At 67.4% G+C, this 56822-nt stretch carries 49 protein-coding genes, 2 tRNA genes, 3 rRNA genes and 2 pseudogenes (2 of these 56 running past the window's edge); 26 read left to right on the forward strand and 30 right to left on the reverse strand.

Annotation, left to right across the window (positions count from 1 at the left end):
- Positions 1-134, reverse strand: the 5' portion of a protein-coding gene (locus V3391_RS08320; protein ID WP_332077974.1) for a hypothetical protein. It extends 598 nt beyond the left edge of the window; 134 of the gene's 732 nt are visible here — the first part of the coding sequence; its start codon is at positions 132-134; its stop codon lies off the left edge, out of view.
- 108 nt (positions 135-242) lie between these two features.
- Between V3391_RS08320 and V3391_RS08325 the strand changes: the two genes are divergently transcribed.
- The 3 genes from V3391_RS08325 to V3391_RS08335 all read left to right on the forward strand — a co-directional run bounded on the left by V3391_RS08325 (position 243) and on the right by V3391_RS08335 (position 3011).
- On the forward strand, positions 243-1061 hold the full coding sequence (locus V3391_RS08325; protein WP_332077975.1) for an SDR family oxidoreductase: 819 nt from the start codon (positions 243-245) through the stop codon (positions 1059-1061).
- A 275-nt stretch (positions 1062-1336) separates the two neighbouring features.
- The gene (locus tag V3391_RS08330) at positions 1337-2563 is read left to right on the forward strand and encodes an acetylornithine transaminase (protein ID WP_332077976.1); all 1227 of its coding nucleotides are present in this window, start codon (positions 1337-1339) and stop codon (positions 2561-2563) included.
- Positions 2544-3011, forward strand: coding sequence for an HIT family protein (locus tag V3391_RS08335; RefSeq protein ID WP_332077977.1), 468 nt, complete (start codon positions 2544-2546; stop codon positions 3009-3011). Before V3391_RS08330 ends, V3391_RS08335 begins: the two co-directional genes overlap by 20 nt.
- Here V3391_RS08335 and V3391_RS08340 read toward each other — a convergent pair.
- From V3391_RS08340 to thiE, 4 genes are read right to left on the reverse strand one after another with little or no spacing between them, the layout of a single operon-like run.
- Complete coding sequence (locus tag V3391_RS08340; protein ID WP_332077978.1) at positions 2996-3613, reverse strand: HAD family hydrolase; 618 nt, start codon at positions 3611-3613, stop codon at positions 2996-2998. The genes V3391_RS08335 and V3391_RS08340 overlap by 16 nt on opposite strands.
- Positions 3610-4509 carry an ion transporter gene (locus tag V3391_RS08345; RefSeq protein WP_332077979.1) on the reverse strand — a complete coding sequence of 300 codons (900 nt, stop codon included), beginning with the start codon at positions 4507-4509 and terminating at the stop codon, positions 3610-3612. The genes V3391_RS08340 and V3391_RS08345 overlap by 4 nt, the downstream gene beginning before the upstream one ends.
- Positions 4506-5801 carry a glutamate-1-semialdehyde 2,1-aminomutase gene (gene hemL, locus V3391_RS08350; RefSeq protein ID WP_332077980.1) on the reverse strand — a complete coding sequence of 432 codons (1296 nt, stop codon included), beginning with the start codon at positions 5799-5801 and terminating at the stop codon, positions 4506-4508. Before hemL ends, V3391_RS08345 begins: the two co-directional genes overlap by 4 nt.
- Positions 5802-5824: 23 nt before the next feature.
- On the reverse strand, positions 5825-6451 hold the full coding sequence (thiE, locus tag V3391_RS08355) for a thiamine phosphate synthase (protein ID WP_332077981.1): 627 nt from the start codon (positions 6449-6451) through the stop codon (positions 5825-5827).
- A 53-nt stretch (positions 6452-6504) separates the two neighbouring features.
- Here thiE and V3391_RS08360 point away from each other — a divergent pair.
- Positions 6505-6719, forward strand: a pseudogene (locus V3391_RS08360) (rubredoxin).
- Between the two features lie 58 nt (positions 6720-6777).
- On the opposite strand, the gene V3391_RS08365 reads toward V3391_RS08360, so the two are convergent.
- Positions 6778-7623: a SirB1 family protein gene (locus V3391_RS08365; RefSeq protein ID WP_332077982.1), complete on the reverse strand. Its 846-nt coding sequence runs from the start codon at positions 7621-7623 to the stop codon at positions 6778-6780.
- A gap of 43 nt (positions 7624-7666) precedes the next feature.
- Positions 7667-8116 carry a DUF192 domain-containing protein gene (locus V3391_RS08370; protein WP_332077983.1) on the reverse strand — a complete coding sequence of 150 codons (450 nt, stop codon included), beginning with the start codon at positions 8114-8116 and terminating at the stop codon, positions 7667-7669.
- 561 nt (positions 8117-8677) lie between these two features.
- Between V3391_RS08370 and V3391_RS08375 the strand changes: the two genes are divergently transcribed.
- From V3391_RS08375 to rrf, 5 genes are all read left to right on the forward strand, one after another.
- Positions 8678-10222 (forward strand): 16S ribosomal RNA (locus V3391_RS08375).
- Positions 10223-10295: 73 nt separating this feature from the next.
- Positions 10296-10372: transfer RNA gene (locus tag V3391_RS08380), tRNA-Ile, on the forward strand.
- Positions 10373-10375: 3 nt separating this feature from the next.
- Positions 10376-10451, forward strand: a tRNA-Ala gene (locus V3391_RS08385).
- Positions 10452-10691: 240 nt separating this feature from the next.
- Positions 10692-13574: ribosomal RNA gene (locus V3391_RS08390) — 23S ribosomal RNA — on the forward strand.
- Between the two features lie 167 nt (positions 13575-13741).
- Positions 13742-13855, forward strand: a 5S ribosomal RNA gene (gene rrf, locus V3391_RS08395).
- Together the 16S, 23S and 5S rRNA genes with 2 tRNA genes alongside form the textbook arrangement of a ribosomal RNA operon.
- Before the next feature lie 426 nt (positions 13856-14281).
- Here the strand turns inward: rrf and V3391_RS08400 are convergent.
- The gene (locus tag V3391_RS08400) at positions 14282-14623 is read right to left on the reverse strand and encodes a winged helix-turn-helix domain-containing protein (protein WP_332077984.1); all 342 of its coding nucleotides are present in this window, start codon (positions 14621-14623) and stop codon (positions 14282-14284) included.
- A 363-nt stretch (positions 14624-14986) separates the two neighbouring features.
- Between V3391_RS08400 and V3391_RS08405 the strand changes: the two genes are divergently transcribed.
- On the forward strand, positions 14987-17689 hold the full coding sequence (locus V3391_RS08405; protein ID WP_332077985.1) for a bifunctional acetate--CoA ligase family protein/GNAT family N-acetyltransferase: 2703 nt from the start codon (positions 14987-14989) through the stop codon (positions 17687-17689).
- A 6-nt stretch (positions 17690-17695) separates the two neighbouring features.
- Here V3391_RS08405 and V3391_RS08410 read toward each other — a convergent pair whose 3' ends face one another.
- Positions 17696-17875, reverse strand: a complete 180-nt coding sequence (locus V3391_RS08410) for a hypothetical protein (RefSeq protein WP_332078751.1) — start codon at positions 17873-17875, stop codon at positions 17696-17698.
- Positions 17876-17998: 123 nt separating this feature from the next.
- Between V3391_RS08410 and dinB the strand changes: the two genes are divergently transcribed.
- Positions 17999-19066 (forward strand): DNA polymerase IV, encoded by a 1068-nt coding sequence (gene dinB / locus V3391_RS08415; RefSeq protein WP_332077986.1) that lies wholly within the window; start codon positions 17999-18001, stop codon positions 19064-19066.
- A gap of 143 nt (positions 19067-19209) precedes the next feature.
- Here the strand turns inward: dinB and dinG are convergent, their stop codons facing one another.
- The 3 genes from dinG to V3391_RS08430 form a co-directional block, all read right to left on the reverse strand.
- Positions 19210-21372 (reverse strand): ATP-dependent DNA helicase DinG, encoded by a 2163-nt coding sequence (gene dinG, locus V3391_RS08420; protein ID WP_332077987.1) that lies wholly within the window; start codon positions 21370-21372, stop codon positions 19210-19212.
- A gap of 103 nt (positions 21373-21475) precedes the next feature.
- Positions 21476-22276: a DUF2884 family protein gene (locus V3391_RS08425; RefSeq protein WP_332077988.1), complete on the reverse strand. Its 801-nt coding sequence runs from the start codon at positions 22274-22276 to the stop codon at positions 21476-21478.
- A 100-nt stretch (positions 22277-22376) separates the two neighbouring features.
- Positions 22377-22826 carry an Rrf2 family transcriptional regulator gene (locus V3391_RS08430; protein WP_332077989.1) on the reverse strand — a complete coding sequence of 150 codons (450 nt, stop codon included), beginning with the start codon at positions 22824-22826 and terminating at the stop codon, positions 22377-22379.
- 117 nt (positions 22827-22943) lie between these two features.
- On the opposite strand from V3391_RS08430, the gene V3391_RS08435 reads away from it, so the two are divergent.
- Complete coding sequence (locus tag V3391_RS08435) at positions 22944-23849, forward strand: NAD(P)/FAD-dependent oxidoreductase (protein WP_332077990.1); 906 nt, start codon at positions 22944-22946, stop codon at positions 23847-23849.
- Between the two features lie 46 nt (positions 23850-23895).
- A complete protein-coding gene (locus V3391_RS08440; protein WP_332077991.1) occupies positions 23896-24915 on the forward strand; it encodes a serine hydrolase domain-containing protein in 1020 nt (339 codons plus the stop codon).
- Here V3391_RS08440 and V3391_RS08445 read toward each other — a convergent pair.
- From V3391_RS08445 to V3391_RS08460, 4 genes are all read right to left on the reverse strand, one after another.
- Complete coding sequence (locus V3391_RS08445) at positions 24912-25220, reverse strand: hypothetical protein (protein ID WP_332077992.1); 309 nt, start codon at positions 25218-25220, stop codon at positions 24912-24914. The genes V3391_RS08440 and V3391_RS08445 overlap by 4 nt on opposite strands.
- Before the next feature lie 31 nt (positions 25221-25251).
- Positions 25252-28005: a PAS domain-containing protein gene (locus tag V3391_RS08450; RefSeq protein ID WP_332077993.1), complete on the reverse strand. Its 2754-nt coding sequence runs from the start codon at positions 28003-28005 to the stop codon at positions 25252-25254.
- A 120-nt stretch (positions 28006-28125) separates the two neighbouring features.
- Positions 28126-28833 carry a DUF72 domain-containing protein gene (locus V3391_RS08455; RefSeq protein WP_332078714.1) on the reverse strand — a complete coding sequence of 236 codons (708 nt, stop codon included), beginning with the start codon at positions 28831-28833 and terminating at the stop codon, positions 28126-28128.
- Positions 28833-29453, reverse strand: a complete 621-nt coding sequence (locus V3391_RS08460; protein WP_332077994.1) for a flavodoxin family protein — start codon at positions 29451-29453, stop codon at positions 28833-28835. Before V3391_RS08460 ends, V3391_RS08455 begins: the two co-directional genes overlap by 1 nt.
- 186 nt (positions 29454-29639) lie before the next feature.
- On the opposite strand from V3391_RS08460, the gene V3391_RS08465 reads away from it, so the two are divergent.
- The 4 genes and pseudogenes from V3391_RS08465 (at position 29640) to V3391_RS08480 (ending at position 32744) form a co-directional block, all read left to right on the forward strand.
- The gene (locus tag V3391_RS08465) at positions 29640-30842 is read left to right on the forward strand and encodes an MFS transporter (protein ID WP_332077995.1); all 1203 of its coding nucleotides are present in this window, start codon (positions 29640-29642) and stop codon (positions 30840-30842) included.
- 80 nt (positions 30843-30922) lie between these two features.
- A pseudogene (locus tag V3391_RS08470) lies at positions 30923-31429 on the forward strand (pyridoxamine 5'-phosphate oxidase family protein); the annotation flags it as partial.
- A 299-nt stretch (positions 31430-31728) separates the two neighbouring features.
- Complete coding sequence (locus V3391_RS08475; RefSeq protein ID WP_332077996.1) at positions 31729-32289, forward strand: DUF6630 family protein; 561 nt, start codon at positions 31729-31731, stop codon at positions 32287-32289.
- Between the two features lie 86 nt (positions 32290-32375).
- Complete coding sequence (locus V3391_RS08480; protein ID WP_332077997.1) at positions 32376-32744, forward strand: hypothetical protein; 369 nt, start codon at positions 32376-32378, stop codon at positions 32742-32744.
- A 45-nt stretch (positions 32745-32789) separates the two neighbouring features.
- Here the strand turns inward: V3391_RS08480 and V3391_RS08485 are convergent, their stop codons facing one another.
- A complete protein-coding gene (locus tag V3391_RS08485) occupies positions 32790-33872 on the reverse strand; it encodes an endonuclease/exonuclease/phosphatase family protein (protein WP_332077999.1) in 1083 nt (360 codons plus the stop codon).
- A gap of 166 nt (positions 33873-34038) precedes the next feature.
- On the opposite strand from V3391_RS08485, the gene V3391_RS08490 reads away from it, so the two are divergent.
- Entirely contained in the window at positions 34039-35019 is a 981-nt protein-coding gene (locus V3391_RS08490; protein WP_332078000.1) for a bile acid:sodium symporter family protein, read from the forward strand.
- A 57-nt stretch (positions 35020-35076) separates the two neighbouring features.
- On the opposite strand, the gene V3391_RS08495 is transcribed toward V3391_RS08490, so the two are convergent.
- The 3 genes from V3391_RS08495 to V3391_RS08505 all read right to left on the reverse strand — a co-directional run bounded on the left by V3391_RS08495 (position 35077) and on the right by V3391_RS08505 (position 38340).
- Positions 35077-36072, reverse strand: a complete 996-nt coding sequence (locus tag V3391_RS08495; RefSeq protein WP_332078001.1) for an aldo/keto reductase — start codon at positions 36070-36072, stop codon at positions 35077-35079.
- A gap of 28 nt (positions 36073-36100) precedes the next feature.
- Positions 36101-37279, reverse strand: coding sequence for a mechanosensitive ion channel family protein (locus V3391_RS08500; RefSeq protein WP_332078002.1), 1179 nt, complete (start codon positions 37277-37279; stop codon positions 36101-36103).
- A 143-nt stretch (positions 37280-37422) separates the two neighbouring features.
- The gene (locus V3391_RS08505; protein ID WP_332078003.1) at positions 37423-38340 is read right to left on the reverse strand and encodes a cytochrome c oxidase assembly protein; all 918 of its coding nucleotides are present in this window, start codon (positions 38338-38340) and stop codon (positions 37423-37425) included.
- A 113-nt stretch (positions 38341-38453) separates the two neighbouring features.
- Between V3391_RS08505 and V3391_RS08510 the strand changes: the two genes are divergently transcribed.
- Entirely contained in the window at positions 38454-38954 is a 501-nt protein-coding gene (locus V3391_RS08510) for a CopD family protein (protein ID WP_332078004.1), read from the forward strand.
- A 695-nt stretch (positions 38955-39649) separates the two neighbouring features.
- On the opposite strand, the gene V3391_RS08515 is transcribed toward V3391_RS08510, so the two are convergent.
- From V3391_RS08515 to V3391_RS08530, 4 genes are read right to left on the reverse strand one after another with little or no spacing between them, the layout of a single operon-like run.
- Positions 39650-40189: a DUF2231 domain-containing protein gene (locus tag V3391_RS08515; protein WP_332078005.1), complete on the reverse strand. Its 540-nt coding sequence runs from the start codon at positions 40187-40189 to the stop codon at positions 39650-39652.
- Between the two features lie 12 nt (positions 40190-40201).
- On the reverse strand, positions 40202-40567 hold the full coding sequence (locus tag V3391_RS08520) for a hypothetical protein (RefSeq protein ID WP_332078006.1): 366 nt from the start codon (positions 40565-40567) through the stop codon (positions 40202-40204).
- A complete protein-coding gene (ctaD, locus tag V3391_RS08525) occupies positions 40564-43104 on the reverse strand; it encodes a cytochrome c oxidase subunit I (protein ID WP_332078007.1) in 2541 nt (846 codons plus the stop codon). Before ctaD ends, V3391_RS08520 begins: the two co-directional genes overlap by 4 nt.
- Positions 43101-43913 carry a cytochrome c oxidase subunit II gene (locus tag V3391_RS08530; RefSeq protein ID WP_332078008.1) on the reverse strand — a complete coding sequence of 271 codons (813 nt, stop codon included), beginning with the start codon at positions 43911-43913 and terminating at the stop codon, positions 43101-43103. The genes ctaD and V3391_RS08530 overlap by 4 nt, the downstream gene beginning before the upstream one ends.
- A gap of 166 nt (positions 43914-44079) precedes the next feature.
- On the opposite strand from V3391_RS08530, the gene V3391_RS08535 reads away from it, so the two are divergent.
- From V3391_RS08535 to V3391_RS08545, 3 genes are all read left to right on the forward strand, one after another.
- Positions 44080-45360: a putative DNA modification/repair radical SAM protein gene (locus V3391_RS08535; protein WP_332078009.1), complete on the forward strand. Its 1281-nt coding sequence runs from the start codon at positions 44080-44082 to the stop codon at positions 45358-45360.
- A 52-nt stretch (positions 45361-45412) separates the two neighbouring features.
- Positions 45413-46843, forward strand: coding sequence for a UdgX family uracil-DNA binding protein (locus V3391_RS08540; protein WP_332078010.1), 1431 nt, complete (start codon positions 45413-45415; stop codon positions 46841-46843).
- A 131-nt stretch (positions 46844-46974) separates the two neighbouring features.
- Positions 46975-47406, forward strand: a complete 432-nt coding sequence (locus V3391_RS08545; RefSeq protein WP_332078011.1) for a PepSY domain-containing protein — start codon at positions 46975-46977, stop codon at positions 47404-47406.
- 71 nt (positions 47407-47477) lie between these two features.
- Here the strand turns inward: V3391_RS08545 and V3391_RS08550 are convergent, their stop codons facing one another.
- From V3391_RS08550 to V3391_RS08565, 4 genes are all read right to left on the reverse strand, one after another.
- Positions 47478-47981 carry a hypothetical protein gene (locus V3391_RS08550; RefSeq protein ID WP_332078012.1) on the reverse strand — a complete coding sequence of 168 codons (504 nt, stop codon included), beginning with the start codon at positions 47979-47981 and terminating at the stop codon, positions 47478-47480.
- Positions 47982-48067: 86 nt separating this feature from the next.
- On the reverse strand, positions 48068-48439 hold the full coding sequence (locus V3391_RS08555) for an EF-hand domain-containing protein (RefSeq protein ID WP_332078013.1): 372 nt from the start codon (positions 48437-48439) through the stop codon (positions 48068-48070).
- 79 nt (positions 48440-48518) lie between these two features.
- Positions 48519-49253, reverse strand: coding sequence for a hypothetical protein (locus V3391_RS08560; RefSeq protein WP_332078014.1), 735 nt, complete (start codon positions 49251-49253; stop codon positions 48519-48521).
- A 245-nt stretch (positions 49254-49498) separates the two neighbouring features.
- Positions 49499-51517 carry a M3 family metallopeptidase gene (locus V3391_RS08565; protein ID WP_332078015.1) on the reverse strand — a complete coding sequence of 673 codons (2019 nt, stop codon included), beginning with the start codon at positions 51515-51517 and terminating at the stop codon, positions 49499-49501.
- A gap of 124 nt (positions 51518-51641) precedes the next feature.
- Here V3391_RS08565 and V3391_RS08570 point away from each other — a divergent pair, with 124 nt between their 5' ends.
- Positions 51642-53273: a Na+/H+ antiporter gene (locus V3391_RS08570; RefSeq protein ID WP_332078016.1), complete on the forward strand. Its 1632-nt coding sequence runs from the start codon at positions 51642-51644 to the stop codon at positions 53271-53273.
- A gap of 44 nt (positions 53274-53317) precedes the next feature.
- Here the strand turns inward: V3391_RS08570 and V3391_RS08575 are convergent, their stop codons facing one another.
- Complete coding sequence (locus V3391_RS08575; protein ID WP_332078017.1) at positions 53318-53617, reverse strand: DUF2218 domain-containing protein; 300 nt, start codon at positions 53615-53617, stop codon at positions 53318-53320.
- Positions 53618-53756: 139 nt separating this feature from the next.
- Here V3391_RS08575 and gph point away from each other — a divergent pair, with 139 nt between their 5' ends.
- A complete protein-coding gene (gene gph / locus V3391_RS08580) occupies positions 53757-54431 on the forward strand; it encodes a phosphoglycolate phosphatase (RefSeq protein ID WP_332078018.1) in 675 nt (224 codons plus the stop codon).
- Between the two features lie 66 nt (positions 54432-54497).
- Here the strand turns inward: gph and V3391_RS08585 are convergent, their stop codons facing one another.
- Positions 54498-55475, reverse strand: a complete 978-nt coding sequence (locus V3391_RS08585) for a mitochondrial fission ELM1 family protein (RefSeq protein WP_332078019.1) — start codon at positions 55473-55475, stop codon at positions 54498-54500.
- Positions 55476-55570: 95 nt separating this feature from the next.
- On the opposite strand from V3391_RS08585, the gene V3391_RS08590 reads away from it, so the two are divergent.
- Positions 55571-56158 (forward strand): malonic semialdehyde reductase, encoded by a 588-nt coding sequence (locus tag V3391_RS08590; RefSeq protein ID WP_332078020.1) that lies wholly within the window; start codon positions 55571-55573, stop codon positions 56156-56158.
- 82 nt (positions 56159-56240) lie between these two features.
- On the forward strand, positions 56241-56822 hold the 5' portion of the coding sequence (locus V3391_RS08595; protein WP_332078021.1) for a YceI family protein. 135 nt of this gene lie beyond the right edge of the window; 582 of the gene's 717 nt are visible here — the first part of the coding sequence; its start codon is at positions 56241-56243; its stop codon lies beyond the right edge, outside the window.

Raw genomic sequence — 56822 nt, forward strand, 5'->3', positions numbered from 1 at the left:
GGGGGCGCGTCCATCGGCGCAGGCGTCGGCGTCTCCGCTGCAGGCGCCAGCGCTGCGGGCGCGGTGGCCGGCGGCGCGGCGTCGCACGCGGTCAGGGTCAGGGCGAACAGCGCGAGGGCGGCAACGTGGCGCATCGGCGGATCCTGCGGCGGGAAAGGCCCCAGTATCGCGCCGCTTGCTGAACGTGTCGGAGACCCCGCGCGCATAATGGCGATGACTCCATCGCAGGACAGGACCGCCGCATGTCGACACTCGCCGGCAAGACCCTTTTCATCACCGGCGCTTCGCGCGGCATCGGCCTGGCGATCGCCGAACGCGCCGCGCGCGATGGCGCGAACGTCGCGATCGCCGCGAAGTCCGAGGTCGCCAATCCCAAGCTGCCCGGCACCATCCACAGCGCCGCGCGCAGTGTCGAAGCCGCCGGTGGCCGCGCGCTGGCACTCAAGTGCGACATCCGCGAAGAAGATCAGGTGCGCGCCGCGGTCGCCGCCACGGTCGATGCCTTCGGCGGCATCGACATCCTGGTCAACAACGCCAGCGCGATCTGGCTGCGCGGCACGCTGGACACGCCGATGAAGCGGTTCGACCTGATGCAGGAAGTCAACGCGCGCGGCAGTTTCCTGTGCGCGCAGGCCTGCCTGCCGCATCTGCAGAAGTCCCCCAACCCGCACATCCTGACCCTGTGCCCGCCGCCGTCGCTGGATCCGAAGTGGTGGGCGCCGCACACCGGCTACACGCTGGCGAAGATGGGCATGAGCTTCGTCACGTTGGGGCTCGCGGCCGAGTTCGGGCCACAGGGCGTCGCGGTCAATGCGCTGTGGCCACGCACGCTGATCGGCACCGACGCACTGAACATGATTCCCGGCGTCGAACGCGGCAACGGACGCAGCCCGACGATCATGGGCGACGCCGCGCACGCGATCCTCGTCCGCGACGCCGCCGGTTTCCACGGCCGTTTCCTGATCGACGACGAAGTCCTCGCCGAAGCCGGCATCACCGATCTCGACGCCTACGCGATCGATCCCGCGCAGCCGCTGTTGCCGGATCTGTTTCTCGACTGAGCGCGGCTCGGAGCCCCTCGCCCTCCGGGAGAGGGGTTGGGGTAAGGGCTCCGCTTCGCAAACACCTGCGTCCGAGACGCAACCCAGCACCTCTCCCTCCGGAAGAGTTCGACGCGCGAAGCGCGTCGGGTGAGGGCTGGGGATCCATCACATAGCGTCCAGACAACAGCATCTGTTCCGCCTGGCATCCTCTGCCGTCGTCCGCGGATCGTTCGGCGTCGCACGCGTCCACCCCCGTACAATCGGCGCCCCACGTCCCATCGAAGCCGCCGACCATGTCCTCCGCCGCCGATCTCATCGCCCTCGCCCAGCGCCACGTGCTGCCCGTCTACCGGCCCCGCGAGCTCGTGCTCGAGCGCGGTGACGGCGCGCGCGTCTGGGACAGCGAAGGCCGCGAGTACGTCGACCTGTCGGCGGGTATCGCCGTCTGCGGCCTCGGCCACAACGATCCCGATCTCGTGGCCGCACTGACCGAACAGGCCGGCAAGCTGTGGCACACCAGCAACGTGTTCTTCAGCGAACCGCCGCTGCGGCTGGCGGCCGAACTGGTCGAGGCCAGCGGTTTCGCCACGCGCACCTTCCTGTGCAACTCGGGCGCCGAAGCGAACGAGGCCGCGATCAAGCTCGTGCGCAAGTGGGCCACCGCGCAGGGCCGCAGCCCGGACCGTCGCGTCATCGTAACCGCACGCGGCAGCTTCCACGGTCGCACGCTGGCCGCGGTCACCGCGACCGCACAGCCCAAGTACCAGGCCGGCTACGAGCCGCTGCCCGGCGGCTTCCGCTATGTCGACTTCAACGACATCGCCCAGCTCGAAGCCGCGATGGCCGATGGCGACGTCGCCGCGGTGATGCTCGAACCCGTGCAGGGCGAAGGCGGCGTCATGCCCGCCGCCGATGGTTATCTGGCCGCAGTACGCGCGCTGTGCGATCGCTTTGATGCGCTGCTGGTGCTCGACGAAATCCAGTGCGGCATGGGCCGCACCGGCACGCTGTTCGCGCATCCCCAGGACGGCGTCGTCCCCGACATCGTCACGCTGGCCAAGGCGCTCGGCGGCGGCTTCCCGATCGGCGCGTTGCTGGCCGGCCCCAAGGTCGCCGAAGCGATGCAGTTCGGTGATCACGGCACCACGTTCGGGGGCAATCCCCTCGCCGCCGCCGTCGCGCGCGTTGCGTTGCGCAAGCTGGCATCAAAGGACATCGCCGCCAACGTCGAACGCCAGTCACGCGCGCTGCGCGACGGTCTCGCCGCACTCGATGCCGAGTTCGGCCTGTTCTCCGAAGTCCGCGGCCGCGGTCTGATGCTCGGCGCCGTGCTGCGTCCCGAGCATGCCGGCAAGGCCGCGACGATCCTCGACCACGCCGCGCGCCATGGCCTGCTGATGCTGCAGGCCGGCCCCGACGTGCTGCGGTTCGTACCGGCGCTGAACATCACCGACGCCGACATCACCGACGGCCTGGTCCGGTTGCGTGCGGCGATCGCCGATGCCGTCGCCGCCGGCTGAGTCCACTGCGGACGGCTGCGCGTTCTGCGCGATCCTCGCAGGCAAGCTGCCGGCGAATCTCGTCCACGAAGACGATCAGGTCATCGCCTTCATGGACCTGCGCCAGGCGGTGCCCGGGCACGTGCTCGTGGTGCCGCGCCGCCACGTCGAAACGCTGTTCGACCTGGACGAGGACACCGCCGCGCAGCTGATGCGGATCGCTGTCCGCATCGCACGCGCGGCCGATGTGGCGTTCGCACCCGACGGCCTCAACCTGTGGCAATCCAACCGCGAGGCCGGCGGACAGGAAGTTCCGCACGTGCATCTGCACGTGCAACCGCGGATGGCGGGTGACGGCTTGCTGCGGATCTATCGGGAGGGAGCGCCAACGCCGACCCCATTCGCACTGCTCGATCGCATGGCGGCCGATCTGCGAGTAGCGCTGGCGTCGACTCAGACCAGCCCGTAACGCCGCAGCACCGTCCGCATCGACCGCACGTCGACCACCGTGTCGGCGTGCAGGCCCGCGGCGCGTGCGCCCTGCACGTTGACGAACAGGTCGTCGACGAACAGCGTCTCCTGCGCGCGCACGTCGAACTGCGCGAGTGCGCGCTCGAAGATCGCGCGGTCGGGTTTGCGCACGCCGAGGACGCCGCTGCACAGCACGCGGCCTTCGAGCATCGGGAACAGCGGCGCGACGATGCGGGGAATCGCATCGCGCATCAACGCGCCGTTGTTGGTCAGTACGCCGACCTGCACCCGGGATGCGACCGACGCGACGAGCTCCAGTGCGATCGGATCCGCCTGTGTGCCCGCGCATCGCGATGCGATCCAGAGGTCCGCATCGATGGTGCAGCCAAGGCCTGCACCGAGCTGCTGCAGATAGGTGTCCGTATCGAGCGTGCCGCTGTCGTAGGCGCGCTCCAGTCCCGAGTCGAATACCACCTCCGCCACGCGCGCGGCCGTACAGCCGGCGACGCGGGCGAGGTGCGCGAGGCGCGTCGCGTGCGAGTAGCGCGCCAGCACGCCATCGAAGTCGAACAGCACCAGCCGCAGCGGCGGCGGGGTCACTGCGTCGGTTCTTCCAGGGGCAGGCCGCTCCCGCAACGACGGCAGTGCCAGGATTCCTGCTCGTGGTCCTGCAAACCACATTCGCGGCACCGCACGTGGCGTCGCCTCGGCCGGAGCGTGCTCGCGAGTTCCGCGGTGTAGATACCGGTCGGCACCGCGATGATGCTGTAGCCGATCAGGATCAGGATCGAGGTAATGAATCGCCCGAGCGGCGTGCCCGGCGAAATATCGCCAAAACCGACGGTGCCCATCGTCACCACCGCCCAGTACATGCCGGTCGGGATGCTGGTGAATCCGTGCTCGGGGCCCTCGATGACGTACATCAGCGCGCCGAAGATGATGACGATCGTGATCAGCGTGCAGACGAACACCGCGATCTTGCGCCGGCTGCGCGCGAGTGCCGTGATCAGCACGCCCGCCTCGCTGGAGTACTGCACCAGCTTGAGCACGCGGAACACGCGCAGCAGGCGCAGCACGCGGATCACCAGCAGGTACTGGCTGCCGACGAAGATCAGCGACAGATAGCTGGGCAGGATGGCCAGCAGATCGATCACGCCGAAGAAGCTGGTCGCATACCGCAGCGGCCGTCGCACGGCCCACAAACGCAGGCCGTATTCAATCGTGAACAGGACGGTGAACACCCATTCGGCGATCATCAGCCAGTGATGCCAGCGCGCCTTGATCGACGGCTCGCTGTCGAGCAGCACCACGATCACGCTGACAAGGATCGTCACGATCAGCGCGAGATCGAAATTCCGTTCGCTTGCGGTTTCGTGATGGAACAGCAGGCGGTAGAACCGGTTACGCAGTCCGCTCGGGCGCGCCGGCAGGAAGTCGCGTTCGAACACGCTGGCCTGCGGGTCGAACTCCTCCGGCGTGTCGCCCCGCTGGCTCATGGCTTCAACATATCCCCGAACGCATCGCGTGACGCTTCGATTGTGGCCTCGATCACCGCGGCGTCGTGCGCCGACGACATGAAGCCGGCTTCGAACGCCGATGGCGCGAGGAACACGCCGCGCTCGAGCATCGCGTGGAAGAAGCGGTTGAACGCAGCGGTATCGCAAGCGACGGCCTGCGCATAGGTGTCGACGATCGGCTGATCGGTGAAGAACAGACCGAACATGCCGCCAACGCGCGTGGTGGTGAACAGCACACCCGCATCGCGCGCCGCCGCTTCGAGACCGTCGCACAACCGGTGCGTGCTGGCTTCGAGCGCATCGTGGAAACCCGGTGCCGCCACCAGGTCCAGCATCGCCAGGCCCGCGGCCATCGCGACCGGATTGCCGCTCAGCGTGCCCGCCTGGTAGATCGGCCCGGCCGGCGCGATCTGCTCCATCAGGTCGCGACGCCCGCCGTAGGCGCCGACCGGCATACCGCCGCCGATGATCTTGCCGAAGGTGCTGAGATCCGGCGTCACGCCGTAACGCGCCTGCGCGCCGCCGAGCGCGACGCGGAAGCCGGTCATCACCTCGTCGAAGATCAGCAGCGCGCCGTGCTGCGTGCACAAGTCGCGCAGATGCTGCAGATAGCCGTCGCGCGGCGGCAGGCAGTTGGCGTTGCCGACCACGGGTTCGATGATCAGACCGGCGATGTCCGCGCCCATTTCGTCGAACAGCGCGGTCGCCGCGTCGAAATCGTTGTAGGGCAGCGTCAGCGTCAGATCGGCCAGCGCTTTGGGCACGCCCGGCGAGGTCGGCACGCCGAGTGTCAGCGCACCGCTGCCGGCCTTGACCAGGAACGAGTCGCCGTGGCCGTGGTAGCAGCCTTCGAACTTGACGATGCAGGTGCGCCCGGTTGCGCCGCGCGCGAGGCGGATCGCCGACAGCGTGGCTTCGGTGCCCGAATTGACCATGCGCACCATTTCCATCGACGGCACCAGCGCGGTCAGGCGCTCGGCCATCGTGATCTCCGCTTCGGTCGGCGCACCGAACGACAGGCCGTCACCGATCGCGCGTTTGACCGCCTGGCGCACGCTCGCATGGTTGTGGCCGACGATCATCGGGCCCCACGAGCCCACGTAATCGATGTAGCGGTTGCCGTCGACGTCGAACAGATAGGGGCCGTCGGCGCGCTGCACGAAGAACGGCTCGCCGCCGACCGATTTGAACGCACGCACCGGCGAATTGACGCCGCCGGGCAGCAGCGTGCGGGCGCGTTCGAACAGGGCACGCGAGTGGGACGTATCCATGGAGACTCCAGAAAGAAAAAGGTTCACAGGCCGAATGCGGCGCGGTAGGCGTGCGCGGCGGCGGCCGGATGGCGTGCAGCGAACACGCCACTGATGACGGCGACGAGATCGGCGCCGGCGGCTGCGAGCTGGCGCGCATTCTCCGGCGTGATGCCGCCGATCGCCACCCGCGGCACGCCGAGCGCTTCCGCATCGCGCAGCAGGGATTTGCGCGCCACGCGGGCATCGGGCTTGGTCGGTGACGGAAAGAACGCGCCGAAGGCGACATAGCTGGCGCCGGCCTCGACCGCGCGCTGCGCCAGGGTGATGTCGTCGTAGCAGGAGGCGCCGAGGATCGCGTCGGCACCCAGCGCCGCGCGTGCATCGATCAGCGCGCCGTCGTCTTCGCCCAGATGCGCGCCGTCCGCGCCGAGATCGGCGGCGAGCCGCCAGTCGTCATTGACGATCAACGGCACACCGGTCGCACGGCACAGCGGCAGCAGGGCCTGCACCTGCGCCCGGCGCAACGCGGCATCGGCGCGCTTGTTCCGGTACTGCAGCCACGTGGCGTGCGGCAGCACGGCCGCGACCTGGGCCAGCAGCTGGGCGGTCTCGGGCTCGTCGGGCGTGAGCAGGTACAGGCCGCGTGGCGCGGACGGGGAGGCGTTCATCGACGTGGGTTCCGGTGGGGGGAGCGCGATGGGACAATGCGGCTCCGTTTCCAATGCCGCATGTGGTCATTATCCGATGAACGATCCGACGACGCAGAGCGCCTACCAGACATGGATGTGCGTGGTCTGCGGTTTCATCTACGACGAAGCCGTCGGCATTCCGGACGAGGGCATCGCCCCGGGCACGCGCTGGGAGGACGTGCCCGATACCTGGACCTGTCCCGACTGCGGCGTCACCAAGGACGACTTCGAGATGATGACGCTCTGAGCTGAACTTCAGGGCGGGTCATCCGCGAGGCCGCATGCGCGGGGCCGATGACATCTGACTAGTGCGCGCGGTCGCGTGTGCGCCCGATGTGGACCAGTTGCTCGCGTACCGCATCCACATCCGACGCGTCCGGGTACCGCACCACGTACTGCCCCAGATCCTCGCGCGCACCGGTGACATGGCCCAACGCCAGATAGCCCAGGCCGCGATCGCGCAAGGCATCGGGCGCATCGGGCGCCAGCGACAGCAGCCGATCGGCGCAGCGCACGGCGCGGGCCCAGTCCTCGGCTTCGGCGTAAGTGCCGTGCAGGTTGCGCAGCATCCGCATCAACATCATCCGCGGCGTGGCCGGGCGCAGCAGCCGGGCCAGCGTGTCGTCGTCCGGCGGACCGCCGTCGACGTGCGGCGCGGCGCGTGACCGCAGTTCCTCGATGTCGAGTGGTCGACCGCCGTTGAACGGGTCCATCACCAGCATGCCGTCGCCGACCGGCAGCCGGACCAGGAAGTGGCCGGGGAAGGAAATGCCGTCCAGCACCACGCCGAGCCGGCGTGCGACCTCCATCTGCACCACGGCCAACAGGATCGGATTGCCGAGCCGCCGTTCGATCACCGCATTGAGATAACTGTTGCGCGGGTCGTAATACGTGTCGTGGTTGCCGGCATAGCCGATCTCCTCGAACAGATGCCGGTTGATCGCCTGCATCTTCAGCGGCGTCTGCCCGATCGTGTCGACCTCGATCCGCAGATGCCGGGCATGCGACTCCAGCACCGCATCGCAATGCGCGGCGTCCAGCGCGGGGTATTCGTCGCGGGCGATCAGCAGCGCGCACGCGAACAGGGGCACCGCGGCATCCGCGGTGCCCGATAACGATGCCCACTCGGGCAATTGCACTGCATCACTCATGGCGTGGATGCCTGCGTGGCCACTGGATCGCGATGACTTGGGCTCAGGGCGCCGGGATTGAGGGCGACAGCGTCAGCGTCTCACCGTCCTTCAGGCCGATGCGCTGCGCTTCCCCTGCATTGAGCTCCAGCACATAGCGCGCGGGACCGGTGCTCGGATAGGGCGGGCAGCGGTTGCCGGCAGAACATGGCGGTACGTCGCGCTGCTGCGACACCAGCCTGCGTGCATCGTCGAAGTAGAGGATGTCGAGCGCGATACGCGTGTTCTTCATCCAGTAGGCCTGCGGCGCCTCGCTGTCATGGATGAAGAGCATGCCGTGCCCCTCTTCGAGCGTGTCGCGGAACATCAGGCCGCGCGCGCGTGCCTCGTCGGTCGCCGCGATTTCGACGGTGTAGCGGTTGCCCGCAAGCTCCACCCAGTCGCCGCCACTCGCACAGGCGGGCAGCAGACAGGAGGCAAGCAGAGAGAGCAGAAGAAGACGGAGAGCGCGCATGGAAGTACCGACGGGGTGGACTGCAGCCACCTTCGGCAAGCGCCGTTGAAGCGTCAAGAAAAAAATCGTGCGCCAAGGGTTCCCAAACCGGTTTCATCTATGCATAATTCGCGCCCCGCACGGCGGGCTGCTCTTCGGAGCGGCGGGCCAAGCGGGACGGGAACGACAACAGCCTTCACGCGGTGTTGACAGACTCGAAAGTCGCGGTAACATGTGCGGCTCGCTTCAACGAAACGCCTTCGGGCCGGACGGGGAAGCCGCTTCAAAGTCACCCTCGACGAGGTGTTGACGGCAGCAAAAACCGCGCTATCATGGGCGGCTCGCTTCGGAGGAAACGACGAAGCAGTGGGAAGCAGGCGCTGAGGCCGCTTCCGCAGATCTTTGACAGTGTGCGCAGGATACTTATGCGGACGTCTGGCTGGTGGCGTGAGTCCATTAGCAGACGTTCTAGAAAGAGCAAGAAAGATTCAAAAGCATGCAAATGCTGGTGAGTAGTTCGAGTTCTGGAAAAGACATCTGCACTCGAAGCATTAGATGTCACTTCGGTGATGTCGAAACATTTAAGTGAAGAGTTTGATCCTGGCTCAGAGTGAACGCTGGCGGCAGGCCTAACACATGCAAGTCGAACGGCAGCACAGAGGAGCTTGCTCCTTGGGTGGCGAGTGGCGGACGGGTGAGGAATACATCGGAATCTGCCTATTTGTGGGGGATAACGTAGGGAAACTTACGCTAATACCGCATACGACCTACGGGTGAAAGCGGAGGACCTTCGGGCTTCGCGCAGATAGATGAGCCGATGTCGGATTAGCTAGTTGGCGGGGTAAAGGCCCACCAAGGCGACGATCCGTAGCTGGTCTGAGAGGATGATCAGCCACACTGGAACTGAGACACGGTCCAGACTCCTACGGGAGGCAGCAGTGGGGAATATTGGACAATGGGCGCAAGCCTGATCCAGCCATGCCGCGTGGGTGAAGAAGGCCTTCGGGTTGTAAAGCCCTTTTGTTGGGAAAGAAAAGCAGTCGGTTAATACCCGATTGTTCTGACGGTACCCAAAGAATAAGCACCGGCTAACTTCGTGCCAGCAGCCGCGGTAATACGAAGGGTGCAAGCGTTACTCGGAATTACTGGGCGTAAAGCGTGCGTAGGTGGTTTGTTAAGTCTGATGTGAAAGCCCTGGGCTCAACCTGGGAATTGCATTGGATACTGGCAGGCTAGAGTGCGGTAGAGGGTAGTGGAATTCCCGGTGTAGCAGTGAAATGCGTAGAGATCGGGAGGAACATCCGTGGCGAAGGCGACTACCTGGACCAGCACTGACACTGAGGCACGAAAGCGTGGGGAGCAAACAGGATTAGATACCCTGGTAGTCCACGCCCTAAACGATGCGAACTGGATGTTGGGTTCAACTAGGAACTCAGTATCGAAGCTAACGCGTTAAGTTCGCCGCCTGGGGAGTACGGTCGCAAGACTGAAACTCAAAGGAATTGACGGGGGCCCGCACAAGCGGTGGAGTATGTGGTTTAATTCGATGCAACGCGAAGAACCTTACCTGGCCTTGACATGCACGGAACTTTCCAGAGATGGATTGGTGCCTTCGGGAACCGTGACACAGGTGCTGCATGGCTGTCGTCAGCTCGTGTCGTGAGATGTTGGGTTAAGTCCCGCAACGAGCGCAACCCTTGTCCTTAGTTGCCAGCACGTAATGGTGGGAACTCTAAGGAGACCGCCGGTGACAAACCGGAGGAAGGTGGGGATGACGTCAAGTCATCATGGCCCTTACGGCCAGGGCTACACACGTACTACAATGGGAAGGACAGAGGGCTGCAAACCCGCGAGGGCAAGCCAATCCCAGAAACCTTCTCTCAGTCCGGATCGGAGTCTGCAACTCGACTCCGTGAAGTCGGAATCGCTAGTAATCGCAGATCAGCATTGCTGCGGTGAATACGTTCCCGGGCCTTGTACACACCGCCCGTCACACCATGGGAGTTTGTTGCACCAGAAGCAGGTAGCTTAACCTTCGGGAGGGCGCTTGCCACGGTGTGGCCGATGACTGGGGTGAAGTCGTAACAAGGTAGCCGTATCGGAAGGTGCGGCTGGATCACCTCCTTTAGAGACAAGACCACGTGACTTGTCCAGGCGTCCTCATAAGTAACCTGCACGATTGGTAATCAAAAGCAAGACTGGGTCTGTAGCTCAGGTGGTTAGAGCGCACCCCTGATAAGGGTGAGGCCGGTGGTTCGAGTCCTCCCAGACCCACCACATGGGGCCTTAGCTCAGCTGGGAGAGCACCTGCTTTGCAAGCAGGGGGTCGTCGGTTCGATCCCGACAGGCTCCACCATTCTTGATGATGATTCACCGATCGCTGCGCACACATCAGATTTGAATGTCGACAGGCACTGTGGCCTGACGACAGTTCTTTGAAAAATAGGGAAGTAGCGAGCGTCTGAGACAAGAACTCATACGTGTCGTGTGGCTAAGGCGGGGACCTCGAGTCCCTAGTAAATTGAGTCGTTATATTTGCGTCGATGCTTTGTACCCATCGACAGAAGTATGGCTCCGAGGCAACTTGGGGTTATATGGTCAAGCGAATAAGCGCACACGGTGGATGCCTTGGCGGTCAGAGGCGATGAAGGACGTGGTAGCCTGCGAAAAGTATCGGGGAGCTGGCAACAAGCTTTGATCCGGTAATGTCCGAATGGGGAAACCCACCTCCTAGGAGGTATCGTGCAGTGAATACATAGCTGTACGAGGCGAACGCGGTGAACTGAAATATCTAAGTAACCGTAGGAAAAGAAATCAACCGAGATTCCCTGAGTAGTGACGAGCGAACGGGGAACAGCCCAAAAGTCGATATGGTTCTAGCAAAACGGTCCTGGAAAGACCGGCCATAGAAGGTGATAGCCCTGTATGCGAAAGGGCCATGTCGATGAAAAATGAGTAGGGCGGGGCACGAGAAACCCTGTCTGAACATGGGGGGACCATCCTCCAAGGCTAAATACTCCTGACCGACCGATAGTGAACCAGTACCGTGAGGGAAAGGCGAAAAGAACCCCGGAGAGGGGAGTGAAATAGACCCTGAAACCGTGTGCGTACAAGCAGTAGGAGCCTCGCAAGAGGTGACTGCGTACCTTTTGTATAATGGGTCAGCGACTTATTGTTCGTGGCAAGCTTAACCGTATAGGGGAGGCGAAGGGAAACCGAGTCTGATAAGGGCGCATAGTCGCGGGCAATAGACCCGAAACCGGGTGATCTAGTCATGCCCAGGATGAAGGTTGAGTAACATCAACTGGAGGTCCGAACCCACTCCCGTTGCAAAGGTAGGGGATGAGGTGTGATTAGGAGTGAAAAGCTAATCGAACCCGGAGATAGCTGGTTCTCCTCGAAAGCTATTTAGGTAGCGCCTCATGTGAATCTTCTTGGGGGTAGAGCACTGTTATGGCTAGGGGGTCATTGCGACTTACCAAACCATTGCAAACTCCGAATACCAAGACAGACTGCATGGGAGACACACGGCGGGTGCTAACGTCCGTCGTGAAAAGGGAAACAACCCAGACCCACAGCTAAGGTCCCAAATTATCACTAAGTGGGAAACGATGTGGAAAGGCACAGACAGCCAGGAGGTTGGCTTAGAAGCAGCCACCCTTTAAAGAAAGCGTAATAGCTCACTGGTCGAGTCGGTCTGCGCGGAAGATTTAACGGGGCTAAGTGATAAACCGAAGCTTGGGGTGCACAACTTCGTTGTGCGCGGTAGAGGAGCGTTCCGTAAGCCGTCGAAGGCAGATTGAGAAGTCTGCTGGAGGTATCGGAAGTGCGAATGCTGACATGAGTAACGATAATGGGGGTGAAAAGCCTCCACGCCGAAAGCCCAAGGTTTCCTTGCGCAACGTTAATCGACGCAGGGTGAGTCGGCCCCTAAGGCGAGGCAGAAATGCGTAGTCGATGGGAAGCTGGTTAATATTCCAGCACCTCGCATAAGTGCGATGGGGGGACGGAGAAGGTTAGGTCTACCAGGCGTTGGTTGTCCTGGAGAAAGGCGGTAGGAGTGGGTCTTAGGCAAATCCGGGACCCTTTAACTCCGAGCACCGAGACGAGCTCATTAGAGCGAAGTGACTGATACCACGCTTCCAGGAAAAGCCCCTAAGCTTCAGCTTATGCAGACCGTACCGTAAACCGACACAGGTGGGTAGGAAGAGAATTCTAAGGCGCTTGAGAGAACTCGGGTGAAGGAACTAGGCAACATAGCACCGTAACTTCGGGAGAAGGTGCGCCCTTGATCGTGGCCCATGCGGGCTACAGCGATCGGGGGCCGCAGTGACCAGGCCGCTGCGACTGTTTATCAAAAACACAGGACTCTGCAAACACGAAAGTGGACGTATAGGGTCTGACGCCTGCCCGGTGCCGGAAGGTTAATTGATGGGGTCAGCCGCAAGGCGAAGCTCTTGATCGAAGCCCCGGTAAACGGCGGCCGTAACTATAACGGTCCTAAGGTAGCGAAATTCCTTGTCGGGTAAGTTCCGACCTGCACGAATGGCGTAACGATGGCGGCGCTGTCTCCACCCGAGACTCAGTGAAATTGAAATCGCTGTGAAGATGCAGCGTTCCCGTGGCAAGACGGAAAGACCCCGTGAACCTTTACTATAGCTTTACATTGAACGTTGAGTTCGTCTGTGTAGGATAGGTGGGAGGCTTTGAAACCATGGCGCTAGCTGTGGTGGAGCCAACCTTGAAATACCACCCTGTCGTGCTTGACGTTCTAACCTAGGTCCGTTATCCGGATCGGGGACCATGTATGGTGGGTAGTTTGACTGGGGCGGTCTCCTCCCAAAGAGTAACGGAGGAGCTCGAAGGTACGCTCAGCGCGGTCGGACATCGCGCACTGTGTGCAAAGGCATAAGCGTGCTTGACTGCGAGATCGACGGATCAAGCAGGTAGGAAACTAGGACTTAGTGATCCGGTGGTTCTGTATGGAAGGGCCATCGCTCAACGGATAAAAGGTACTCCGGGGATAACAGGCTGATACCGCCCAAGAGTTCATATCGACGGCGGTGTTTGGCACCTCGATGTCGGCTCATCACATCCTGGGGCTGTAGTCGGTCCCAAGGGTATGGCTGTTCGCCATTTAAAGTGGTACGCGAGCTGGGTTCAGAACGTCGTGAGACAGTTCGGTCCCTATCTGCCATGGGCGTTGGAGATTTGAGAGGGGCTGCTCCTAGTACGAGAGGACCGGAGTGGACGAACCTCTGGTGTTCCGGTTGTCACGCCAGTGGCACTGCCGGGTAGCTATGTTCGGAAGCGATAACCGCTGAAAGCATCTAAGCGGGAAGCGCGCCTCAAGATGAGATCTCCCGGGAGCTTGACTCCCCTGAAGGAACCATCAAGACCAGGTGGTTGATAGGCTGGGTGTGTAAGCACAGTAATGTGTTGAGCTAACCAGTACTAATGATCCGTGTGGCTTGACCATATAACCTCAAGTTGCTTCTACCGAAGCATCCTTGGCCAACGACACGAATGAGTCGTCAAAAATGTTCGCTACTTCCCAACCTCTGAGAGCGTGAGCGCTGTCAGTCCCACTTTCGATCGCATCCCTGCGACCGATCACCGGACCGACCTGCGACCCTCCACCCTCTCCCTGGTGACTATAGCTGTATGGAACCACCCGATCCCATTCCGAACTCGGAAGTGAAACGTACATGCGCCGATGGTAGTGTGCATCTAGCATGCGAGAGTAGGTCATCGCCAGGGTTTTTACCCAAAACCCCCGCCGGTTCTCCGGCGGGGGTTTTTCTTTGCATGACATTTGACGATGGCGCGAGAGAACGTGGGAAAGTGAGAAAGTGGGAAAGTCAGGGCGTTAGGGCGTCAGTAAGTCAGTTGTCAGCACATGACGCGAGAATATTTAGTCGTCGGGTGTCGCTAGATAATCTCCGTTCGCTCAGAATCCGGCTGCGAATGGAGGCGCATGCGATATATCAGCTGCTCGAGGGAAGGCGCTGTGTTGTCTTGCTACGGCGCGCCGGGACTCGAGGCTTCAGGCGATCAGGCGGATCGGGGCGACGGGCGATGGGTTTCGGTTCGCTCTTCCCATCCTACGAGAGCGTGCTTGTGCGCTTTTGAGGCGCGAGAACACGATGGGTCGCGCCTGCGGGAAAAGCGGAAGTTGTCGCATCGCTATTTGCGAAGATCGCGCAAGTGGGCGAGATCGTCGGCGATCGTGGCGGCGCTGTGTTGCTGTATGCGGCGGTAGGTCGACAGGATATCTTCGCCAAGCGCGGTGAGCTCCGCACCACCGCCACCGCGTCCGCCGGTCAGCGTGGCGACGACCGGGGCACCGAAGTACAGGTTGAGCTGTTCGACGAGTTGCCAGGCGCGGCGATAACTCATCGACATGCGGCGACCGGCCGCTGAGATCGAACCCGTCTGCCGGATGCCATCGAGCAGATCGGCTTTGCCCGGGCCGAGCATCATCTCCCCGAGGCGGATGCGCAGCTGGAAATCGTCTGGGTCGCTCATGGCGGCAGCTTAGACGACGCGCTCGAGGCGTTGAAGCCGATGCGCGATGAACAGAGTCGTGAGCGGTCCGGCTGTGTGTGAATCGCGGCTTCGATCAGATTCGTCTGCAGTTGATGTGTCGAGTCCGTGAGTCGGATGACGTGGACGAGTTTCATGTGGCGCGATCCGCGTCGGAATCCAGATCGCCCGCCAGTTCTTCGATGGGTTCCGCGTTGCTCGAACCATCCTACGAAGCATTGCTCGCGCATGATGATGCGCCTGTGGCAACGGCATCTGGCGAAATCCCGCGGGGCGATCGAGCGGAATCGCAGACGGACGCTCGTGTATCGTCTGCGCTCGTCTTGAATGACCGCGCATGCCGCGATGAGTACGTACGCACTCCAGTCCGTGTTCCATCCCGCGTCGGTGGTCGTCGTCGGCGCGAGTCCGCGCGCGCGGTCACTCGGGCGGCTGGTGCTGCAGCAGCTGCGCGCCGGCGGGTTCGCGGGGCCGATCGGTCTGGTCAATCCGCGCTATGCGTCGATCGATGGCGTCGAAGCGTCGCCGTCGCTGGCGGCGCTGCCGTTCGTACCGGAACTGGTGGTGATCGCCGTCCCGCCGGCGGACGTGGCAGGCATCGCGGATGCCGCGGCCAGCGCGGGTGCCAAGGCCGCGATCGTGCTGACGCGCGACATGGGCGAAGGCACCGGTTCGCACAACGCCGCGCTGGCCGAAGTCGCGCGCGCGCGCGGGCTGCGCATCGTGGGGCCGAACTGTCTCGGCGTGATCGCGCCACACGCGAAGCTGTTCGCCAGTTTCGCCGCGCATGCGCCGATCCCCGGCGATCTCGCCCTGATCTCGCAATCCGGCGCCGTGGCGGCAGGCATGATCGAGTGGAGCCGGCCGCGGGGCATCGGGTTCTCCGCCGTGGCCTCGCTTGGCGACGCGCTCGATGTCGACTTTGCCGACCTGCTCGACTACTTCGCGACCGACCGGCATACCCGCGCGATCCTGCTGTACGTCGAGCGCGTGCGTGATGCGCGCAAGTTCCTGTCCGCCGCGCGTGCGGCGGCGCGCGCCAAGCCGGTGGTCGTGGTCAAACCCGGCCGGCATGCGCGACGCGACACGGCGGCGATCACCCACGCTGCAGCATTGGCAGCGCCGGATGCCGTCTACGACGCCGCGTTCCGGCGTGCGGGACTGCTGCGCGTGCATGCGCTCGACGAACTGTTCGCGGCCGCCGAAACCCTGTCGCATCTGGGCGGCGTGCCGGGCAACCGACTCGCGGTGATGACCAACGGCATCGGCGTCGGCATGCTCGCGCTCGATCGCCTGGTGGATCTGGGCGGTACCCGCGCGTCGTTGTCCGAGGCCACGGTTTCGGCGCTCGATGGCGCGTTCCCGCGCGGCTGGTCGCGCCGCAATGCCGTGGACATGCTCGGCGATGCCGACGGCACTCGATATGCGGTCGCGCTGGAGGCGCTGCTCGACGATCGCGATAACGATGCGGTGCTGGTGATGCAGGTACCCACCGTGCTGTCGGATCCCGATGAAGTGGCGGATGCCGTGGTGCGCACCGTGCAGGCACGTCCGCGCACCGGCGCGCGCAAGCCGGTGCTCGCCGTCTGGCATGGCGACCAGCCAGAGGCGCGCAGGACACTTGGCGACGCCGGCATTCCGGTCTACGACAGCGAAGCCGATGCGGTGCGGGGTTTCATGTATCTCGCGCGTCACCACGAGGCGCAGCGGGCGCTGATGGAGACACCGCCGAGCCTGCCGGACGATTTCGTCGTCGATCTGCCGGCGGCGCGTTCTGTCGTCGATGCGGCCCTGGCCTCCGGAAATCGTCTGCTCGACCCGGTGGCGACCGCGCGTCTGCTCGATGCCTACGGCATTCCGGTCGCCGAAGTCTCGCGCGCACGCGACGCCGATGCAGCGGTCGCGGCCGCGGAACAACTGTTCGCGCGTGGCGTCGCGGTCGCGGTGAAGATCGACGCGGCCGACATTCCGCACAAATCCGATGTCGACGGTGTGCGCCTGAACCTCACGACGCCGCAGGCCGTGCGTCAGGCGGCCGAAGACATCCTGCAGCGCGCACGCACATTGCAGCCCGCTGCGCAAATTGACGGTGTCACCGTGCATGCGATGGCCGTGCGGCCCAAGGCGCGTGAACTCATCGCCGGTATTGCCGACGATCCGACCTTCGGCCCGGTGATCGTGTTCGGCCGCGGCGGTACGGCGGTCGACGTCATCGACGACAAGGCCCTGATGCTGCCGCCGCTGGACCTGCGTCTCGCGCACGAGCTGATCGGGCGCACGCGCGCGTCGCGCATGCTCAAGGCCTATCGCGATGTGCCGGCAGCCGACGAACGCGCGGTCGCGCTGGTGCTGGTGAAGCTCGCGCAGATGGCGGCCGACATTCCGGAGCTCCTGGAACTCGACATCAACCCGCTGCTCGCGGATCGCGACGGCGTGATCGCGGTCGACGCGCGCATCGCGCTCGCGCCGGTCAAACGTCTGCACAAGGGTCGCGGCCATCCGCGCTTCGCGATCTTTCCGTATCCGGTGGAGTGGGAGCGGACGATCACGCTGTCGAACGGGAACACGGCCTTCGTGCGGCCGGTACGCCCGGAAGACGAGGCGATGTTCCGGCGCTTCTTCGAACAGGTCAGCACCGAGGACCTGCGGCTGCGCTTCTTCAGCGCCGTGCGGCATTTCAGCCACGAGTTCATCGCGCGGCTCACCCAGCTCGACTACGCGCGCTCGATCGCGCTGGCGGCGATCGACCCGGATACCGGCGAGATGCTGGGCGCGGTGCGTCTGCTCGCCGATGCGAACTACGACACCGGCGAGTACGGGATCATGGTGCGCTCCGACCTCAAGGGCGCCGGGCTCGGCTGGCGGCTGATGCGGATCATGATCGAATACGCCCGCTGGCAGGGGCTGCGCGTCGTCGAAGGCCAGGTGCTGCGCGAGAACACCACGATGCTGGCGATGTGCCGCCAACTGGGATTCTCGATCACCACCGATCCGGACGATGCCACGGTCGCGATCGTGCGACTGCCGGTCGAAGGCACCGACGCCTGAGCGGCTTCAATGGCCCTTGCGGCCCGAGCCGGATTGCTTGCCGCCGCCATCCTGCTTGTTGACCGTGGCCCAGGCGATGCGCTCGGCATCCGCCTTCGACCGGCCCTTGTCGCGCTCCGAAGCCTCCACGTGTTCAGCCTGTCGTTTCTGCTTGTCCGTGTAGGACGATTTGTCGCCGCGGGGCATGACACTGCTCCCTCGATGGGAGCAGAAAGCCTGCGCCGGCAATCGTGAGCAGCGGGTCGAATCCGCGTGCAGGAATCGTGGACCGGACGCAGTCAGTGCGACCGGAACGACGATAATGCAGCGGTGCGCAAGATCCTCCACATCGACATGGACGCGTTCTACGCTTCGGTCGAACAGCGCGACGATCCGTCGCTGCGCGGGCGGCCGGTGGTCGTGGCCTGGCGCGGCGCACGCTCGGTGGTCTGCGCGGCGTCGTATGAAGCCCGCCCGTTCGGGGTGCGCTCGGCGATGCCGGCCGTGACCGCCGAGCGCCTGTGCCCGGACGCGGTGTTCGTGCCGCCGGATTTCGCCCGTTACAAGGCCGTGTCGCGGCAGGTGCGCGAGATCTTCCACGCGCACACCGATCTGGTACAGCCGTTGTCGCTGGACGAGGCCTATCTCGATGTCACCGATCCGAAGATTCCCTCGCCCAGTGCGACGGCGACCGCGCAGGCGATCCGCGCGCAGATCCGCGAAGCGACGCAGCTGACGGCCTCGGCCGGCGTGGCGCCGAACAAGTTCATCGCCAAGATCGCCTCGGACTGGAACAAGCCCGATGGGCTGTACGTGGTGAAGCCGGCGCAGATCGACGCGTTCCTGCTGCCGCTCAAGGTCGGCCTGATTCCCGGCGTCGGCAAGGTCATGGAGAAGAAGCTGGCCGAGCTCGGTGTCGCCACGGTCGGCGATCTGCGCGGCCTGTCGCGCGAGACGCTCGAGCGGCGCTTCGGCACGTTCGGGGTGCGTCTGCACCAGCGCGCACTCGGCATCGACGACCGGCCGGTGGAACCGGACCAGCCGGTGCAGTCGATCTCGTCCGAGGACACGTTCGAAACCGATCTGCCGCTCGAGGCGCTGGCGCCGATGATCGAGCGGCTCGCCGAGAAGACGTGGGCGGCGACGCGCAAGACCGCGCGTGTCGGCCGCACAGTGGTGCTGAAGCTCAAGACCTCGCAGTTCCGCATCCTCACGCGCAGCTTCACGCCGGATGCGCCGCCCGCGTCGCAGGCGGAACTGACGCGGATCGCGCTGGCGTTGCGCGAGCGCGTGGAGCTGCCGGCGTCGACGCGGTATCGACTGGTCGGTGTGGGGATCGGCGGATTCCGCGAGCCGGATGAGCTGCCGGTGCAGGCGGGGTTGTTCGAGGAAAGCTAGGCGTCGTTGTACCTTCCGCAGCGCCGCGCCCTCACCCGACGCGCGATGCGCGTCGACCCCGGATCGAGTCCGGGGCAGGCGCTCTCCCAGAGGGGGAGGTTTCCAAATCGAAAGCGGAATATGCGCTGTGTTGCGGGCTGCGCTCAGCCGATCACACGCTTGAACGGCGGCAGCGCATCGAGGATGCGTTTGCCGTAGCGGCGGTTGAGCAGGCGCGAGTCGAGGATCACCACGCGGCCGGTATCGGTCGAGGTCCGGATCAGGCGGCCAGCGAACTGGGTCAGTGTGCGCAACGCGTGCGGAATCGCGATCAGGTTGAACGGATTCTGCCCGCGCGCTTCGAGCCACTCGCCGAGCGTCGCCGTCTGCGGATCGGTCGGCACCGCGAACGGCACCTGGGTGATGACGACCGTCGTGCAGGCCTCGCCCGGCAGGTCCAGACCTTCGCCGAACGAGTTGAGGCCGAACAGCACCGAGCCCTTGCCGGCGGCGACGCGTTCGAGGTGGGCTGCGACGACCTGCGACTTGTTGCCGCTGCTCTGCACCTGGATCGCGCCGCGGCGCGAGGCCGGCATCAGTTCGGCGACCTTCTCCATCTTCCAGCGCGAGGTGAAGAGCACCATGCTGCCTTTGTGCCAGTCGAGCTCGCGCGCAAGCCATTCGGCGACGGCCTTCGGGTGACCTTCGCGATCGTCGGGCGCCACCGGGAACTGCGGCACCACCAGCTGCGCCTGGTTCGGCAGATCGAACGGCGACGGCAGCGAAGCGGTCTCGGCGTGATCGGGCAGGCCGGTGTCGATCGCGAACGACTGGAAATCGCCGCCGCCGGTCAGCGTGGCCGAGGTCATCACGACCGAATCGATCTCCTTCCACAGCAGGGTGCGCAGCACGTGCGCGGCCGACACCGGCGAGCAGTGCAGGGCGAGATCGCCATCGCGTGTCGCGGTGACCCAGCGCGCCATCGGCGGTGCGCCTTCGCGGTCCTCGCGTCGCCAGCCGGTCCACAGCTCGTGCTGCTGCTCGACCATCTCCAGCGCCATGCCGAGACTGCGCTGCAGCTTCTCGCGCGCCGGGTCTTCCTGCTTGGTCCGCGCAACGGCCTGCTGCGCGGCGTGCACCCAGTTGAACAGGGCGCGCGTGTCGTCGCCGAGGGTTTCGATCGCGGGCGCCCAGTCCTCGGGCAGACGGCCGAGCGGTGCGCGCCACATCGGGTCGCGGTCGCCGGGCTCGGGCTGCCAGACGCGGTCGACGTCGAGCTGGAACGCCTTGAGCCCCTTCGACACGCGCGATGCGAGTTCGATCGCCTCGTTCGGCAGCAAGGTGCCGATGCGTTCCTTGTCGACCAGCCGATAGCTGCCGGCGATCAGGATCTGCATGCGGCTGGTGCGCTTGGCCATGTCGGCCAGCGGCAGGCGCGCCGCGCCCTGGTCGATCGCGACGTTTGCCACGTGGTGGCCCTCGTCGAGCACCAGCAGCATCTCGCTTGGCGGCGCCAGCAGCGGCTGGCCGTTCTCGATGTCGCCCATCGCGAGCGACGACAGCAGCAGCGCGTGATTGGTCACGACGATCTGCGCCTCGCGCACGGTGTTGCGGACTTTCAGCACCGGACACTGCTGGGCGAAGCTGCAGCGGCGCCCGGCGCAACTCGATGCGGGCGTGGTGATGCGCGTGCGCAATGCAGGCGACACGGGTTCGGGCGCCGTGTCGAGATCGCCGTCCCATTGCCGGTCCGCATGCGCTTCGAGCAGGCGCCGCGCAGCGTCCACTTCATGCGGCGCCAGCGGGCGATCGTAGAGCTGGCGCTCGTAGTCGCCGCCCTCGTCGGGCCCGGCGCCATCGAGCAGCATCGTGCCCTGGCTGTGCTCGGCGTGCAGTTCGGCGGCGTTGCGCGTGCACAGGTACCGCGTGCGGCCCTTGGCCAGCGCGACGCGGGCCTCCAGCCCGGTCGCGGCGAGGAATGCCGGAATGTCGCGTTCCACCAGCTGCGACTGCAGCGCCACCGTCCCGGTGCTGATCACCAGCTTCTTTTTCGTCGCCAGCGCGATCGGCACGCCCGCGGTCAGGTAGGCGAGCGACTTGCCGACGCCGGTCGGTGCTTCGGCCACGCCGATGCCGCCCGAGGTCGCGAGCGCGCGCGACACCAGCCCGATCATCGCGCTCTGCGAGCGGCGCGTACTGAAGCCCGGCGTGTTCGCCTGCAGCTTCGCGTACGCGGCGCGGATGTCGGCCTTGAGCGCGTCGTTCAGCGCGCGCGGCGGCGCGTCGGCCGCGGGTGTGGCCGGCGAGGTGGAGTCGGAATCGCCCATGCGCCCATTGTCCCACGCCGCGTCGCGTGGACCGAGATCGGGATGCTGAACGCTCTCGACGCGATTGCCGGCGGAAGGCAGACGCGAGCGTGTCGCATGGCGATCAGGGCGTGGACCGTGTCCTGGACACCGACGCATCGGCGTCGCCGCGCGGCGCGTCTTCCAGCATCACCAGCCGCTGGCCGTCGAGGCGGTAGTCGAGTGCGGCCTGGATCGACTGCAGTTCGCGCACCTGCGTGCACAACGCGTCAGCCTGCGCTTCGAGCGCGGCACTGCGCGCTTCGATCCTGCGGTCGAGATCGGCTTCCATGCGTTCGGCGCGCGCATCCATGCGGTCGGCGCGGCCCGTGAACACCTGCCACATCACACTGCGACCGAGGCTGCCGGTCATGCGTTCGGCCGCGTCCTCGATGCGCGATTCGAAGCCGTCGCCGAACACGTCCTGGTCCCAGCGCCCGGTGCCGAGCGTGGCGTCGATGTAGCCGAGCGCGTCGGTGCGGTAACGCTCGACCTGGCGCACCTTGCGCGCACTGCCGGTCATCACTTCGACCACCCCGGCCAATGCATCGAACGCGATACCAGTGCTTTCGCGCGCCACCGAGGTGACCTGCGGCATCAGCGTGCGCGCACCCGATTCCAGCCGGCGCAGCCGCGCGGCATCCGCGGCGCTGACGGTCTGCAACGCGCGGTCCACGCTGAGCGTGCCGTCGTGGAAGAAGATCTCCTTCGGCACGCCGCTGTCGCGATAGAGCCACACGCCGCCGGTATCGACGAGCACGTTGTACGGCGTCGAGATTTCGCACTGGTCGGAGGACAGCCGGGGTGTGGTGTCGCCGTCGGACGCGTGCACCGTGAGCGACGCGACGAGCAGGCCTGCGACGAGCGCGGCGCGATGGACGGACATGGGCAGCATTCCCGGTTGCATGGCCGCGAGCATCGGGCCATTACGGCGCGGCATCGCGTGCTTGAAGTCACGGTGGCGCGCAGAGCGCCGGATTCGAGAATCAGCGCGCGCCGCGGCGGCGTCCGCCGCTCGCCAGGCGCTTCTGGAAATCGGCGGCGATGTCGGCCAGCGTCACCGCGGCCAGACGTGCGCGGAGCAGCGCTTCGGCGTCTGCCATCGCATCGCTGAGATGGGCGTTGACCGCCTTCTCCACCAGACAGTCCGGGTCGTCGTTCGCCAGGCCGAACGCGAACGGAGCGGGCGATCCCAGCGCTGCGTGGATGTCGAGCAGGCTGATGTCGGCGAGCGGCGTCGCGAGCGACCAGCCGCCGCCGTGGCCTTTTTCCGATCGCACGTAGCCGTGGTCGCGCAGTCCAGCCATGGTCCGACGCACGACGACGGGATTGGTGCCCAGCATCGCCGCGATCTCCTCCGACGTCGCGCGGCCGTCGGCCTCCGCCAGATGGATGAGCACGTGGAGCATGCGGCTGAGGCGGCTGTCGGGGCGCATGGGGCAGGCAACGGAGCGGGCGGTCACGATACCGCAGTCGTGTCTCGACACTTATCGAGTTGCATGAAGTGAGCCAGGCGCGCATCATGAAACAACTCAAGTGACGTGAGGTGTGCGATGCGATACGACACGGTGATCGTGGGGGGTGGCAGCGCCGGGCTGTCGGCGGCACAGGCCATGGCGCGTGCGCGGCGCCGGGTGCTGGTGGTCGATGCGGGCCAGCCGCGCAACCGGTTCGCAGACGCCGTGCACAACGTGTTCGGCCACGACGGCACGCCGCCGGCCACGCTGCTGGCGCAGGGCCGGGCGGAGCTGCTGCGCTATCCCACGGCGACGGTCATCGCGGGGGAGGCCATCGAGGCCGGCGCGGATGCAGACGGGTTCTCGCTCGTGCTCGCGGACGGACAGACGGTGCAAGCCCGCACGCTGATCCTGGCCGGCGGCGTGCGCGATGTGCTGCCGCCGCTCGACGGTCTGCAGGCGCGCTGGGGCCGCAGCGTGCTGCATTGTCCGTACTGCCACGGCTTCGAGGTGGCGGGCCGCGCGCTGGGGGTCTTCGCCGGCGATGCGATGGGCCTGCACCGCGCGCGGATGCTGCCCGACTGGGGCCCGACGACCTGTTTTCTCGAGGACGGTTTCGAGCCCGACGCCGACGACGCGCGCAAGCTCGCGAACCGTGGCGTGACGCTGGAACGCGTACCGGTCGTCGAACTGCTCGGCGATGCGCCGGCGCTGGACGGCGTGCGTCTGAGTGATGGCCGCAGCATCGCGATCGAGGCGCTGTTCGTCGGCTCGCGTGTCGAACCGGTCGACGGTCTGGCCGAGATGCTCGGCTGCGCGCAGGACACGGGTCCGCTGGGTCCGCATCTGCGCGTGGACGCGTTCAAGCAGACGAGCGTGCCCGGCGTGTTCGCGGCCGGCGATCTGAGCCAGCCGATGCACAGCGTGCCGCTCGCGGTGGCGTCGGGACTGCTCGCGGGCGTGGGCGCGCATCAGGCCCTGATCGCGGCCGACGCCGCCTGAGCACGGGTTTCATCGCGGGTTGCAGCGTCGCGTCGATACTCGAACGATGCATCGCATCCTCGCCCTGTTACTCGCTTCGCTGCTGGTCGGCGGCATGAGCGCTCAGCCCGCATCCGCGCAGACGCTCGCGGCCGCACGCGGCACAGCGCTCGACGCCGTGCTCGACGATGCGAGTGCGATGATGCCGCTGCGCACGGTGCTGGTCGCACGCGACGGCGCACTGATTGCCGAGCGTGGCTACCGGGGCGCGTCGACCACGCGGCCGGCGAACATCAAGTCGGCCTCGAAGACGGTGATGTCGGCGCTGGTCGGCATCGCGATCGAGCGCGGCCTGCTCGACGGCGCGGACCAGCCGGTCGCGCCGCTGCTGGCCGATCGTCTGCCGGCCGATCCCGATCCCCGCCTGGCCCGGGTCACCATCGGCCATCTGCTGTCGATGCAGGCCGGGCTGCAGTCCACGTCCGGTCGCGGCTACGGGCGCTGGGTCGGGCAGCGCGACTGGGTGCGCGATGCACTCGCGCAGCCCTTCGTCGATACGCCGGGCGGCGGCATGATCTATTCGACCGGCTCCACGCATCTGCTGTCGGCGGTGCTCGCCAAGGTCGGCGGCAAGCCGGTACGCACGCTCGCGCGCGAATGGCTGGGCCCGCAGGCCGGCTTCGCGATTGCGTCCTGGGATACCGATCCGCAGGGCCTGCATTTCGGCGGCAACCAGATGGCGATGACGCCGCGTTCGCTACTGGCGTTCGGCGAGCTCTACCGCAACCACGGCCGCGCGGCGTCGGGTGCGCAACTGGTGCCAGCGAGCTGGATCGCGCAGTCGTGGGTCGTGCGCACGCATTCGGTCTACACCGGCGACGGCTATGGCTACGGCTGGTTCGCGCGCCGGGTCGGCGGGCACGACGTGCGTTACGCGTGGGGTCACGGTGGGCAGATGCTCTACATCGTGCCGTCGCTGAATCTCACCGTGGCGATGACCTCCGACGAGACCACCGTCGCCGGCTCCGGTCACCTCGCGCAGCTGAACGCCCTGCTGGGCCGGATCATCGAAAGCCAGGCGGTCTAGCGTCTGCGGTGCGTCGAGGCAGGCGCGGGGCGACGGTGGGTCGCCCATGCGGCGCGGTCGGCATGGCGCGCGGCGTAACGCTCGCGCAGATGCCGGCTGATGCAGCTCGACAGGCCGCGGCCGGCGCGCGCGGCGGCGCAGGCGGCCGTGAACAATCGCGGGCCGATGTCCTGCCGGCGGTAGTCGTAGACCACGCCGTCCACGAATTCGACCGACAGCGTGTCGCCGGTGATCGCCCACGCGCGCACGCCGCTGCCGCCGTGGCGGTTGCCGTAGGGCTGAAGCCGGAGCGCGGGGAAGGGCATCGTGGCGCGTGGACGACCGCCGCCGCGGCGATCAGGCCGCGTTCTGGATCGCCGCGTTCGCCGATTCCACGCTCGCCGCGAGCTCGTGCTGGCGGAACGGCTTGCTGAGGATCGTCAGGCCCGGATCGAAGTCGGCCATGCTGGTGTAGCCGGACACGATCACGATCGCGGTCTCCGGCAGACGTGCACGTACGGTGCGTGCGAGTTCGGCGCCGGTCATGCCCGGCATCAGATGGTCGGTGACCAGCACGGCGGGCGTCAGGCCATCGTCGAGCGCGCGCAGCGCCTCCTCGGCGGAGCTGGCCTCGACGATGCGATAGCCCATGTCCTCGAGCGCGTCGGAGGTGCACATGCGCACCGAATCCTCGTCGTCGACCACCAGTGCGGTGCCGCGGTTGTCCCCAGTGATGCTCACGGTCGTGTCCTCGTCTTCGGATGTGGCGCCGGGGTGCGAACCCACCGGCAGCCAGAGATGGATGGTGGTGCCGGCGCCGGGCGTGCTGTCGATCGTCAGGCGGCCGCCGAGCTGCGAGGCGAGCCCGTGCGCCATCGACAGGCCCAGGCCGGTGCCCTTGCCGATGCCTTTGGTTGAGAAGAACGGCTCGATCGCGCGCTGGCGCGTCTGCTCGTCCATGCCCACGCCGGTGTCGGCAACCGACACCACGACGTAGCGGCCGGGCGCGATGCGCGCGTCATCGGACACGCGGGCATTGCGCGCGCCGAGCGTCAGCGTGCCGCCTTCGGGCATTGCGTCGCAGGCGTTGACGCTGAGATTGAGGATCGCCATTTCCAGCTGGTTCGGATCGGCCACCGCGGGCAACAGATCGTCAGCGATGTCGAGCACGAGGCGCACGCGCGGGCTGCTGGAACTGTCGACCAGTTCGGCCATGCCCGAGACCAGCGTCGCGACGTCGACATCCAGCGTCTGCAGCGGCTGCCGGCGCGCGAACGACAGCAGGCGCTGCACCAGCGTGGCCGCGCGATCTGCGGACTGGCGGGCGACGCCGAGCATGCGCGCGCGGCGTTCGGTCTTTGCGTCGGGATCGGAGGCGAGATCGAGTGCGGTGACGATCGGGGTGAGCAGATTGTTGAAGTCGTGGGCCACGCCGCCGGTGAGCTGGCCGATCGCTTCGAGCTTCTGCGACTGGCGCAGCGCTTCTTCGGCAGTGCGTCGATCGGTCGTGTCGATCGCTTCGGGCACTACGGCGATGATGCGGCCGTCTTCCCGGATCGGTCGCAGCGACAGATCGTGGCTGCGCCGCCCGCCCGGCAGATCCAGCTGGATCTCGTCGCGCACGGTCTCGCCGGCCGCGGCGCGTTCGAACATCGCGCGGATCCGGGCCGGCATGCCGGGCGTTCCGCTGAACCACGGCGTGTCCCACAGCGGCACGCCGACCAGATCCTCGAAACCCGCGCCGATGGCGTCGAGCACAGGCCGGTTGGCGTCGGTGACGATGCCCTCGGGCGTGCACATGCCCTGCAACTGGTAGCTGGTTTCGAACAGCGTGCGCAGCTGCGCCTGCGAACGGGCGAGCGCGTCGGCGGCTGCGTTGATGTCGGTGACGTCGCGCGCGCTGCAGTAGTAGCGCCCGCCCTCGGGCGTCGCCACCCACGACAGCGTGCGCAGGCCGCCGGCGCGCGTGCGCCAGCGGTTCTCGAAGCGCAGCACCGGCTTGCCCGCACGCAGGGTGTCGAGCACGGACTGCGTCACCAGGTGATCGTCGGGGCTGACGTGGTCCATCCAGCGATGGCCCACGAGCGATTCGACCGGCCAGCCCAGCAGCTGTTCCCAGGCCGGATTGACGGTTTCGATGATGCCGTCGGGATCGACAACGGCGAGCAGATCGGGCGTGACCTGCCACGTCAGCGAGCGTTCGCGTGCGCGTTCGATGACCTGGCGTTCGAGGTTGCTGTTGAGACTGCGGAGCTCCGCCTCGCGCGCCTGCAGCGCGAGGTCCGACAGATGCCGGGCGGTCACGTCGACGCCCTGGACGAAGATGCCGACGACGTCCTGACCGTCGTTGATCGGCTGGAACACGAAATCCACGTAACGCTCGGCCGAGGCGCCACCGGGCGTGGTCTGCACGATGTACTGCGCACCGTCCGCCGAGAACGCCTTGCCGCTGCGATAGACCTCGTCGAGTAGGGTCAGATAGCCCTGCCGGACCGCATCGGGCAGCGCATCGACGACGCGCTTGCCGAGCACATCCCCACGATCACCGATCAGCGTCTGGTAGGCGGGATTGAGATATGCGAACACATGCTCGGGGCCGGTCAGCATCGCCATGAAGGTCGGTGCCTGCTGGAACATGCGGCCCAGCTGGGCCACATCGGCGCGCAGGCGACGCTCGTTCTGCACCTTGCGGGTGACGTCGGTGGTGATGTTGAGCAGGCCGATGACCTGGTCCTGCTCGTCGCGGACCGGCGAGTACGAGAAGGTCCAGAAGGTCTCTTCGGGAAAGCCGTTGCGCTGCATCGTCAGCGGCATGTCCTCGTGCAGCGTGGGCACACCGGCGAACACGCTGTCGACGAGCGGGCGGATGTCGTTCCAGACGTCGGACCAGATCGTCTGCAAGGGCTGGCCGAGCGCGTGCACTTCCTTGGCGCCCAGGTGGGGCGCGTAGGCGTCGTTGTAGAACAGCGTCAGCTCCGGGCCCCAGCACAGGCACATCGCGAAGCGCGATTCGAGCATCAGGCCCATCGCGGTGCGCAGCGATTGCGGCCAGCCGCTGATCGGACCGATCGACGTCGTCGACCAGTCGTGCGCCGCGATGCGCTGCGCCATCACGCTCGATCCGGGCAGAAATTCGGGCTGGGTGGCGGGCGCGTCGGACGTCACGAAGGGTGCGGCAGTGTGAGGACGGCGCATCCTGCCACAGGGTGTCGTGGTGACGTGATGAGGAGGTCAGCGCAGGCGCGTCTGCAGTGCGGCGGCGTTCGGAATCGCGTGTCCGGCGGCGGTGTTGTCGAACACCACCCAGGCATCGTTTGGCCCGGCGCGCACCGCGATCGCGATCGCGTCGAGCGCTTTGGCGTCGTAGTCGCTGTAGTAGATCTTCGGCTGGCCGTGCCAGCGCCAGTAACCGAAGCGCGCGCTGCCGCCCGGCCGCGCGTCATCCCCGTGACGGGCGGGATCGGCGGCCACGCGCGCAACATGGTGCCGCGCCAGCAGCGCATCGGCCTGCGGCACGAGCCAGCTGGCGTGTCGCGCCTCGCAGGCCACGCGACCGGGCCAGCGCCGCGCCAGCATCGCGAAGAACGTGGCCGCGGTGCGGGCGTCGAAGGCCACGCTCGGCGGCAGCTGCACCAGCACGCAGTCCAGTTTCTCGCCGAGGCCACTGGCCGCAGCGAAGAATGCATCGAGCGCGGCGCCGCAGCCGGCCAGCCGCGCGTCGTGGGTGACCGTCTTCGGCAGCTTGATCGAGAAGCGGAAGCCGGCGGGCACGCTGTCGGCCCAGCGGGCGTAGGTCGTGGCGCGATGCGGCCTGTAGAAGGACGAGTTGATCTCCACCGCATCGAAACGCGTGGCATAGCGGGCCAGCATGCTGTCGCCGGCGCCGAACAACGCCGCGTCGCGGGATGCGATCGACCAGCCCGCGCAGCCGATGCGGATCACCCGTCGCCGCGCTTCAGCTTCGGGTAGGGCTGGGCCTGCAGCACCCGGGCGAGATGCACCGCGTTCGAGGCGATCGTGGCGATGGTCTCGGCGACCTTGTCCGGCGTCTGCTTCAGATCCTTGTAGTCGACCGCGCCCATCGCCTCGCCGACCCAGTACGGCGGGCTGCCGCCGGGAATCGTGAAGCCGACATCGGTCAGCCCCTGGTAGAGCTGCGCGCAGACGTGATGGGCGCCGTCCTCGTTGCCGACGACCGCGGCGACAGCGACTTTGCCGAACGTCGGATACACGCCGTCGTCGTCGATCTCGCCGAGCACCGCGTCGAGCCGTTCCATCACGCGCTGGGCGATGCTCGAGGGGTGGCCCATCCAGATAGGCGTCGCCACGACCAGGATCTCCGCGTCCATGATCCGCTTGCGCAGTTCGGGCCACTGGTCGCCATCGCCTTCGTCGGCGCGCACGCCCGGCTTGACGTCGTAGTCGGCGACGCGCGCGCTGCCGGTCTTGGCGCCATGGCCGGCGATCGCCTCGAGCAGTTGGTCGAGCAGCTTCTGCGTCGACGATGGCGCATCGCCGGATTTGAGAGTGCAGTTCAGGCCGAACGCGGTGATGGACATGCGCGGACTCGCAACGGACAGGGGACGTGGACTGTCCAAGGCAGAGCGTCCAGTCGCCGTCATCGCGTCGCGTTCAGGCCTGCGTCGCTGAACCGTCGGTGCCACTGCAACGCTGTGGTCGACGCGTGCCGGTGACGCTGATGTTGCGATGCACAATAATGGTCAGTCCTGTACCGGAGACCGGCCATGGCCCCCGCACCGGCGCTTCCCGATCGCCGCACACGCACCCTCATCCTGTTCGCGCTGGCGATGGGCGGCTTCGCGATCGGCACCAGCGAATTCGCGATGATGGGGCTGATGCCGAACCTCACGCGCGGCTTCGGCGTCGACGAGCCCGCGGTCGGCCATCTGATCAGCAGCTATGCGATCGGCGTCGTCGTCGGCGCACCGCTGCTCGCGATCCTCGGCGCGCGTCTGCCGCGTCGTCGCCTGCTGCTGGCGCTGATGGGCTTCTATGCACTCGGCAATCTGGCCAGCGCGCTGGCGCCGAACTACGAGACGATGCTGGTCGCGCGCTTCGTCGCCGGCCTGCCGCATGGTGCGTACTTCGGCGTGGCGATGCTCGTGGCCGCGTCGGTCAGTCCGCCCGCGCAACGCGGCGCCGCGGTCAGTCGCGTGCTACTGGGACTGTCGATCGCGATCCTCGTCGGCAATCCGCTGGCGACCTGGCTCGGCCAGCAGCTGAGCTGGCGCTGGACGTTCGCGCTGGTGTCGGTGCTGTCGGTGCTGACCGTGGTGCTGGTCGCGCGCTTCCTCGCGCCCGATCCCGACGAGCCTGCGCAGACGCCGATGCGCGAACTGCGCGCGTTCAACACCTCGCAGGTCTGGTATGCGCTGCTGATCGGCGCGATCGGCTTCGCCGGCATGTTCTGCGTCTTCAGTTACCTCGCGCCGACGCTGATCAACGTGACGCGTGTGGCGGAGTCGTGGATTCCGGTGGCGCTGGCGGCCTTCGGTGTCGGCGCGATCCTCGGCAACATCGCCGGCGGCTGGCTGGTCGATCGCCTGCAGTTCCGCGCGGTGCCGGTGATCCTGGGCTGGTCGCTGCTGGTGCTGCTGCTGTTCCCGCTCGCGACCGCCGCGCCGTGGTCGATCCTGCCGGCGATCGTCGCGGTCGGCACGATGGGCGCGCTGGCCCCGGTGCTGCAGACGCGGCTGATGGATGTCGCCGGCGACGCGCAGACGCTCGCCGCCGCGTCCAACCATGCCGCGTTCAATACCGCGAACGCGCTCGGCCCGTGGCTCGGCGGCATCGCGATCAGCGCCGGACTGGGCTGGACGTCGACGGGTTACGTCGGCGCTGCCACCGCAGCCGCGGGTCTGCTGATCTACGCCTGGGCGCGTCGCGTCGAACGGCGTCGCCAGCCAGAGGCGCCCTCGACCTGCTGACCCGTCGACGCGTCGCCTTCACGTCCGTCGCCCGCCGCGCTGCCGACACTGCGCGCTGATTCCTGACGGGAGTGCGACACATGGCAACGCGAAGCAGCAAGGGCGCGAAGGACGCGCAGACGATCGCGAAACTGATCGAGGACATCGACATCACGATGTTCACCACCGTGGGCCCGGGTGGCTATCTGGTGAGCCGGCCGCTGTCGACGCAGAAGGCGCAGTTCGACGGTGAGCGCGTGTGGTTCTTCGTCGCCTCCGACAGCCCGAAGGTCGCCGAGATCGCGCGCAATTCGAAGGTCAACCTGGCCTACGCGTCCAAGGGCCGCAACACCTACGTGTCGATCACCGGCGATGCCTACGTCAACGAGGACCCGGCGAAGATCGAGGCGTTCTGGAACGATGCGCTCAAGGCCTACTTCCCGCGCGGCGTCAACGATCCGAAGCTGACGCTGATCGAAGTGCAGGCGCACACCGCCGAGTACTGGGACGGCCCGGGTTCGCTGATCGGCAAGGCCATCGCCTTCGCCGTCGCGCGCGTGACCAAGCGCGAGGAAGTGATGGGCGAGAACCGCATCGTCAATCTGCGCGGCCCCAACAAGACCTCGAAGCTGCCGCCGTCGCACGCCGATGCCCTCGGCGGTGCGAAGAAGGCCGCGAAGAAGACCACGAAGAAGGCGGCCAGCAAGGCCGCGACGCCGAAGCCAGCTGCGAAGCAGGCGACCGCGGCCAAGAAGGCCGCGACGCAGCGCACCGCCAGGACCGGAAAGCGCGCGGTCAAGAAGACCGCTGCGCGAAGCTGAGCCGCAGGCCCGGTCCGATGGCGCTCCGGTGTGCCGCGGCCCGGTTGCCGCGGCACACTACGCCGCCCGATCTTCCGAGTCCTGCCATGGCCGCGCACGAACACGAGTTCGATCCCGACGACAACTTCGCCTTCGGCGCGCCCGAGCGGGACGATGGCGAGGACGATGCGCACGAGGGCGATCTCGAAGCGATCGCATGGCAGTGGCTGCTGCGCATCAACCCCGGCGACGAGGACGCGGCCACCCAGCAGTTCCAGGCATTCCGCGAAGCGCTCGGCGCCGACGACGTGCAGGACGCCGTGCAGGCCGCGCTCGAATCCGCCACCGACTGGCGCGCGAGTTTCCGCGTGCCCGAGGACGAGCGCGCGACCCTGATCGATGCGATCGACACGCTGGCCGAACGTTTCCGCGTGGAGATCGACTGGGGCGTCGAAGATCCGACCGACGACGTCGCGCTGGGCAGCGCCTCCACCCACGCCCTGCTCGACACCGCCTACGACCAGCTGCGCGTGGCCGGCTACACGCTGTGGACCTGGGATACGGGCGACGACAGCGTCGCCGGCGTCATGGCGCCGCGCGACGACGACGAGGGCATGCGCGTCATCGGCCACGCGCTCGGACTGGACGTGCGCCCCGGCGCTGGCTGAACTTCTGGCTGAACGCGCGGTTTGAACACGCCGTTCGCGGAATCCCTGTTACGGTGCCGCTGTCCGTCACCGCATGGGAGGGTGCGATGGACAGCCGAACCGTCTACACCGCATGGGGCTGCGCCTTGTCGCTGGCCGCCGTGTGCATGGCGCCGGCCTGCGCAACGGGGCCGGATGCGAGTGCGAGCGTCGAGCCGCCGAGCGCGGTGCTCGATACCGACCAGCGGGCCGCGTGGCTGCAGCCGATCCCCACCGACCGCCCGATCCGCCGCATGTCGGCGCTGAAGACCGAATACCGCCGCATTCGCGAACTGCGTCGCGAACAGATGCAGCCCGAGTACGAACGCCGTCTGGCGACGGCCGGTGAGGAAGCGGCCGAGGCCTGGCGCCAGGAAACGCTGAAGAACATCGCCCGGCGTGACCTGCGCGACCTGCGGGCACGTCTGGAGCGCTGACGCGACGCATTCGCCGGGTCGGGGCGCCGGCCCCACGTCGATGCGTCAGCGCTGGATATCCGGCGCCGCGTCCGTGGCGCCCGACTGCGCCACCGCAGCGTTCGCATCGGCATGATCGTCCGCGTCGGCATCGAGGCCGGCGTCGGCGTCGTTCTCGCCCGGGGACAGCGCGAGTTCGACCAGGATCGGAAAGTGGTCCGAACCGATGTCCGGCAGCCGCTGCATGCGCACCAGCGTGAAGTGCTTGCTGTGGAACAGATGGTCCAGCGGCCAGCGCAGGCCCGGCAGCTTCGCGTGGAAGGTGTTGTACATGCCGCGGCCGATGCGCGGATCGAGCAGGCCGCTGAGCTTGCGGAACAGCCGCGTGGTGCGTGACCACGCCACGTCGTTGAGGTCGCCGGCGACGATCACCGGCAGCGTCGCGTCGTGCGCGGCGCGACCGACGATCACCAGTTCCGCATCGCGATCCACCGAGCTGTCGGACTCGGTCGGACTCGGCGGGCGCGGGTGCAGGGCATGCAGGGTGATGCGCTGGCCGCCGTCGAGCGCCAGCGTCGCGTGGATCGACGGGATGTCGTCCTCGACCAGATAGCGGATTTCCGCATCGTGCAGCGGCAGGCGCGAGTACACGTGCATGCCGTAGAGATTGTCGAGCGGGCAGCGCAGCACGTGCGGCAGCGCGTCGGTCAATACTTCCAGCTGCGCTTCCCACCAGGCGTCGGTCTCGACCGCGATCAGCACGTCGGGCGTCTGCGCGCGCACCACCGCGATCAGCGGATCGGCGTTGCGGTTGGTCGTCAGCACATTGCTGGCCATCAGCCGGATGCGCACGGGCGCATCGGCCGGCGCGTCCTCGACCTCGACCTGCGCCATGCCCGTGTATGGGATGATCCACCACGCCTGCCACAGCATGCAGGCCGCATTGACGATGACGACCGCGATCGTCCACGGGTCGTCGATCGGATGGAGCACGAGCTGCAGCACCAGGATCAGCGCCGACAGCAGCAACAGCTGCAGACGCGGGAAATCAAAACCGCGGATCCACCACGCGCCGCTGCGGATGGTCGGCATCAGGGTTGCGACGGCCAGCAGTGCGGTGACTGCGGCGAAGGTGAGGGTCAGCATCATGCGTGGGGCGGCGGCGGGAGCCGCACTATGAACACGCGCGCGCTGCCATCGTGTGAACCCGGGACGCGCCGTTGCGTCGCCGCCGCTGGCCGCGGGTGGCGACGACTGCGACCATAGCCGGCCCGGCGCGCCGCAGCCGGTGGCAACCGACGTCGGAGTTTGTCGCATGTCCCTGCGTTCGCGCATCGATCCGTTCACCCTGTTGCTGCTGGCGACCGTCGCGCTGGCGTCGCTGCTGCCGGTGCAGGGCCGTGCGGCGGCGGTCATGGACGTGGTGACGAACATCGCGATCGCCGCGTTGTTCTTCCTGCATGGCGCGCGCCTGTCGCGCGCGGCGATCCTCGCCGGTGCGTTGCACTGGCGCCTGCATCTGACGATCCTCGCGTGCACGTTCGTGCTGTTCCCGCTGGTCGGACTGCTGGGCAAACCGTTGTCGGGCTGGCTGCTGACGCCCGAGCTCTACGTCGGCGTGCTGTTCCTGTGCGCGTTGCCGTCGACGGTGCAGTCGTCGATCGCGTTCACGTCGATGGCCGGCGGCAACGTGCCGGCCGCGGTGTGCAGCGCGTCGCTGTCGAGCCTGCTCGGCGTGGCGCTGACGCCGCTGCTGATGGCGCTCCTGGTCGGCAGCGCCGAAGGTGCCATGGCGCATCCGTTCACTGCGGTCGGCAAGATCATGCTGCTTCTGCTGCTGCCCTTCGTCGCCGGACATCTGCTGCGGCCGGTCGTCGGGGGCTGGGTCGAACGCCGCCGCGCGGTGCTGCGCTGGACCGACCAGGGCACGATCCTGCTGGTGGTCTACACCGCCTTCAGCGCGTCGGTGATCGAGGGCCTGTGGCGCGAGACGCCGGTGTGGACACTGGTCGCTGTCGCCATGGTCTGCGCGCTGTTGCTGGGCATCGCGATGCCGCTGATCATGTGGATCGCCCGCCGGCTCGGCTTCGACCGCGCCGACGAGATCGCGATCGTGTTCTGCGGTTCGAAGAAGAGTCTCGCGACCGGCCTGCCGATGGCCAAGGTGATGTTCGCCAGCGGCGGACTCGGTGCGATCGTGTTGCCGGTGATCCTGTATCACCAGATCCAGCTGATCGTCTGCGCAGTCGTGGCGCGGCGCTACGCCGAGGGCACGGCGAAGGCCGCCACGCGCTGAGTTTCTGTGGGTAAAACCGGACGCGCCCCGAGGTGCGCGCCCCGCACGACCACCGCCTCAGCGGTTCAACGCGCCCATGCCCGCTGCGGGATAGCGCGTTCCCGATGCCGCATCCGGCGGAAAAATCGCATCGATGCGGGCCAGATCGTCCTCGGTCAGATGGATGTCGAGCGCGGCGATGTTCTCGTCGAGGAAGCCGATGCGCTTGGTGCCCGGGATCGGCACCAGATCTTCGCCTTGCGACAGCACCCACGCGAGTGCGAGCTGGCCCGGGGTGACGCCGTAGTCCTGCGCGATCGCCTGCACCGATTCGACCAGCGCGAGATTGCGGTCGAAGTTCTCGCCCTGGAAGCGCGGCGAATGGCGGCGGTAGTCGTCCTCGTCGAAGTCTTCGACGTTGCGGATCGTGCCGGTCAGGAAGCCGCGGCCCAGCGGCGAATACGGCACGAAGCCGATACCGAGCTCGCGACAGGCGGTCAGCGTGCCGTTGGTCTCGGGATCGCGCGACCACAGCGAGTACTCGCTCTGTAGCGCGGCGATCGTGTGGACCTTGGCCGCGCGCCGCAGCGTGTCGGCCGAGGCTTCGGACAGACCCAGGTGCCGCACCTTGCCCTGCTCGACCAGTCGCGCCATCGCGCCGACGGTGTCCTCGATCGGCACTTCAGGATCCACGCGGTGCTGGTAGTACAGATCGATCGTTTCGATGTTGAGCCGCTTCAGGCTGGCCTCGCAGGCCTGCTGCACGTACTCGGGCCGACCGTTGATGCCACGCGCATGCGGATCGGACGGATCGAGCTGGATGCCGAACTTGGTCGCGATGAAGACGTCGTCGCGGCGGCCGTCGATCGCGCGGCCCACCAGCGTTTCATTCGTGTGCGGGCCGTACATGTCGGCGGTGTCGAGCAGGGTGATGCCCTGGTCCAGCGCGTGCTTGATGACGGCGATCGCGTCGGCATCGCTGCCGCGGCCGCCGTAGAACGCGCTCATGCCCATGCAGCCGAGTCCGATTGCGGAGACGGTGGGGCCGCCGAGGCCGAGGGTGCGGGTCTTCATCGCGGGTCTCCGTCGTGAATGCGAAGGCTCACTGTGCCGGTCGGGATGGCAAGCCCGTGTCGAGATGCGCGTCGAGCGCCGTCTCCGTGGCGGCTTCGGCGCCGGGCGAGCGGGTGCTGGCGTGGTCCACCGGCGCGACCGCATGCGTCGCCGCGCGACGTGCATCGCCATCGGTCACCTCGTTGCGCACGCGCGGCAAGGCCTGCGGGTGGTGGGCATCGAGAAAGGCCAGCATGCCTTCGCGCACGGCGCAGCGCAGGTCGAACAGTTCACCGGAATTGCGCGCGCTGACCAGCAGCCGCACCTCGATGGTGTGTTTGTCGGTCTCGGTGATCTGGGTCACGCAGACGCGGCGGTCCCAGCGCGGATCGGCCTCGCAGATGCGCTGCAGTTGGTCGCGGATCGCCGGAATCGGCGCGCGGTGGTCGAGCCACAGGAACACCGTGCCGAGCAGCTGTGCGCTGGTGCGCGTCCAGTTCTGGAAGGGATTGGAAATGAACCACTGCAGCGGCACGACGAGACGGCGCTCGTCCCAGATGCGCACGACCACGTAGGTTGACGTGATCTCCTCGATGCGACCCCACTCGCCCTCGACGATCACCACGTCGTCGAGCCGGATCGGCTGCGCCAGCGCGATCTGCAGACCGGCGATCAGATTGCCGAACACCGGCTGCGCGGCGACGCCGGCGATCAGGCCGATGATGCCGGCCGATGCCAGCAGGCCCGCGCCGACCTGGCGCACCTGCGGAAACGTCATCAGCGCCAGCGACACGCCGACCAGCACCACGCCGGCCTGGATCACACGGCTGATCACCCGCGCCTGGGTCTGGATGCGCCGCGCGGCGAGATTGTCTTCCACGTCGACCGGATGCTCGAGCAGGATGCGTGCCTCGATCGCGCCGACGACGCGTGCGCCCAGCCAGGTCAGGCACAACATGCCGCCGATCGCGATCCAGTGGCGCAGCTGGCCGAGCAGGTCCGGATCGATCGGTGTGGCATCGAGTGCCAGCGACAGGAACAGCAGCGGCAGCGCGACCGCGGCCGGCACGGCGACGACCTGGGCGATCCGCGCACGCATGTGCTCGTGGGCACGTCGACTGGCGACGCGTGCGAGCGCACGCAGGCTCCAGTGCACGACGATGCCGAGGATCAACGCAACCAGCAGCGGCCACGCGATGGCGGCGAGATGGATCCATTCGGAGGACATGGCGGTCTCGTCGACGGCGGGTCAGTGTGCGGCGACGCGGGTCCACGCATCGTTAATCGACGCAACGGCTCACTGCTCGAATCATGTCGCGCGATCCCGCGACGAGGTGCATCGCGCGGCCGCATGGTCTGCACGGGAACGGCTCACGCGGCGGGGCGATCCGATGCGTCGCGTTGCACGGTGCGCAGCAATGCGATGACGAGACACATGCCGACGACCAGATACGGCAGTCCGCTCGGCACCCACATCAGCAGCCCGGCGAGCTGCTGGTCACGCAGCGCATCGAGGCCGGCGAGCAGGGCGCGATCGGTATAGGCCGGATACAGCAGCCGCGGCGAGAACGTCAGCAGCGCGCCCAGGAACCCCATCAGCATCATCGCGGTGACCAGCGCGACGAGTGCGCCGGTCGCGCCGCCGTCGCGCGTGCGTAACCGATGCAGCACCGCGCTCCAGAACCAGAGACCGGCGAGGAGCACGCTGGCGAGCATCGTGCGGTGCAAGGTTTCGCTGGCCAGCGTGGCCGAGGTCGCCGCGGGCAGATGCCACAGCCACATCGTGCCGACATGGACGAGCGTCGCGGCGCCGAGCTGTGCATGCGCGAATCTGCCGACCCGTGCGAGCACGTGTGCAAGCCATGACGAGACCGCCCTCGGCAACGCGTGGGCCGCGACCGCACCGGGCCGTGCAACCAGCAGCAGCGGCGGCGCCCACGCGAGCAGCGTCATGTGCTGCGCGACGTGTGCCGACAGCGCATAGGCCGCGAACGTGTCCAGTGGCCAGACCAGCGCGAAGCCCAGCGCGAGCAGGCCGGCCGCGAAGGCGAGCGGGCCGTGCCATGCGTTCGCGGCGCCTGTCATCGAAGATGCACGGCGCATGCGCACGACACCTGCGGCGTACAGAAGCGCGGCCGCCGCCAGCGGCAGCAGCGACCACGGCGACAGCGTCCATGCATAGCCGAGCGGCGGCGGTGGACCGTCCGGCATCGCCGCGCCGGCCGTCGATGCGACCAGCAGCAGCGCCAGACCGGCCGTGACCGGGACGAGGGAAGCGACACGCGACATGCGCACGACCCTAGCAGCCGGGGGCCGGACACCGCGTCGAGATGCACGCGACGCCACACGGACTTGATGCGCCTGCGCGTAGGCTGCGCGCTTCGACGATTCGTGGAGCGCCGGTGTACTTCTGGCTCAAGGTCCTGCACATCCTGGCGATGACGGTCTGGTTCACCGGCCTGTTCTTCCTGCCGCGCCTGTTCGTCGCCCGGCACCGCCGCGAGATCGATTCCGACCCCGCGTACTGGAACCCGGTCACCAACACGCTGTTCTTCCGGATCATGACCCCGGCCGCGCTGCTGACGATCACCTTCGGCGGCATCCTGATCGCCTGGAATCCCAGCGGCGCGTGGCTGGTGCTCAAGCTCGTCGTGGTCGCGGCGGCGGTGCTGTTGCATCTGTACATGGGGCTGCTGCTTTACGAGCTGGGCCACGACCGCTGCCGGCATGGGCCGACGTTCTTCCGCGTCATCGGCTGGGTGCCGCTGGTGTTGTTGCTGTTGATCGCCGGATTGACCGGCGCGAAGCCGCAGACGCTCGGCGATCTGCCGGCGCCGCCATCGCGATCTGTCGATGTGGAGGATGTGGTGCCCGGGCTCGAGGATGACGCCGCGAGGCCGTAGCGCTTTGCTCTGCTCTTGATCGCTCTGGCACTTCCCTGAAACGTGACGCGTCGAATAGCTGCTTACCCAGAGGGCGCCGCCCATGGATGGGCGGCGTTTTCCGACCGAGGCAGGATGCCGAGTCGGAAAATCCCAGAGCACATGACGCCGCGGGCTGTGGACGTGTCGGGGAGACGTTTTTCTTTGGTTCCGTTTCTTTGACTCGCATCTTCGATGCTCGCCCCTGCGGGGCCGGCTGCGCCGTTCGCGCTACGCGTGTGGGCGTCAACCAAAAGAAATGAACTCGGCCGCGTCAGCGGACGAAAGCGGTTGACGTTGTTGTTCGCTTTCTCCGCCTGCGGTCGCGAGCAAGATCAAACGCTTCCACTCGCCTTGCGGCGAGCGGGTTCATTTCTTTTGCTGACCCTACGCACGCAGTGCGAACGGCGAAGCCGGCCCCGAAGGGGCGAGCATCGAAGATGCGAGTCAAAGAAACGGAACCAAAGAAAAGGGCCAGCCCCGAGGGAGCAAATCCGGCCAGTCATTCGTTCCGGGATTTTTCGACTCGCCATCCTGGCTCGGTCGAAAAACGCCGCACATCCATGTGCGGCGCCCGATGGGTCTGCGCACATGCGGCCAGAGCGTTACGGACGTCAAAAGCAGGGGCGAACATCAAGGGCGAAGCAAACAGCAGAAGCGAACGCGAAACCTCAACCCTATTCCGCCGGCGGCTTCTCCACCGCATCCCGCCCACTGTCCGCTTCCGTCTCCTCATCCCCATACACACCCACGCCATGCCGGAAGCTCAACGTGCCGCCGAGCCAACCGGCGACGCCCACCAGCAGCGCCATCGTCGCCGACGACAGCAGGCCCCACGGCCACACCGCCTCCGTGTGACCGGGCAGTCGCAGCCACACGCCGAGCGCGGCCATCGCCAGCACCATCACCGCGACGATGAAGTGGTTCCATGCCGAGACGTGCCGGCGCACGACACGGATCGACATCATGTCGATCGTGCCGACGATGCCGGCCAGCACGCCGAAACCGAGGCCGCCGACGTTGAACCAGAACGAGAGTTCGGCCCAGAACGGCGCGCCCAGCCAGAGGTAGAGGATGTCGGTGACCACGACCATCGACAGGAACGCGATCGGGAACGTCACCAGCATCGGATGGATGGGGTGCTTGGCGATCGCCAGCACGCTCTCCACGGTGTGGCTCTGCGTATCGGGAACGGGTTGGCGTAGATCCTTGCGCATCGAAAATCCGGGTCAGGCGCAGGTCGGCAGCAGCGCGACCGGCAGGGCGGTGAAGGCGACGCCGATGGCGGCGATCAGGGCGACGAGCGCCGACAGTGCGGTGAGGAAATGCAGGCGCGCGGTTTCGGTGCGGCCATCGGTCTGTGCGCGTGCGATGCGCCAGGCACGCAGTGCGCCCGCGCCGAACAAGGCGATGACACCCAGCGCGAGTACGGTCAGCGCCCACAGCACCCAGGTCATCGTCTCCAGGCCCGCCACCGGCGCGCGCCACAAGGCGCGTGCACAGGCGAGCCCCTGCAGGCTGTAGACCACGACGAAGTGCAAAGCCCACACCACCAGTGGCATGGACATGCGGGTCAGGCCGACGGGCAGGCTCACGCGAACCTCGGGAACAGGTGCAGCAGCGCCCAGACGATCAGACCCTGCGCCACGACGTAGCGCCAGAAGCCGGTCGCGATGCGCGCTTCGAGACTGCGCACCGCATCGACGTGGCCATGGTGGATGCGCAGCGCGACGAAGCCGGCGATCAGCACCGCGACCGCGATGTGCAGCGCCTGGAATCCCGCCAGCGTCCACACGACCGAACCGTAGGCATGCCGCTGCGGCGCGCCGACGGCCTCGGCGATTGCCGGCAACTGCAGGGCGAGGCAGGCAATGGCGGACAGGATCGCGAACGCGCTCCACATCACGGCAGCGCGTGCATGACCGGCACGCAACGCGATCGGCATGCGCCACGCGCCGACACCGGCCGCCAGCAATGCACCGAGCGCGGCGAGCATCGGTGTCGATGCCGTCAGCGTGGCGCCGCCGCCGGGCCAGGCCGGCGCGTTGAGCCACAGATAGAAGTAGGCGAAGACCAACGAGGCGAACAGCGAGCCGACGATCATCAGCGTGCCCACCAGCGCCCACCAGCCCGGTGCGTTGCGTGCCAGTGCCTGCGTAGGCAGGCGCAGGCCCGGCGCGACTTCGATTTCCAGCGGGGTTTCGCGGCCGTTGACCGTCCACAGCCAACGCAGGAACAGGCCGATCAGCGGCAGCAGCATCAGGATCGACAGCCAGTACTGCGACGTGATGAAGCCACCGAGCAGCACCGCGATCGTCAATGCCGCGAACAGCGGGAACCAGGTCGAGTTCGACAGCCGGATCGCCTGCTCGGGCTGCGCGGACTGGATGCCGGTGCCGAGGATCCAGCGACGGCCTTCGACGGCTTCGCCGAGCAGACCATCGGTCCGCCGCGTCGCGTCGACCACGCCCGGGTCGTGCCACAGCGGATTGCGGTCGTCGACGACCGGGATCGAGGCGAAGTTGTACTTGGGCGCCGGGTGCGGCAGCGCCCATTCCAGCGTGCCGGCCTGCCAGGGATTCTCGGTGCCGCGGCGTCCGAGGCGAAAACACAGCGCCACGTCGATCAGGATCGCGACGATGCCGACCGCGAGCACGAAGCCCGCTGCCGTCGACAGCAGGTTGAGCCACTGCACGCCGAGCTCCATGGCGTAGCTGTCGACACGCCGCGGCATGCCGACCAGACCGGTGATGTGCATCGGCAGGAACGCCAGATGGAAGCCGATGAACACCAGCCAGAAGCCGCTGCGGCTCAACGACTCGGACGGCATGCGTCCACTCGCCAGCGGCAGCCAGTAGTACAGCCCGGCGAACATCGGGAACATCATGCCGCCGATCAGCACGTAATGCAGATGCGCGACGACGAAATGCGTGTCGTGTGCCTGCCAGTCGAACGGCACGAACGCGAGCATGACGCCGGTCAGGCCGCCGCAGACGAAGGTGATGAAGAAGCCGATGATGTAGAGCATCGGCACGCGCAACCAGGGTTTGCCGGCCCACAGCGTGGCGATCCACGCGAAGATCTGGATGCCCGTCGGAATCGCGACCGCCATGCTCGCCGCGCTGAAGAACGCCAGCGCCAGCAGCGGAATGCCGACCGCGAACATGTGGTGCACCCACAGGCCGAAACTCAGGAATCCGGTCGCGACCAGCGCCAGCACGACCCAGGTGTAACCCACGATCGGACGGCGCGCGAAGGTCGGCACGATCGTCGACACCACGCCCGCCGCCGGCAGGAAGATGATGTAGACCTCGGGATGGCCGAACAGCCAGAACAGGTGCTGCCACAGCAGCGGATCGCCGCCGCGCGCGACTTCGAAGAACGCGAAATCGAACGCGCGCTGGATCTCCAGCAACAGGCTGGCGAGGATCAGCGGCGGAAACCCGAACGCGATCATGAAGGCCGTGACCAGCACCGCCCATGCGAACAGCGGCATGCGCGTGAGGTCCATGCCCGGCGCGCGGGTGATCAGGATCGCGACGATCAATTCGACGGCCGCGGTGACCGCCGCGATCTCGGCGAAGGTCACGCCGATCAGCCAGAAATCCGCGCCCTTGCCCGGCGAATACGTCGAATCGGTCAGCGGCGTGTACATGAACCAGCCGCCGTCGGGCACGCTGCCGAAGATGAAGCTCGAATACAGGAAGATGCCGCCGAACAGGTAGCACCACCAGCCGAACGCCGACAGCCGCGGGAACGGCAGGTCGCGCGTGCCGAGCATCTTCGGGATGAGGTACATCGCGAAGCCTTCCATGATCGGCACCGCGAACAGGAACATCATCGTCGTGCCGTGCATGGTCACGAACTGCGCGTAGCGCTCCGGGTCGAGCACGTTCAGGCCGGGCCACGACAGCTGCAGGCGGATGAACATCGACAGCATGCCGCCGATCAGCAGGAACACCAGGCCGGTGACGATGAAGCGCAGCGCGATCGTCGTGTGGTTGACCGCGGTCAGCTGACCGACGAGACCGCGGCCGTTGGCCCAGACGCGTTCGAGCAGGGCGATGCGCTCGGCGTGACGCAGCTGGTCGCCGGGCGTGGGAATCGTGTGGTCGGGTGTCAGGCTGCTCACAGCACGTCCTCGGATGCGCCGTGACGCGGGGGTGCGCGGCCGGCGGGATGGCCGGGCGCGGGGGCTTCGATGGCGGGAGCAGGCTCGCGTGCGGCCAGCCAGTCCTCGATCGCGTCGGCCTCCATCACGCGCACCGGAAACACCATGCGCGCGTGTTCGAGGCCGCAGAATTCCGCGCACTGGCCGCGCATCGGCGTGGCCTGGTCGGCGCGCAGGCGCAAGGTATTCACGCGGCCGGGAATCGCATCCATCTTGCCGCCGAGGCGCGGGATCCAGAAGCTGTGGATCACGTCGTCGCTGGTGATGCGGTACTCGACCATCGCACCCAGCGGCACGGCCAGCTCGTCGACGCTTTCGCCGATCACCTGGCCATCGGCGTCGCGATACCGGAAATGCCACTGCCACTGCCGCGCGGTGACTTCGACCACCGTATCGGGCTCGACGCCGACGCCGGTCACGCGTGCACTGGTCAGGCTGCCGTAGACCAGCAGCGCAGCGAGCAAGACGGTAGGAAACGCGAGCCCGCCCCAGACCACCAGACGCTCGGGCCGGCGCAACGCGCGGTCGGTGTCGCGACGACGCACGGCGAGCCACAGCAGCACCAGCACCAGTGCCCAGACACCCGTGAACGCACCGGCCATCAGCCACCAGCCGCGGGCGATCTCGGCGGCGGCCGGGCCGGCGGGATCCAGCGCGGACTGCGGACCCGCGCAGGCGGTGACGAGCGTCGCGAGGGCGGCGACGGTGAGAACGCCGGCGATGCGGCGAAGCCGGTTCGTGATGTCGATTGCTGCAGCCCCGTCGTCCACGTACAGGGCCTGCCGGTCGACAGGCCCGCGGCCACGCTACCGATCGGCGCGGCCACGCTCCGTGAATGCGTCGTCACGACGCGGCCTTGGCGAACCCCCTCACGGCAGCGGCGTCCGCCACGCCGCAGTCTCATGGATTGAGACACTTTGCAGGCATCGTAGGCGCGTGAACCTGACCGACAAGCTCGCGATCCTCGCCGACGCCGCCAAATACGACGCCTCCTGCGCGTCGAGCGGTGCGAACAAACGCGACTCGTCGAAGACCGGCGGTATCGGCAGTACCGAGGGCATGGGCATCTGTCACTCGTATACGCCCGACGGCCGCTGCGTGTCGCTGCTGAAGATCCTGCTGACCAACTTCTGCGTGTTCGACTGCGCGTATTGCGTCAATCGCGTGTCGAGCAACGTGCGCCGCGCGCGCTTCACGCCCGAAGAGGTCGTGACGTTGACGCTGGATTTCTACAAGCGCAACTACATCGAAGGTCTGTTCCTCTCCAGCGGCATCATCCGCAGCGGCGACTACACGATGGAGCAGATGGTCGAGGTTGCGCGCAGCCTGCGCGAGGACCATCGCTTCGCCGGCTACATCCACCTCAAGACGATTCCCGATGCCGCGCCTGAGCTGCTGGCCGCGGCCGGGCGCTATGCCGACCGCCTGAGCATCAACATCGAACTGCCGACCGAGGCCGGCATGACCGCGCTGGCGCCGGAGAAGACCCACGCCGGCATCCACGGCGCGATGGGCGAACTCAAGTGGCGCATCGATGAGGACAAGGACGCGCGTCGGGTCAAGCGCCAGGCGGTGACGGTGCGCCGCGTCAAGGCGCCGCGGTTCGCGCCAGCGGGGCAGAGCACGCAGATGATCGTCGGCGCCGATTCGGCCGACGACCGCAGCATCCTGGAAACCAGCAACCGCATGTACGGCACCTACCGGATGCGGCGGGTGTACTACTCGGCCTTCAGCCCGATTCCCGATGCCGCGAAGAATCTGCCGCTGCAGTCGCCGCCGCTGCTGCGCGAGCACCGGCTGTATCAGGCCGACTGGCTGCTGCGCTTCTACGGCTTCGATGTAGACGAGATCACGCCGGATGCGGCGAAAGCCGAAGACGTGGATGCCGAAACGCCGGGCATGCTCGATCTCGACGTCGACCCGAAGCTGGCCTGGGCGCTGCGCAACCCGACGCGCTTTCCCGTCGACATCAACCGCGCGCCACGCGAAATGCTGCTGCGCGTGCCGGGCCTGGGCACGCGCAACGTCGAGCGCATCATTTCGGCGCGCCCGCATGGCGCGCTGCGCCTCGACGACCTTGCCCGTCTGCGCGTGCCGCTGAAGAAGATCATGCCGTTCGTGATCACCCCCGGCCATCATCCGCGCCAGCGTCTCGACGACCCTGCGCGGCTGCGCGCCGAACTCGCCCCGCAGCCGCGGCAGGCGAGTCTGTTCTGAGTCGCGTCGCTGCCATGACGGATCGCGCCGGATCGCTGAGCGCTGAGCTTCCGTGAGCGCCGCGCCCGCCCACGAGCGCGTCACCGCGAGAATCGACCCGCCCTGGGACGCCCATGCTTGGCGCGCCGCCGCGCGCGCCGCGCTGTGTGCGGGCCTGCCACCCGAACGACTCGACTGGAGCGGCGGTGCACAGGGCTCACTGCTCGGCGGGCTTGATCTCGCGTCGCTGCCCGCGCACCGCACCGCTCCGCGCGTGCCGTCGGAATTCCTGTTGCTCGCCGGCGCCGTGCTCTGCAACCGGGCCGAGGATCGGCACGGTCTGCTCTACCGCATGCTCTGGCGCATCGCCGAAGGCGAGCGTGCGTTGCTGCAGCGTGCATCCGATCCCGACGTGCACCGTGCGACCACGATGGCGCAGGCCGTGCGCCGCGACAGCCACAAGATGAAGGCCTTCGTGCGCTTCCGCGAAGTGCCCGGCGATACAGACCGCTACATCGCCTGGTTCGAGCCCGATCACCACATCGTCGATCGCGTCGCCCCGTTTTTCGCGCGCCGCTTCGCCGGCATGCGCTGGGCGATCGTGACGCCGTACCGCACGGCGATCTGGGATGGCGAAACGCTCGCGTTCGCCGACGGCGGTGTGCGCGCCGATGCGCCATCCGAAGACGCGCGCGAAGATCTGTGGCGCACCTATTACGCGAACATCTTCAATCCGGCGCGGCTCAACACCACGATGATGAGCGCCGAGATGCCGCAGAAATACTGGAAGCATCTGCCGGAAGCCGCGCTCCTGCCCGATCTCGTCCGCGATGCCGGCCTGCGCGTGCGGGAGATGGCCGAGCGCGAACACGAGGCGCCGCGCCGCCGCATTCCAGCGGCACCAGCGCCTGCACCCGTGGTGGCCGGCACACTCGAGGCACTGCGCGAATCCGCACGTGATTGCCGGCGCTGTCCGCTGTGGCAACCGGCGACGCAGACCGTCTTCGGTGAGGGGCCGTCCAGCGCACGCACGATGATCGTCGGCGAACAGCCGGGCGATGAAGAGGATCTGTCCGGGCGTCCGTTCGTCGGTCCCGCGGGGCGTCTGTTCTCGCGCGCGCTGGACGAGCTCGGCATCGACCGCAGCACTCTGTATCTGACCAATGCGGTCAAGCATTTCCGCTTCGAACCGCGCGGCAAGCGCCGCCTGCACAAGCGGCCGGATGTCGCCCACATCGAAGCCTGCAACGGCTGGCTGCGCGCGGAGATCGCGCAGGTCAAACCCGAGCGCATCGTCTGCCTCGGTGCGAGCGCGGCACGCGCGGTGTTCGGTCCCGGCGTGCGGTTGACCGAGGAGCGCGGCATCTGGCGCACGCGCGACGATGGCGTGCGCGCATTCGCCACCGTGCATCCCTCTTGGGTGCTGCGGCAGGGCGATCCGCAGGCCCAGGCGGCGGCCTACGCCGGCTTCGTCGACGACCTGCGCCAGCTGCTCGCGGCCTGATCGCACGATCCCGCGAACCGTGTCATCGCGCGGCCCTGCGTGAACGGATCCTGCCCCGCGCCACGCCCGTTCACCTGCACTTCGCGGCCATCGCCGAACACTCCGCGCACCCCAAACGCAGGAGCGTCACGATGCAGCACACCACCGCTATCCGTGGCCTTGTTCTGGCCCTCTCGCTCGCCGCCGGCGCCGCCGTCGCCCAGGACGCCATGACCAGCACCCAGGTGCGCGCCGCACTGACCGATGGCGGCTACACCGACATCCACGACGTCGAATTCAAGGACGGCGTGTGGAAGGCCGACGTCACCGACGCCAACGGCACCAAGATCGACGTGCGTCTGGATCCGGCCACCGGCCGCGTCTATCCGGAGACCGCAGGCGCGACCAGCCTCGGTGAGGCCGACATCCGCGCCAAGCTGACCGCCGGCGGCTTCACCCGCATCGAAGACGTCAAGTTCGACGACGGCATGTGGGAGGCCGAGGCCGACAACGCGCAGGGCCAGCGCATGGATCTGAAGATCGATCCGCAGGACGGTCGCATCGTCAGCCAGTCGCGCGACTGATCCTTCGCCCCGCGTCACCCGAACGCCCGGTTCCGGCCGGGCGTTCTGCTGTCCGGAATCCGGACGGCGCGTCAGTCGCGGGCGTGATCCGGAATCGGCACGTCGTGCGGCATCTCGTCGCGTACGCAGTTCGCCGCGTCCTTGGGCGCGTCCGCGTTGGCATCGACGCAGCGCGCGGCGATCATCGCCCAGCGCGACACCGCATCCTCGCGGTTGGACAGCGCATCGGTCGCGACCATCCAGCGCGCGATGTCGACCAGGCGCGCACGTTCGTCGAGCGAGGACACCGCATCGATCGCCGCAGTGCTGACGATGAAGCTGTGGGCGAAGGCCGCAGTCGTGCGCTCGGTCGAGACGTCCGGCGCCGCGAGGCCGCCGGGCGTTTCGAGCAGCGCATGCAGACCGATCGCCTCGCGTGCCTTGAGATCGCCGGCCGAGCCGATGCTCATGCGCAGCAGCACGGTCGCGCTGAGGGCGCCGATGAAGATGCCGATCATCAGCACGAACACGGCGCCGACCAGCAGGGGGCCACGCGGACGTGGCGCCTCGATGTCGTCATGGGAAGTCTTTTGCACGCGAACACTCCGTCGCCGACCGGTTGCCGGCGGCGGCATAGGCTAGCGCAGCGGGATCGCGATGCGCCGGTCCGGGGTGCGACCGATCAGCGCAGCCAGCCCGCGAGTTCCTCGCGGCTCAGGCGACCGTCGCGGTTGCTGTCGATCGCGTTGAACTCCGCGTCGAGCGTCGGGTGCGCCTTGGCTTCGGCCCGGCTGATGTAGCCGTCGCCATCCACGTCGAGGGCGGCGAAGTCGACGCGGTACTGGTCGGCCTGCGCGGAGCGCGGCTCGTAGGACCGGACGATGACCTGGCGGCCGTCGTCGCGGTCCATGGTGACCACGCCAGTTTGCCGACCGGATTGCGACGAGACGCTGGGCTGCGCATCGGCCTGCTGCAGCGGCGAGGTCGTGACCTGGGCGAAGGCGGGCGCGACGGCGAGCGCGAGCAGGCCGGCGACGATGGATGAGCGGATCATGGAACCCCCTGTGACGTGTCCTGGGGCGACAGGGTCGCAACGTGCGCCCGCATGACGCGTGAACGCGCCGGCGACGGATTCAGCGGTGGCGCAGGCGCAGCATGACGGTCTGGATCGCCAGCACCACGCCGATGCCCAGCGCGACCCAGGCGGACGTCACCGCGCCGGTGAGCGGCCATTCGGTCTGCTTGAACCACACCGCGAACAGGCCCCACAGCGCGATCGCCAGATAGGCGATGTTGCCGCGCATGCGCAGGTTGAGCACGAGCAGCACGACTGCCGAGATCGCCCATAGCGCGAGACTCCAGCCGAGCATGCGGCTGGTCGACAGCAGCTCGTAGGCGACGATCGTCTGCGCCACGTTGAGGAAGGCCGCCAGCGACAGCCAGCCGGCATGGATCGACAGCGCCAGCCAGGCCAGCCGGTAGCGGCTCGCATTGCCGGGACGCGACAGCTGGACGGCGCACCAGGCCAGACTCATCAACGCGCCGAAGATCACCACCACGCAGGCCCAGAACAGCCCGGCGGAGAACAGCGGCATCCAGATTGCGGTGAGAAAGAAACCGAGCGCGGCGATAGGCGCGATGCGGCCGAGCAGCGGGTCGGTGCGGCGCGTGCCGGTCGTCTGCCAGATCGCATAGAGCAGATCGAGCAGGAAGATCAGGCCCCAGACCGAGAACGCGTAGCCGGCTGCGACCAGCAGTGTGGGATAGCGGTCGGAGATCGTGCCCTGGTCGGGCCCGAAAACACCGGTCTGCGACAGCCAGGCGATGACCGGCATCGCGATCGAACACAGCAGGACGAGCAGACGCATGGCGGCGTTTTCCGGCGGGAACCGGCGCGGATGCTCGCATCGGCGGCGTGAGGGTGTCGTGGCAGTGCGAGATGAGCGGGGCCGGTGCATCTGCCCTCCCCTGTGTACGGGGAAGGGTTGGGCGGGAGCGAATGGTCAGGGGGCAACTGCGGGCGTCGTTCCCTCACCCCACCACTTGCGTTGCAGGTGGCCCCTCTCCCTCAGGGAGAGGGACGCCGCTGCATGCCACCTTCGGCAGAAGGGCATCACATGCCGCTATGCCGCAGCAACGCCGCGATATCCGGATCGCGGCCACGGAACGCGCGAAAGTTCTCGATCGCATCCCGGCTGCCGCCGCGCGACAGCACTTCGTCGCGGAATCGCCGGCCGGTTTCCGACAGCTGATCGGTCGCTTCCTCGAACGCCGCATACGCATCCGCGCTCAGCACTTCGGCCCACTTGTAGCTGTAGTAACCGGCCGCGTAGCCGCCCGCGAAGATGTGGCTGAACTGGTTCGGGAACCGGTGCCAGTCCGGCGTGCGGGTCACGGCGACCTCGTCGCGCACGCGTTCGAGCAGCGCCAGCACATCGTCGCGGCCGGCGTCGAAATCCGAATGCAGCAGCATGTCGAACAGCGAGAACTCGATCTGCCGCAGCGTCTGCAGGCCGCTCTGGAAATTGCGCGCGGCGCGCATGCGGTCGAAGAGGTCGCGCGGCAGCGGTTCTCCGGTGTCGATGTGCGCGGTCATCGCCTGCACGCGGTCCCATTCCCAGCAGAAGTTCTCCATGAACTGGCTCGGCAGTTCCACCGCGTCCCACTCCACGCCGTTGATGCCGGCGATCGGCAGCGTGTCCACCTGCGTCAGCAACTGGTGCAGACCGTGGCCCATCTCGTGGAACAGCGTGGTGACTTCGCCATGCGTGAAGGTCGCCGGGCGGCCGCCGGTGCCGCGGCCGAAGTTGCAGACCAGATAGACCAGCGGCGTCTGCACGCCGTCGGCGGTCGCGCGGCGGTTGCGGCAGTCGTCCATCCACGCGCCGCCGCGCTTGCCCTCGCGGGCGTAGAGGTCGAGATAGAACTGCCCGACCAGGGCGCCGTCGGTATCGACCAGGCGATAGAAGCGTGCGTCCTCGTGCCACACCGGCGCGTCGTCGCGTTCGACGCGCAGGCCGTACAGCGACCGGATGACGTCGAACAGGCCGGCCAGCACACGGTCCTCGGTGAAGTAGCGCTTCACCATCTGCGCCGAGTAGTCGTAGCGCGCCTGGCGCAGGCGGTCGCTGGCGAACGACATGTCCCAGGGTTCCAGCGACGGAATGCCGAGCTGCTCGCGCGCGAAGTCCGCCAGTTGTTCGCGGTCCTGCTCGGCGTGCGGGCGTGCGCGCGTGGCGAGATCGCGCAGGAAGTCCAGCACCGCGTCGGGCGCGGTCGCCATCTTGGTCGCGAGCGACAGTTCGGCATAGTTCGCGTGGCCGAGCAGACGGGCTTTTTCCTCGCGCAGCGCGAGGATGCGGGCGATCAGCGGTCCGTTGTCGAGCGCCTCGGGGCCGGACTCGGAGGCGCGCAGGCCGTAGGCGCGATAGAAACGCTCGCGCAGTGCGCGATTGGTCGCATAGGTCTGGATCGGCAGATAGGACGGCATCTGCAGCGTCAGCTTCCAGCCTTCGCGCCCGTCGCGTTCGGCCGCGGCGCGCGCGGCGGCGAGCGTTTCCTCGGGCAGGCCGTCGAGTTCGGCGAGGTCTTCGACGTACACCGCGAAGGCGTCCGTCGCGTCCAGCACGTGCTCGGAGAACTCGGACGACAGTGTCGCCAGTGCCTGCTGGATGTCGGAAAAGCGCGCACGCGCGGCATCGTCGAGCGCAGCGCCGCCGAGCCGGAAATCGCGCAGTGCATGCGCGAGCACGCGTCGCTGCAGACCGTCCAGACCCAGTGCGTCGGCCTGGTCGGAAAGCGCCTGGTAGGCCGAAAACAGGGCCTGGTCCTGCCCCAGCGCACTGAAGAAACGCGTCACCTTCGGCAGCGCGGCGTTGTAGGCCTCGCGCATCGCGGGCGTGTTGACCACGGCATTGAGGTGGCCGACCTGGTTCCAGGCCCGGCCCAGACGCTCGGTGGCGTCCTCCAGCGGCGCGACCACGGTGTCCCAGGTCACCGGCTGCGCACGCCCGGCGAGCGCAAGCGCGGCTTCGGCCTCGGCGACCAGCGCGTCGATCGCGGGCTGCACGTGCGCCGGTTCGATCTCGTCGAAGCGCGGCAGGCCGGTCTGATCGAGCAGCGGGTTGTCCATCGTGCGGCCATCGAGCGGAGGAGGGAGCCCGATTCTAGGCACGCCCGGATGCACGGCCCGTGTGTGCGCGCCGCGTGGCGGCTTCGGCGCTATGGTGGCGGCCTCGTCCCGCGCCGCGTCCGTAATGCATTCGATCGAAGTCGTCCTGGTGATGCTGCTGGCCGTGGTCGCCAGCGGTTACCTGACCCGCGTGTTGCCGCGCTGGCTGCCGCTGCCGTTGCCGCTGGTGCAGATCGCGCTGGGCGCGACGATCGCCGGCGTGTTCGGCCAGGGCGTCACCCTCGATCCGCACCTGTTCTTCGTGCTGTTCCTGCCGCCGCTGCTGTTTCTCGACGGTTGGCGGATTCCCAAGAGCGGCCTGTTCCGCGACCGCGGACTGATCCTGCAGCTGGCGCTGGGCCTGGTGGTGTTCACGGTCATCGGCGCGGGCCTGCTGATCCACTGGATGATTCCGGTGATGCCGCTGGCGGTTGCGTTCGCGCTCGCCGCGATCCTGTCGCCGACCGATCCGGTGGCGGTGTCGTCGATCGCCGCGCGCGCGCCCATTCCGAAACGCGTGATGCACATCCTCGAAGGCGAGTCGCTGCTCAACGACGCGTCCGGCCTGGTGTGTTTCCGCTTCGCCGTCGCCGCGGCGCTGACCGGGACGTTCTCGCTGATGTCGGCGTCGCTGACCTTCCTGTGGCTGGCGCTGGCGGGCGTCGCGGTGGGCGTGCTGCTGACGATCGGCATCAACCGCGGCCATGCGATGGTCTCGCGCGTGTTCGGCGAGGAGGCCGGCACGCCGATCCTGATCAGCCTGCTCACCCCGTTCGGTGCGTATCTGCTGGCCGAGCAGGTGGGCGCATCGGGGATTCTCGCCGCGGTCGCCGCCGGCGTGACGATGAGCTACGTCGAACTCAGCGGTCGCGCGCTGGCGACCACGCGCGTGCAGCGCGCCGCGGTGTGGGACACGGTGCAGTTCTCGCTCAACGGCATCATCTTCGTGCTGCTGGGCGAGCAGCTGCCGTGGATCGTCGAACGTGCGGTGCGCTCGGTGCGCGAGGCCGGCCACGTCGATCCGTGGTGGCTGGCGGTCTACGTGTTCGCGATCTACGGCGGCCTGTTCGCGCTGCGATTCGCATGGGTCTGGGTCTCGCTGCGGATCGGTCTGTACCGCAGCGGTCGCCACGACACCCGGCCGCGTGTGCGCCTGGTCGCGGCGATGTCGCTGGCCGGCGTGCGCGGCGCGATCACCCTCGCCGGTGTGCTGACCCTGCCGCTGCTGCTCGACGACGGCACGCCGTTCCCCACCCGCGATCTGGCGATCTTTCTCGCCGCCGCGGTGATCATCCTGTCGCTGCTGCTCGGCAGTTTCGTGCTGCCGCGCCTGCTGCGCGGTCTCGAAGTGCCGGAGGAGGACGAGGACGACCGCGAACTCGATCGCGCCCGCCACGAGGCCGCGATTGCCGCCGTGGCCGCCGTCGAACGCGCGCAGCACGCGTTACCTGCCGCGCAGGCCAATCCCGACCTCTACGCCAGCGCCGCGGTGCGGGTCATGGCCTTGTACGAGGAACGCCTGCGCCGCGACGGCACGCTGGGCGTGGACGCGGCCGAACTGCGCCGCGCCGACGACGCTGAGCGTGCGCTGCGCCTGGCCGGCGTGCACGCCGAGCGCGAACGCATCTACGCGCTCGCGCGGCATCGCGAGATCTCCGACGAGGTCGCACGCAAGCTGGTGCGCGATCTGGATCTGATGGAAGCGCGGTACCGGTGACCTTGAGCCCTCTCCCCGCATGCGGGGGAGGCTTCAAAGCACACTCAGCCCGGCTGCCAGTCGAACGCCAGCGTCTCGTCGCGCGCGAAGCGCTGCAGGTGGTTCTCGATGACCGTCTGGTAGCGCTCGCTGTCTTCGGCGGTGGGCTGGGTCAGCACGATGCGCAGCGTGTCGTCTTCGACGAAAAAGTCGGCACCGTTGTCCTCGCCCTGGAACGGAATAAAGGCGTGGCCCCCCTCGTCGTCGCGGGTGATCTCGAACTTGTGCCGCCAGTGGTTGCACAGGGAGCGCAACAGGCGCGGGGCATCGTTGGACGCGGTGGTCGCGGTGGTGGTGATCGACATCGTGGACTCCTGCGAGCGGCGCGTCGCCGCGGCCGCGAGCATAGGCCCAAGCCGATGGCGCGGTGAACCCCCGGTGGCCAACGCAGCGTTGCAATGCCGATGCCGCACACTGTGCGGCCCCGTTCCCTGCAGGTGTTCCATGGCCGAAGCCGCCGCCCCGCATACGTTTCCCTGGCCCGTCGTGCTCTTCGATCTCGACGGCACCCTCGTCGACAGCGCGTCCGACATCGCTGCGGCGGTCAACCGCCTGCTGGCCGAGCTCGGCCACGCGCAGGTCGACGAAGCCACGGTGCGCAGCTGGATCGGCGACGGCGCGCGCCAGCTGATCACATCGGCGCTGCAGCACGCCGGCGACACGCGGACGGCCGACGCGGTGATGCCGCGCTTCATGCGTCACTACGAGGACTGCCTGCTGCTCGAACCGCGCCTCTATCCCGGCGTGGCGTCGACGCTGCAGGCACTGCAGGCCGCCGGGGTGCGCATGGCGGTGTGCACCAACAAGCCGGCGCAGTTCGTGTCGCCGCTGCTCGCGGCATTGGGCATCGACGGCTGTTTCGACGCGGTGCTCGGCGCCGGCGACCTGCCCGAGCGCAAGCCGCATCCGTTGCCGCTGCTGCATCTGGCGCAGGGTTTCGGCGTCGACATCACGCAGTGTCTGATGGTCGGCGATTCGGCAGCCGATGCCGGCGCGGCGATCGCGGCCGGCGCGCCGCTGGTGCTGGTCGGCTACGGCTACCGGCGCGACTTCGATCTGCATGGTTGCGGCGCGCTTGCGGTGATCGACCGGTTCGAGGAGCTGCTCGAACTGCGCTGACGCCTTTTCTTACTCGATGGGTTTCGCTGCGCTCTACCCATCCTACGAAGCGCCAAACGCCAGCCCTCACTGCATCGCGAACAACCGCGCACGCACCTCGGCTGCGATGCGCGCGGTCTCGCGCAGCGGCGTGACGTCGAACGCCGGCAGCGCATCCCCGAACGGACGGGCGCGGCCATCGGCGATCAGGCCATCGACGAAGCGCTGCGGCGGGCCGTCGAGCGGCCCGGGCGCGAACACGAACACCGGCGCACGCGTCGCGCAGGCTTCCGACAGCATGTTCACCGAGTCCGACGAACAGACGATGCGTTCCGCCCAGCCCAGCAGGCCCGCATACGGATTCGCGCCGTCGCCATCGTCCGCCCAGACGCAGCCGGCGCGTCCGGCGTAACGCGCCCGCAGCGCCGCACGCACGGCCGGTGATGTGCGCCGCGACCCGGTCAGCAACAGGCTGCCGCCCCCACGCGCGACGATCGCATCGAGCCGGTCGGCCAGGGCGTGGAACGCGGCGACGTCGAAACGCCCATGCCGCGAATCGCCACCCAGCAGCACGGCGATGCGCGGGCCGGGCAGGGCGCCGATCGCCGGATGCGCATCACGCGCGGCGGCCAGCCAGGCGTCGTCGACCGGATGCAGGCTGCCGCGCGCGACCAGCACGTTGTCGCCGCGCAGCGCATCGTGCTCGGGCACGACGACGAGATCCCAATGCCGCGGATCGATGCGTGGATCGAGGATCTGCACCGTGCGCGCGCCGCGCTGCCCGGCCAGTCGCGTTGCGAGCGCAGCCTGGCGGCCGCAACCGATCGCGATGTCCGGTGCGGCGCGGAGGCGTGCCGCGTAATCGCTGCCGAAGGCGTGTGCCGCGAACGGCAGCAGGCGCGGCGCGGCCCAGCGCCAGGGCGCATGCGGATCGAGATGCAGCGCCTCGGCCTGCGGCGACAGCGCGGCCGCGAGCGCCTCGGCCTGACGCGCGTTGCCGGCGCGCCCATCGCTGAGCGCCCAGATCCGTCCGTAATCCCGTTCTTCGCCTGGTCGACGTTCCACGTATGTGATCATCCGTTCCGGCCGACGCACGCGTCGCGCCGCCGCAGGACTCTACACTGCGGCCCTGCCTGGCCCCATCCGATCGAGGTTGCCTGATGACCGATGTTCTGCCCGATGCCGCGCTCGACCAGCTGTTCCGCACCGCCCGCACCTACAACGGCTTCAGCGGGCAGATCAGCGACGACACGCTGCGCCAGCTCTACGATCTGCTGAAGTTCGCGCCGACGTCGGCCAATTCGTCGCCGGCGCGCTTCGTGTTCGTGAAGTCGGCGGAAGGCAAGGCGAAGCTCGGGCCGGCGCTCTCGGAAGGCAATTACGAGAAGACGATGGCCGCGCCGGTCGTCGTGATCGTCGCTCACGACGAGGACTTCCACGAGAAGCTGCCGTTCCTGTTTCCGCACACCGATGCCAAGAGCTGGTTCGACGGTCCGCGCGAGAACCGCGAGGTGCCGGCGTTCCGCAATGGCAGCCTGCAGGGCGCGTATCTGATCCTGGCCGCGCGCGCGCTGGGTCTGGATGCCGGCCCGATGTCGGGCTTCGACAATGCCAAGGTCGACGAGGCGTTCTTCGCCGGCACCGCGATCAAGTCGAATTTCATCATCAATCTCGGCATCGGCGATCCGTCGACGATCTTCCCGCGTTCGCCGCGCCTGCCGTTCGACGAAGCCGCGCGCATCGTCTGAGTGTCATCCCGCGCGGTCGCCAGCCGACCCCGCGGGCTTCGAATCCGTCCGTACCACCCACCACCCGCTCGAGGATCCGTCCATGCGTACCGCCCACCTGCTGCTCCCGCTTGCCGCCGCCCTTGCCCTCGCCGCCTGCGCCCAGCAGGACGCGGCGCCGGCCGACGCGACCCCGCCCGCCGCATCTGCGCCCGCGCAGCCGGCGACCGCTGCACCGGCCGACACCGCGCCGGCCGCCGACGCCATCACCGGCGTCTCGGGCACCTACGTGCTCGATCCCAAGCACACCGACGTGATCGCGCAGTGGAGCCATTTCGGCTTCTCCAACCCGATCGCGCATTTCGGCGAGGTCTCCGGCCAGATCGTCTACAACGCCGAGAACGTCGGTGCGTCGTCGGTCGAGGTCACGCTGCCGCTGTCGGGTCTGAACTCGCACGTCGGCGATTTCGACGACCACCTGCGCAGCGCCGATTTCTTCGACGCGGCCAGATTCCCGAACGCGACGTTCAAGAGCACCGCGGTCGAGAGCGCCGGCACCAACAAGCTCAAGGTCACCGGTGACCTGACGATCAAGGACATCACCAAGCCGGTGGTGCTGGACGTCACGATCAACAAGTTCGGCGAGCAGCCGATGGCCAAGCGCGCCGCCGCCGGTTTCGATGCC

The organism is Luteimonas flava (assembly GCF_036584485.1).
GTDB classification, from domain to species: domain Bacteria; phylum Pseudomonadota; class Gammaproteobacteria; order Xanthomonadales; family Xanthomonadaceae; genus Luteimonas; species Luteimonas flava.

Excerpts from the sequence above, each read along its gene's own strand:
- V3391_RS08325 (WP_332077975.1), top strand. The coding sequence starts at position 243 with ATGTCGACACTCGCCGGCAAGACCCTTTTCATCACCGGCGCTTCGCGC.
- V3391_RS08330 (WP_332077976.1), top strand. The coding sequence starts at position 1,337 with ATGTCCTCCGCCGCCGATCTCATCGCCCTCGCCCAGCGCCACGTGCTG.
- V3391_RS08335 (WP_332077977.1), top strand. The coding sequence starts at position 2,544 with ATGCCGTCGCCGCCGGCTGAGTCCACTGCGGACGGCTGCGCGTTCTGC.
- V3391_RS08345 (WP_332077979.1), bottom strand. The coding sequence starts at position 4,509 with ATGAGCCAGCGGGGCGACACGCCGGAGGAGTTCGACCCGCAGGCCAGC.
- hemL (WP_332077980.1), bottom strand. The coding sequence starts at position 5,801 with ATGGATACGTCCCACTCGCGTGCCCTGTTCGAACGCGCCCGCACGCTG.
- thiE (WP_332077981.1), bottom strand. The coding sequence starts at position 6,451 with ATGAACGCCTCCCCGTCCGCGCCACGCGGCCTGTACCTGCTCACGCCC.
- V3391_RS08365 (WP_332077982.1), bottom strand. The coding sequence starts at position 7,623 with ATGAGTGATGCAGTGCAATTGCCCGAGTGGGCATCGTTATCGGGCACC.
- V3391_RS08370 (WP_332077983.1), bottom strand. The coding sequence starts at position 8,116 with ATGCGCGCTCTCCGTCTTCTTCTGCTCTCTCTGCTTGCCTCCTGTCTG.
- V3391_RS08400 (WP_332077984.1), bottom strand. The coding sequence starts at position 14,623 with ATGAGCGACCCAGACGATTTCCAGCTGCGCATCCGCCTCGGGGAGATG.
- V3391_RS08405 (WP_332077985.1), top strand. The coding sequence starts at position 14,987 with ATGAGTACGTACGCACTCCAGTCCGTGTTCCATCCCGCGTCGGTGGTC.
- V3391_RS08410 (WP_332078751.1), bottom strand. The coding sequence starts at position 17,875 with ATGCCCCGCGGCGACAAATCGTCCTACACGGACAAGCAGAAACGACAG.
- dinG (WP_332077987.1), bottom strand. The coding sequence starts at position 21,372 with ATGGGCGATTCCGACTCCACCTCGCCGGCCACACCCGCGGCCGACGCG.
- V3391_RS08425 (WP_332077988.1), bottom strand. The coding sequence starts at position 22,276 with ATGTCCGTCCATCGCGCCGCGCTCGTCGCAGGCCTGCTCGTCGCGTCG.
- V3391_RS08430 (WP_332077989.1), bottom strand. The coding sequence starts at position 22,826 with ATGCGCCCCGACAGCCGCCTCAGCCGCATGCTCCACGTGCTCATCCAT.
- V3391_RS08435 (WP_332077990.1), top strand. The coding sequence starts at position 22,944 with ATGCGATACGACACGGTGATCGTGGGGGGTGGCAGCGCCGGGCTGTCG.
- V3391_RS08440 (WP_332077991.1), top strand. The coding sequence starts at position 23,896 with ATGCATCGCATCCTCGCCCTGTTACTCGCTTCGCTGCTGGTCGGCGGC.
- V3391_RS08445 (WP_332077992.1), bottom strand. The coding sequence starts at position 25,220 with ATGCCCTTCCCCGCGCTCCGGCTTCAGCCCTACGGCAACCGCCACGGC.
- V3391_RS08450 (WP_332077993.1), bottom strand. The coding sequence starts at position 28,005 with ATGGCGCAGCGCATCGCGGCGCACGACTGGTCGACGACGTCGATCGGT.
- V3391_RS08460 (WP_332077994.1), bottom strand. The coding sequence starts at position 29,453 with ATGTCCATCACCGCGTTCGGCCTGAACTGCACTCTCAAATCCGGCGAT.
- V3391_RS08465 (WP_332077995.1), top strand. The coding sequence starts at position 29,640 with ATGGCCCCCGCACCGGCGCTTCCCGATCGCCGCACACGCACCCTCATC.
- V3391_RS08475 (WP_332077996.1), top strand. The coding sequence starts at position 31,729 with ATGGCCGCGCACGAACACGAGTTCGATCCCGACGACAACTTCGCCTTC.
- V3391_RS08480 (WP_332077997.1), top strand. The coding sequence starts at position 32,376 with ATGGACAGCCGAACCGTCTACACCGCATGGGGCTGCGCCTTGTCGCTG.
- V3391_RS08485 (WP_332077999.1), bottom strand. The coding sequence starts at position 33,872 with ATGATGCTGACCCTCACCTTCGCCGCAGTCACCGCACTGCTGGCCGTC.
- V3391_RS08490 (WP_332078000.1), top strand. The coding sequence starts at position 34,039 with ATGTCCCTGCGTTCGCGCATCGATCCGTTCACCCTGTTGCTGCTGGCG.
- V3391_RS08495 (WP_332078001.1), bottom strand. The coding sequence starts at position 36,072 with ATGAAGACCCGCACCCTCGGCCTCGGCGGCCCCACCGTCTCCGCAATC.
- V3391_RS08500 (WP_332078002.1), bottom strand. The coding sequence starts at position 37,279 with ATGTCCTCCGAATGGATCCATCTCGCCGCCATCGCGTGGCCGCTGCTG.
- V3391_RS08505 (WP_332078003.1), bottom strand. The coding sequence starts at position 38,340 with ATGTCGCGTGTCGCTTCCCTCGTCCCGGTCACGGCCGGTCTGGCGCTG.
- V3391_RS08515 (WP_332078005.1), bottom strand. The coding sequence starts at position 40,189 with ATGCGCAAGGATCTACGCCAACCCGTTCCCGATACGCAGAGCCACACC.
- V3391_RS08545 (WP_332078011.1), top strand. The coding sequence starts at position 46,975 with ATGCAGCACACCACCGCTATCCGTGGCCTTGTTCTGGCCCTCTCGCTC.
- V3391_RS08555 (WP_332078013.1), bottom strand. The coding sequence starts at position 48,439 with ATGATCCGCTCATCCATCGTCGCCGGCCTGCTCGCGCTCGCCGTCGCG.
- V3391_RS08560 (WP_332078014.1), bottom strand. The coding sequence starts at position 49,253 with ATGCGTCTGCTCGTCCTGCTGTGTTCGATCGCGATGCCGGTCATCGCC.
- V3391_RS08565 (WP_332078015.1), bottom strand. The coding sequence starts at position 51,517 with ATGGACAACCCGCTGCTCGATCAGACCGGCCTGCCGCGCTTCGACGAG.
- V3391_RS08570 (WP_332078016.1), top strand. The coding sequence starts at position 51,642 with ATGCATTCGATCGAAGTCGTCCTGGTGATGCTGCTGGCCGTGGTCGCC.
- V3391_RS08575 (WP_332078017.1), bottom strand. The coding sequence starts at position 53,617 with ATGTCGATCACCACCACCGCGACCACCGCGTCCAACGATGCCCCGCGC.
- gph (WP_332078018.1), top strand. The coding sequence starts at position 53,757 with ATGGCCGAAGCCGCCGCCCCGCATACGTTTCCCTGGCCCGTCGTGCTC.
- V3391_RS08590 (WP_332078020.1), top strand. The coding sequence starts at position 55,571 with ATGACCGATGTTCTGCCCGATGCCGCGCTCGACCAGCTGTTCCGCACC.